The organism is Actinacidiphila sp. bgisy145 (assembly GCF_057708125.1).
Window position 1 is genome coordinate 1 of sequence record NZ_JBYIRL010000057.1, and the last position, 41740, is coordinate 41740.

Genomic DNA, 41740 nt, shown 5'->3' on the forward strand with positions numbered 1-41740 from the left:
CCACGTTTCGGCTGGTGAGCCGGTGCGGAGGATACGAGATTCGAACTCGTGAGGGGTTGCCCCCAACACGCTTTCCAACGGGTCGCGGCGCTGATCGCGGGTGGACAGGTCTGTGCTGACCTGCGATGGATGGCTCGACCGTCCATCGGTCGGACGGTCGGGAACACGGCTGAATGAGACCAGAACTGAGACCAACGGTCCTCTGCGCAGCACGCGCGGGGGCGGACCGTGCCCTGTGGTTCGCGCCAGCCTATTTCCCGGCGTTGGAGCCGTACCGGTGGACGGTGTGAGGGGGCAGTGCCACTGGTCGGTCCAGGCAGCGTTCGCCACCAACAGTGGTCAGCCATTGCCATGAAGTCTTCATTGCAGTTCTATGGAGGCATGCCATTGCCCGTTCGCGTGATAGCTCCCAGTCGCCTTGCGGCGCTGCGGGAGCGTGCGGGGCTGTCGAAGACTGAACTTGCCCGGCGAGTCGGGGTTTCGACGCGCATGGTGTTCTTCTACGAGACAGGGCGGCACACGCCAACACCGCAGCGACTGCGGAAGATGGCAGCGGCGCTTCACTGCGATGTGGAGGAGCTCACTGGGGTTCGCCGTGGGGAGGAGGGGCTCGTTGACCTGCGGTTTGCTGCCGGCCTGACCCTCGATCTGGCGGTGGAGCTGCTGCGCCGGACGCGTGTCGGGCGTGACCTGTGTCTGTCGGGCCCGAGGCTCTCCGCTTTGGAGCAGGGGCGTCCCGTACATGGCCGGAATTGGCGTGATCGCGACGTGGTGGGGCGTCTCCCTACTGCGCTGGCCAAGATCTATGGCGTGCCCGTGCGCATGGTTGTGGACGCTTGGATGCGTACCCGCCCTGATGAGTCGGCGCCGGTGCGCCCGAGGCGTCAGCCTCAGAGGGGTTCGAGCGACTCGGCCGAGGCTGCCTGGCGATCGTTGAACGAACGGCAGCAGGTCTACCTCGGTGAGATCCTTCGGGACGAGCGCATGACGGAGACGGAGATGTGGATGCGCCGGACGCATCAATTGCCCGTGCTTCGCCCTGCGGAGTGGCGCAAGCTCCCCCTTGCTCTCCGCGCACCAGCGGATGTCGTGGGCTACACGCGGCTACAGGAACGCTTGCGGCGCCATGGAGTGCACGATCCTGGAGCCGGCTCGACGGTGCACGCTTTGGCACGCCGAGGACTCCTGGTGACCAGCACTGATGTGGTGCATCACGCGGAAGCTGGTGAGGTGACCAGGATTCGGGTGGAGATGACGAGGCGGGGCAGAGCAGCCGCCCGCGCTGGACTGGGCGAGCGCGCGGAGCAGCGGCCGGACATGCCTCTGTTGTCCGAGTGGCTTTGGGGCGTCATGGTCCGGGTGGCCGAGGCAGGCCCGGACGGGCTGGAGCGGGACGCACTATCTGGCCGGGCCCCGTTCTACCTGGGTGTCGGCTACAAGAACCGGTCTGCAGGGCGGCCGAGCCGGGGATTCATCGATGAGGTGCCGGTACTAGCGGCCGATGGGAGTCACGTCGTCGGGTACCGATGGAGGCTGACCCCGGTCGGGCTGCGGCACGCAGTTGAGTACCTGGACGAGTACGGCCGTCGGTATCCGCAGGTGGATACCACGGGCGTCGCCACGCTCGCCGGCGAACACTCATAATCCATCTCTTCCGTACAAGGCCCGACGAATTGTCAGTGGCAGCTCTTACCCTCTGGGCTCATGAGGAACGCGACGCACAACGGCGTTCGGCCGACCGATGAGCTATGGGTGAAGTCTCTGGTGGCACGCTCGGTGTTACGTGCGGCCGACGCGATGACGGCCCCCGGCGTGAGCCCTTCCGCCCGCCTCAAGGTCTTGATGGAGTGCCACGGCGCGCTGCTGGCGGCGCGCGGACCGGCCAGTGAGCTGTCTTTTGCGGACTTCCGGCGCCAGGTTCGCGGTGATCCCTCCCAGCTCTTGCCTGAAGGTGTCCCTGGGTGGGACGTCGACGAACTTCGCGCGGTCGATGCCGACGGGCACGTAACGGAAGACGCCTTCGATATCGCCACGGAACAGCGCCTGGTGCTCCGCATCCTGCAGAAGGGTGGCCGAGATGCCGGCCTGCTCAGTGGCCAGGACCTGGACGACGAGGTTGCGCAGGAAACGGCCTTCGCCCAGTTGTGCAAGGCGGGCAACCAGAAGGTCTACGAGAGCGGACGTACCGATCTGATCCGCTACCCGGCGGGCCCGGTGAGCGAGCTGAGTGAACTGAGGCTGCCTCCGCTCGTCGCGGATCTGTACGAGGACATCCCCTATGCCTCGAGGTACCGGGACTGGTGGTTCGCGTGCCCCGTATGCCGGTGGCCGATGCGCGTCGCACTGCGTCGTGAGGCGGGGCAGCAGGTCGGGGTGGTCGCCTGCTGGCACACGCCGCACCAGGAAATGGGCGCCACGTATCGCTTCCGCCCGGTCGAGGGGATTGTTCCGCCTGAGCTGCTGCCGGAGCCGCCTCCGCCTCCCCCGGGTGAGCGGGAGGCAGTCCTCTGGCCCGACCTGGAATGCGTCCCAGAGGCGAAACCTGTGGAGGGGCATAAGGCTCTGGTACGGGGGGTGTGGCGGTACACCTGCGTTCCCGGGCTGGCGGAGCTGGCGCTGCGGGACCGGTTGGTCGAACGGGGCCTCAAGGTGGAGCTGTGGCCCGCCCTGGATGCCTACGACCTGTGTGTACACGTCGGGCGCAAGCGGGCACGGAAGAAGGAGCACTTTCGCGTGGACGTGAAGGACTACACCTCGGGCACCGCGCTCGCGCAACTGATCCACGCACAGGAAGGCGACAGCGGAGGAGCAGAGTGGCTGGTGGTTCCAGACCACCGCGCCAGCCAGGTGCACCTGCTGTCTGGAGTGGGGGCGAAGTACGGGCTGAAGGTAGCCACGGCGTCCGAGTTCGGCGAGATGGTCTGCGAGCGTTCGGGGGTGGCCTGGTCGTGAGCGAGCCATCCGTGGAACAGACAGCCCTGTGCGCCTCACTCGCGCTGGCTGCCTACTACTTCCCTGACACGGCTGTGGACAACGATGCGCCCGCAGCCCCCTTCCGGAAGGCGGCCTTCCTGCTGTCCGGCCAGTTCCGGGCCTGGGACCGGTGGCCGGAGCTGACGAGCGAAGAACGCCGACGCATCGTCGACGTGTACCGCACCGCTCCTGGCAAGTTCGGCGACGTACGGAACTTCACTCCCGCCGCCCGCGCACTGCTCACAGCCCTCGGTGACGGGGACCCTGGTGAGCCCCAGAAGCTGCTCACTTTCGAACCCGCAGGTGGAGATCCGTTCACTGCCGAGGCAGCCATCCCCCGGGTCGGCGGTGACCTGCTGGCCTACGTCGACCGGCAGATCGCCCGGTATCGGCGGCCCAGCGCGCGGCCGAAGCCCCCTGAGTTCGCCGGCTCCGGAGTCTGGAAGACGGGGGAGATCAGCGTGCAGGGCGTCGGCCAAGTACATGGCCAGCTGACGATCCCCACCTATCCCGGCTTCACCGAGGCGTTCGGCCACGACCGGCTGCCGCACATCGCCACCGCACCCCCGCTGGACAACCTCCGTATCCCCACGGAGGACCTGCTCGAACTGGCGGCGCAGATCGAGGGCGGTGAGCCGGAGGAGAAGCGGTACCTCCACGCGGTCCTGAAGGGCCTGTTCTCCGTCCTGCAGACGTCCGACTCCATCAGCCCACAGGAAGCGCTGCGGATGACGGCCGGCGGCCTGGAGATCTTCCACGCGCCGACCGGGACGGGCAAGAGCGTCTTGGTGCGCGTCCTGGCCGCATGGTTCGCCCAGCAGGGCCACCGGGTGGCCATCGTGCTGCCCGACATCAAGGCGTGCCTGGCCATCACCCGCAAGATCCGGTCCGACCTGCGCGTCCTGCAGGGCCTCGGCGTCATCAAGCACGAGACCGGCTGTGCGCACCTGATGTCCTCATCAGGCATGCACGAGCGCGCGCACAAGCTGGCCCGTCTCATCGATGAAGACCCGCAGGCACCGGGAGAGTGGGGAGAGAGCGGCGAACGGGACGTGGATCCGCTCTCCTACGGGTGCGCCCAGCGACCACTGCTGGAGTCCAACGCCGACTATCCGCCCGGCCGTGAGCCTTGCCTGTCCCTGTACCGGCAGAACTTGGGTGCGTCCGCCTGTCCCTGGATTCCCACCTGCGGCAAGTTTGCCCCCGTATACGAAGCCTGTTCGGCGCACGTGGTCGTGACGAATCACTTCGCCTTTCTCCAGGGCAACCTGCGCATCGGTGTGAACCTTGACGGGCGCCCCGTTCAGGGGGTGAGCGTTGCCGAATTCGCGTTGCGCACCTGCCACGCCGTCCTCGTCGACGAGGTCGACCAGTTCCAGTCGAGGGCGGTGGATCGATGCGCCGGCGAGGTCGTCCTGCACTCACGCAGGCACTGGACGGCAGCCCCGCAGGAGATGGACACGGACGCGAAGCGGCTGCCGATCTCGGCCGAGGCCGACCTGCTGCCATCGGTCGGCCAGGTACGTCTGATGGCGGAGTTCCTGCTGCTCGCCGTATGCAGCAATGCGCTGCGTCTGGATGTCAGGGAGGACGAGCGCGCGGAGAATCGGGTGCCGGACCGCACCGGGCTTCGCTGGCACCTGGCCCGTGGCCGTGACCGGCAGCTGATCCGTCTGCTCTGGCCGGACCTGGCCACCTCCGGGGAGACTGACCTTCCAGCCGACCTCGCTCGACGCCTCCAGGGCCTCACGCCCGCCCGCTACCTGCAGCCACGCGCCACGGAGAGCGATCCGACGGAGGTGGGGTGGGACGAGGTGCGCCGCGCTCTGGAGGCGCTGGTGGCCCCGCGTGGCCAACAACTGCTCGACGCTGTGAAGCTCGATCTGCACCGGCTGCTGGAGTCACGGGTGAAGGACCCGCACCAGCGTGCCCAGGCGGTCAACCTGCTCGTCACCCGGGCGACCCTGACCGAGCTGGACGAGGCGCTCTCCGAACTGCGCACCTGCGTGCAGCACTACCGCCCCTCCGGCCTTCGCTCCGCGCAGCGGATCGCCGAGACGCTCAGCCCGAGTGCCGTCTCGGCCGTCCTCCCGCTTGGCCTGTTGGGGCGCTCAATCACGGGATATCGCGTAACCGGCCTGGACAAGAGGGAGAGCGACGCCGAACTTGTCGCGCAGAGCATCGCGGGCGACCCGCACACCTTCACCGCAGAGCTGGGCGGCCTTGTCTCACTGTGCCTGGCTGGGGTCGAGCGTCCCGTCATGGGCCTGTCCGCCACGGCGTACTTTCCCCAGGCGGTACGCGAGCACGTCCACGCGCCCGTGCGCTGGTGGATGACCGATGCCCAGGCCCGTTCGATCCGCGCTCGACGCCACCGTATCGAGTACGGCGAGGGTCACCCCATGTACGGCGAGCCGATCAAGGTCTCGGGCCAGCACCCGAGCCGCAAGAAGGGCGCCTTGATCGAGCTTGGCACGGAGCTGTACGACCAGTACATCTACCGAGAGCTGGAGCGACAGCGTGCCAAGGACAAGGACCGCGCGCACGTCCTGGTCGTGGCCAACTCCTACCAGCAGTGTGCCTGGCTGGCCCGAGGCATCGCCCAGGCCGGCACCTACCGCGAAGGGCTTTGCGTGGCCGTGCGGGACGGCGACCGGCACAGCCCCGACCCCGACCTGCCTCGGGAGAACATCGCCACTCGCCTCACAGCCGAGCAGTTCGAGGACTTCCCGCAGTACGGCAACGTCCTGGTCGTCCCCCTGGCCCTGATCGCCCGCGGTCTGAACATCGTGGTCGGTATCCGTTCCGCCGTGCGCTCGGTCTACCTCTGCGTCCGACCCTTGGCGCTGTTCGCCGAACCCGCGGAGATGTACGCCAGTGTCAACGCCGCCGGGCTGCTCGCACTCCCAGAGGGCGGCACCGCCAACCCCGACGACGCGTTGGAGAAGGCACGCACCGCCGCATGGCAACGGCTCGAACTGATCCTGCGCGCGACACCCCAGTTCACCTCCATGCCCAAGTCGCTCCAGGAGGAGGTTGTCGCGGGTGTCGTCGTCGACCTGATCCAGCTGGCCGGACGGGCCCGTCGTGGTGGTACCGAGGCCGTCCTGCACCTGGTCGACTACGCCTTCCACGAGGACACCTGGAGCTCCGACCTGGAAACTGTCCTGCGTCGCATCCACGAGCAGTGGCCGCCGGCGGTGAAGCGCCAGATGAACGACCTGTACGGGGAAGCCCTCAACGCCTTCCTCTCCTACGCGGGCATCGACCCGACCCTCACCCACTGAAAAGAGAAGAGACGAGTGAACGACCAGAACCTCGAGCCGGGAAAGTACCTGCACACACTGGCTTACCGCTGCACTCCCGCTCTGGTGGGCGACGCGACGGTTCACGTGCGCCAGCTGGACACGGAGACGGCCAAGCTGTGGGCCACCTTCACCGCCCAGTGCAGGAAGCGCTTCGGCAAGGAGGAGGCCCAAGCTCCGTACACCATCGCCACGACCGTGCTCCAGGTGATCACTGGCGGGTATGTGTACTTCGAGCCCAAGGGCGCGGCGCCGTTCCTGGTATCCCGGCAGCCGATCGACAGCGATCTGCTGTGCAAAGCCTTCAGCCTGACGTACGGCCTCGCCCTCGGTGAACAGGTAGAGGTGATCGACCTGAGGCAGCCGCCCGATCTCGCGGTGCGCATCGCGAGGACTCCGGAGCAGGAATTCGCTCTGGAGGAGCACTTGGCGGGGGCCAAGGGAGCACAACCGGATGCACCTAACTGGCTCTACAAGAGCGTGGGGTGGGGGCTGGCAGAGCGTCTCGCAGCCGTTCCCTTCCAGCTCTCCAACGGCCGAGAGATCACACTGCGTCCCGATATCACCGGCGGCCTGGTGGCGTTGGACGATCCCTGGGAGAACGAGAGCGGCGGTCGCTACGCCGTGTGCCGAACGGCGGTGCGTCTTAAAACCCTGCCGAACGTGCAGCATCCCGTGCTGCTCTTGGACGCGCGCGTCTCCCGCATCTCGTCCTCGCTGATCTTCAGCTCCACGGCACTTGCCGTCCAGCCCGGGGAGGGCCGCCCGATCCTGGAGGTCAAGCTCAACGGGCGGGGCGGAACAAAGACGATCCCGCGGCAGACCCTGCAAGCGCTCGGCCGACTGGAGATGGACTACTCAATTCTGCAGTCCATTGCCAAGCGTTCCGAGCGCGAGCAGAAGCTTCGCGAGCGGGCCAGGGCTTTCAAAGAGAAGCTCCAGTTCCCTCGCGAGCACCCGGGCCAGATCTGGCCCATCCCCGCGAAGAACTACCAACACCCCATCGGAACGGGCGTGGGTATGCACCACCTGAGGCTCCTGCGGGCTCACGCAGACGCTGTCTTCGGCGATGATGCCCAATGCCTGTCCCTTCGCCAGTCCGCGATGACCCTGCCGCGACGTCCCACCGACCCTGAAAAGGTCTCGGCCCAGGAGTACAAGCGCCGCAAGGAGGAGCGCGAGCGGACCGGCAGCAAGGAGCCACTGCGCCCGCGGGGCAGCCTGTTCCCGTCAGCGGAGTCGCTCTGCGTCTCCGTCGCCGAGGCCGGCTTCAAGAAGCTCCGCATCGCTTGCCTGTGGTATCGGGACGAGACCCGGCAGCGCATGCTGCAGACGTTCTGCCACGCTTTCGGACTCAGCCCTGCCGGCCTTGACACCCAGGAGGGCGTCGAGCTCGACCTCTACCAGGGCCGCATCGCAGCCGTCTTCCACTATGTACCGGACTTTCTGCGGCCCGGTCGCGGGCGGGACCGGGCAGAAGCGCTGGGGGCTGTGAGCGCCTCGCTCAGGTCCCGTGACGGAGTCCTGGTCGGCGCATGGTGCGAGACCGAGTTGCCGCACGCCGATGACTTCCCTGGCATCGACGCTCGTGACCTGGACGACATGGATGCCAAGCCGCAGACGAAGGCGCTCCTGGCTCGCCTCGACGTTCCATCGCAGTATCTGAAGGGCCGCGGAAAGGAAGGTGTCATCGAGCCGGGCGGCGAAGACCACCCGGCGCAGATGGCTCTGCTCGACCTGTACCGCTCCCTCGGCGTCACTGACGAGCGGATTTCCAATGCTCTTCAGGGTACGAGCGAATTCCCGGTCGACCGGCTGGCCCATGTCGGCGTGCATGTGCGACAGCAGAACCGACGCTACGGCGAGAAGGGCGAACCCAAGCTCGTCATTACGGCCACCGCGCTGGTCCCGCCCCAGTCCCCACAAGGGGCATGGTCCCTGCTCGGCTGGAGTTCCACGGCCCCGGTATGGCGGCCGTACCGCTCGGCTCAGAACGCCTTCCACACCCACCCGTATCCCGAACCTTCCGCGGAGACCACGAGCTATCGGCAGAAGTGGGACGGTGCCGCCGATATGGTGGAGCGCGCCCTCGGCGACCTCGCCGACGAGCTGGACGGCGTGCCCTACACAGTCACCGTGGACGCGCAGTCCGCGCGACGCATGTGGGACGGCTTGCAGAACGTTCGCCTCGGCGAACATCTCGCGCAGGCAGGAGCTGACGGCAACCGCAGCCGATACCAGCTCCCCGGAGCACGCCTTGGCCAGGACGCCCCGCTGGCCGTCATCCGCCTCAACACGGACGACGAAGAAGTGCCACAGCCCGTCAGCGTCACCCACCTGGGCAAGAAGGACGGCGCCGAACCCGTTGAGAAGGACACCTCGACGCTGCTCTTCGAAGTCGACACGGACTTCGGAACGCCGATATGGCTGCTGTGCAATGTGCCTCGCGCCTTCGACGGCAGCGGCGCCGGTCGACTGGGCTCCAAGCGCACTCGATGGGAAGCGGAGAAATCCGTGCAGTCAGAGGACCGGTCGAAGCGCCGCAAGGGCGAGATGCCGCAGAACTTCTACGCCATGACCGCCACCGAGATCCTCCCCATCGGGGGACCGTCCGACGAGGCACGTGAGGCGCTGTCGGCTATGACCGCCCGTCTGTGCCACCAGACCCTCTTCTGGTCCGACCGCGCCCGCTACCCGGTGCCTCTGCATGCAGCTCGGCAAATGGACCTCGACCACCCGCAGTATCGGCGCGAGGTAGCCGATGCGGAACCAGGAAGCCGGGACGAAGGCGAAGGGGAAGAAACAACCGAGTAAAAGGGGGAACGTGGGCCGACGCGGGGACGGAGCGGTTCCCTCCATCCCCGCGTGGTCTCTCCGGACTGACCGGATCCGGTGTCGCAGTTGTCGTCCTACGCCCCGAACAGGGTGGGCCGCCACTCCAGGATGTTGCTGTCGAATGTGACGAGCGGTACGAGAGTCCCAATCGGATGCGCGCGGTCGGCGATCCGTCCCGTGAGTTCTGGGCGGGGTAGGAAAACGCCGAATACACCTACGGATCGACCGACGCTGACGGGGACTTCTACCTCGACTTCGCAGACCGTGAGTACGGCGCTTGTGGCGTGCGAACCGCTGCCCCCGTGAAGCGGATCAGGGCTGGCGTCGCAAGGACGCGATCAAGCTCAGCCGTCCTACTGGGGCCGTCGTGGACGGGATTCCCAGGGGATGGGTCCGAGAACGACATCGTGGCGCTGCGTCGTGGGACTTGCACGGCTATCGGACGGCCACGTTGGTAGCCCAGTGCAAGCATTACTCCACGAAGCGCAGGCTACGGTACGGGGGACGGGCTAGGAACTCAGATGCTCAGGGCTCGCCCTTGCCGACGCTTGTCGAAATTGACCTGGAGGACTTTGTGTACTGGGCTTGGTCCGTAGCCGAGAGCGAATTGGCGGGGGCGCTTCCGCGGCGCTGGGCGCACTCCCAAGGTGTTGCGGCGCGCGCCGAGGAGTTGGCGAAACTGCTTGGTGAGCAGGCGGCTCTTCTTCGCTCGGCGGCGGTGCTGCATGACGTCGGCTACGCGCCCCGCCTGGCGGTCACTGGGTTCCATCCGCTGGACGGCGCGCGATTCCTGCGGGACGAGCACACCGCTGATGACCAACTGACGAGGCTGGTGGCCAACCATTCGTTCGCGCTTCTTGAGGCCGAGGAGCGAGGGCTGAGGGAGGCGTTGGAGGACGAGTTCCCGCTCGTGGAGGACCAGCTGCTCGTGGACGCGCTGGTGTACTGCGACATGACGACGACGCCGGGCGGCAAGCAGACCACCGCGGGGGAGCGTGTCGCGGAGATCGTCGGCAGGTACGGGGCGGACAGCATCGTCGGCAGGTTCATCCGGCGGGCGGAGCCGAAGATCATCGCTGCTGTGGGACGTATCGAGAAGGGGCTGGCCGCGGTTCAGCCGAGGTAAGGGTAGGTGCCGGTGAGGTAGTCGCCTATCTGCTGGCGCATGCTGGGGTGGATGTCGTAGTGGTCGAGGTCGTCGGGTTGAACCCAAAGGACGCCGTCGGCCTCGTTGTTGATGGTGGGCTCGCCGCCGACCGGGCGGCCGATGTAGGTGTTCTCGTACTGCTGGCGGATCTCGCCGTCGGTGTAGGCGACGATGTGCTTCGGGTTGGTGTAGACGCCCAGGAAGCCGTTGATCTCCGCGATGATGCCGGTCTCTTCGAGGCACTCGCGGATCGCGCATTGGGCAGCGGTCTCACCGATGTCCTGGGCCCCGCCGGGCAGCGCCCACTGCCCGGTGTCGCGACGGCGTTGCAGGAGGATCGCGCCGGCCTCGTCCACGACCAGGAGGTTGCTGGCGGGGATGAGGGTGTTTGCCTTGGGGGCGTGGGGGTCGTTGTAGTACTCAGTCCTGCCCATGCGTGGCGGTTCCCTCGCTCTCGGGTGTCCAGGGGTGCGCGCTGGCCCAGACGTGGTCGAAGCTGTGAGCGTAGTCGTCGAACCAGCCTCCCGCCCCCGCCCATTTGAGGTGCAGGATCGGGTTCGCGCTCGCTGGCTGACCGAGGACGTGCGGATTCACCAGGAGCGTGTTGTCGTAGCGGAAGAGCGAGTTGTAGAGGGTCGTGTCGTGGAGACGGACCTCGCATCCGGCCACCGTCAACAGCGAGCGGTAGTAGAAGAGAGAAGCGCGGATCTTGGCGGCCAGCGTGTCGCCGATGCCCTCCTCACGACCGCGGTTGGCTACCGCCTGGCCGTCGGGTGCGCCGAAACAGAGCCGTACACGGACTCCGGCGGCCGCGCGGGTCGCGAGCATCCTGGCCACGTGCGGGTTGCTCTGGGCGAAGAACGTCCCGGAGAAGACGAGCACGTCGATCTGTTCCTGTGCTTGTTGGAGCAAGGCGAGCCACATCTCCCGTGGCACGCTGGCCCGGTTCTGGAAGGTGCCGATCAATTCGGTGCTGCGGGCACCCCCTGTCGGCCTGCTCGACGCTTGCTCGACGGGCCAGAGGAAGGACTCTTCCACGCGCAGGTGCTCAGCGACGCGGTAGCGGTGGCGCGGGTGCGGGATGCGTCCGCCGAGCCAGCGGCCGACGGTCTTCGGGTCGACCTCGCAGGCTGCGGCGAGCAACTCGGGCGTCACACCACGCTGGGCGAGTACAGAGTGGAGTCGCTCGTTCACAAAGGCCATACAAGCCGACGGTGTTGCGGGTGGGCAAGCCTCTTCCGCCGGCCCGGGAGCAGAATCGACGGTTCCCGTGTCACGAATACGCTGGACGTATGGCGCTCATCGTTCTGTGGGACATCGACCACACGCTCATCGACAACGCCGGCGTGAGCAAGGAGATCTACGCTGCCGCTTTCGAGACCGTGGCGGGCTGCCCCGCTGCGCGGCCGGCGGTCACCGAGGGACGTACGGACCGTCTGATCATGCGGGAGATGTTCCAGCGGAACGGCTTGCACGAACCCGCCTGGGCGGAGGTCGAAGCCGCACTCGCGCGGTCGGGCGAGGAACGGTCGGGCGAGCTTCGCAAGCGCGGATCGGCGCTCCTTGGAGCACGTGATGCGCTCAAGAGCGCCTCGGCGCAAGCGGGTTGGGTGTCATCCGTGCTGACCGGCAATGTCGCGGCCAACGCGCGTGTGAAGCTCTCGGCCTTCGATCTCGACTCCCTCGTCGATCTGTCGGTCGGCGCGTATGGTGCCGACGCCCTGGAGCGTCCACACCTTGTGGATGTCGCCCGTCGTCGCATTCAGCGGGACCGCGGCCTGGCCGAGGGGACGCCCACCGTGCTCGTGGGAGACACACCCCGGGACGTCGAAGCCGCCCGCGCCTCAAGCGCGCACATCATCGCCGTGGCCAGTGGTGTCGACAGCCCGTCCGCACTCGCAGCCGCCGGCGCGTCCGTCGTACTGCCGGACCTCTCGGACACCGACCGTGTCCTCGGTCTGCTGAAGGGCATCGAGCGGGGCTGAAAACGTCCCAGGACGTCCCCGGAGCGTCCCTTTACGCGGTGATGCGGTCCCGAACCGCCCGGCCACTATCAGAGCCTCAACCAGGCAACTCGCCAGTGAGGCCCACATGATCACGGAAGTCACCGGCATCCGGACGGTCCGGATGCTGTACCTGCAACTCCTCTACCGCTGCAACTTCGCCTGCCAGCACTGCTTCCACGGCGAGCGCCTCCAGCACCTGGACGCGTTCACCCTCGAAGAGGCGGTCACGCTGATGAGGCTGATGCACAAGGAGTACGGCACCGAGGCCGTCAACCTCCTCGGCGGCGAGCCCTTCCTCCACAAGGACCTGCCCGAGGTCGTCCGCTACGCCAAGCAGGAGCTGGACCTGCACGTCGAGATCTGCACCAACGGCTACCGCATCGAACGCCGTCTCACCGAGATCGCCCCGTACCTGGACCTGCTGCGGATCTCGTTGGAGGGCAACGGCGCCACCAACGACGCCATCCGTCGGTACGGCAGCTACCAGGGCGCCCTCAGCGCCCTGAACCACGCCCGCGACCTCGGCATCCCCACCGGCGCGACCATGACGGTCAACGCACGCAACATCGACGAGGTGCTGCCGTTGGCCCGCACCCTTCAGGACTACGGTGCCCGGCAGTTGAAGCTCCACCGCCTGCGGCCCGTCGGCAACGCCGCCCATCACCCCGAACTGCGCATCTCCGACACGACCGCGTACGCGCGGCTGCGCGAACAACTCCGGACCTCCCACCTCGCCATCGAGGTCATCGTGGACGAGGACCTGTCGGAGGAAGGAACGCCGGAAAGCCGCGGGCCGGCAGCGAGCACCGTCTCCATCCCCCGGATCGAGGCAGACCCGCGCGGCGGCCTGACGATGTCGTGTAAGGCGGTCGGGAAGGACGCCCACGCCTTCTGGTACGACAAGCAGGCCGGCCACATCGTCCACCGGCCCTCCGCCACCGACGAGATCGTCCTCGCGGTGCCCGGTGTGCTCTACGCCCGTGCCTGACCAGCCGCTCTTCGAGAGCCTCGAAGGATTGCGCGGCACCGGGAAGTCAACCGTCGCGCCACTGCTTGCGGCCGCCCGCGGAGCAGTAGTCGTCCCCACGGTCCCCACCGTCTACCAGCAGTTGCGGCCGGAGATCGACGCAGGAGAGAACGTAGAAGCCCGAATGGCCTTCTACCTCTCCGCGCTGTTCACCGCCGCGGACGCCATCCGACTGCACCTGTCGGCTGGAACCCCGGTCGTCGTGGACAGCTACTTCGCCCGGTGCCTGGCCAACCACCGCGCGTTCGGCGCTCGCCTGGGCATAGCCCTGCCGCCGGACCTGCCCCAGCCGGTCACGTACCACCTCGTTTGCGACGAGGACGAACGCCGACGCCGGCTCGCCACCCGCCACAAGCCCACCTCACGCTGGGACGGGCTCGCAGAGGAGGTGGCCGAGCAGATCACCGACGCTTACGCCCCCTTCCCGATGCGCTCGGTGGACACGACAGGCCGCACGCCGCAAGAGGTCGTCCGCGCCATCCTCTCCGTGCCGCCCGCACCTCCGATCCGTCCTACCCGCTGATCCGCGACACGGACGCACTTCGCGCCCTGCCGCCCTCAAGGACCCACGAAAGGCCATGAAACGATCATGAAGCACGAGTACGAGGCGAAGTTCCTCGCCGTCGACGTGGACGATCTCCAGACCAAGCTGGCGGAGCTGGGCGCGGCCCAGACGTTCCCCCGGACATTGCTCACCCGGAAGATCTTCGACAGCGACGCCCTCGACGGCTCGCAGTGGGTACGGCTCCGCACCGAGGGCATCCGCACCACGCTCACCCTCAAGCAGGTCACCGACGCCACCTCGATCCACGGGACGACCGAGATCGAGACCGAGGTCAGCGACCTGCAGGCGATGGCCGAGATCCTCCGCAACGTCGGTCTGCGCGAAGTGCGCTACCAGGAGAACTTCCGCGAGGAGTGGCAACTCGGCGACGTCACGTACGACTTCGACACCTGGCCCGACCTCCCCACCTTCCTGGAGATCGAAGGCCCCGACGAGGCATCGGTCCGCGAGGCGGCCGCATGCCTTGGGCTCGACTACCTGGACGCCCGCTTCGGCAGCGTCGACACCATCTACAAGAGCGAGGCCGGCCGCGACATCCTCGCCGAGCCCACCCTCTTGTTCTCCGACGTCCACAAGGGCGAACAGCCCGCGCCGCCCGCGCAGAGGCAGTGATCACCGGAGCGCAGCCGTGCCGACGGAGGTCTCCTTGCGGCACCGAGCGATACCCGTAATCGGCTGCGTTCGCTCCAGCTCCAGTGGCCCGCCCGCGCGTCACCCGACACTGCTGTGCACACTCCGGTCCCCGTGCGCGCGGCAGCGGGCACCTTCCGCCGCTGGAGCGGTCTTCCCCCGCTTCGGCTATGTCGAGTCGAGCAGGAATCCACGTCCCCAGCTCTCCGCGGGCGTGCCGGATCCACGGCATCTGCCCGCGACCGGAGCGGGCCCAACCCATCCCCACACGAAGCAATCGATGGAGTGCCCCCGATGTCCAAGTGCTGTCCGCGCGGCTTCGCTTGTGGTCGGCAGACCTTGGTGCCGTCCCGGCTCGTCGAGGTGGCTCTGGGCATGGCCAACGCCACTGCACCTGCGTGGGACGGGCTGGTGTATGTGGCGGAGGACGCGGTGGCGCGGTTGGTCTGCACGCTCCAGGCCCACCGCGGTCGGGTCCACCACGGGGTGGTGCTTAACCTGCGTGGTCCGGGCACCGGCACCGTCTGGGCCGCCTGGCGTGACGGCGTCGAGCCTTGCCTCGCCCTCCTGCTTCCCGACTGCCCTGTCGCCACCGCCGACGGTGGTGAGGCATGCAGCGAGTTCGCCGGGCACCCCGGCGGCCACAGCTGGGAGTTGGCCGACCCGGCCATGCCGCCCGCTCTCCTCGCGGCCTTCGGTCCGCTCCTCGCGCAGCAGGACCGGCCGCCCGACGGACGCGTGCTCGACGCCGCCACCCGTTTCCACCGCCCCACCACGAACAGGAACTCCGCACGATGAATCCCGCGGTCCCGTCGTCTTCCCCCTTACCCGCCACTGAGCCCGACGCGACGACCAGCTCGACGCGGCGGTGGGTGATCACCACGACCGCCGGCGAGCAGGTCTCCGGGTACCTGCCTCCTTGGGCCGCCGAGGATCCGAGCGAGGCGGACGTGCCGCCGGAGGAGTTGGCCGCGCGGCTGGCGGACGTCTGCCACTACCGGGAGTTCCCGGGGCAGGTCCTGCGGGCGTACTCGCCCGGCAACTCCAGCGTCGCCCCCGAGGAGCTGGAGGTCATGTCCTCCAGCATCACCTGCACGCCCTACGCCCCGGCTCCTGAACTGGCCCTCCCGGTTGTCACGGTGCGGGTCGCCGGCGAGTACTGGATGACCGACCTTGACCCGGCGGGGGTGGCGGATCTGGTCGCGGGCCTGCGCGCGGTGGCCGATCGGCTCGACGGTGTCGTCATCCCCCAGCTCAACGATATCCGCGCCGAATGGACCGCCCACCACACCTCCGGTACGGGGACCCGCCCGTGACAACCGACACCACGCCTGTCGTGGACCCCGTGACCACCAGCGCTGATCGGCTCGCTGCCTTCCGCGCAGCGATCGCCTCCGGCCAGGTGAGCGCCCGCGCCCTGTACGCCCACCATCTCGCGTTCCTGCGCGCGAAGGCCGGCCTCTCCTTGGTCGAGCTGGCCGACCGGTGCCACTACGAGCAGTCCTACCTCCACCGCCTGGAAACCGGCGGACGGCTCGGCAACATGCGCGTCGCCGAAACCCTGGACCGCTTCTACGACACCGGGGACCTGCTCGCCGGACTGTGGCTGCTGGCCAAACGCGAAGCCAAACGCGCAGCCGGCGGACTCACCGCCCTGGAAGCAGCCGCGACCAGCATCCGCGCATACGCCCTCACCACCATCCCCACCCTCCTCCAGACCCCCGCCTACGCCGAAGAACACCTCGCCACCACCCACCCACAGTCACCGGAAGTCCTTGCCGCGCAGATCAACGCACTCCGCGAACGCCAAGCCCGCCTCACCGACACCACACCCCACCCGGTCCGCTACCGCGCCGTCCTCAACGAACTCGTCCTCCACCGCCGCGCCCGCAACAAGGCCACCTGGGACGGCCAACTCGACCACCTCATCGCCACCGCCCACGAGCCCGCGATCACCCTCCAACTCCTCCCCCTCCACGCCGGCCCCCACGACCTGCACGGTCCCCTCCAACTGCTGTCCTTCCGCGTCGGCGCCACCCTCGCCTACACCCACGGCACCCTCACCGACCACCTCACCGACGACCCGGACGACGTCGAGGAACTGAGCCGCCTCTACGACGAACTGCGCGACCTCGCCCTCACCCCCGCGCAGACCATCGAACACCTCCACACCCTCCGCACCACCACCCGCTGACCCACCAACTCCCGCCACCCCAAGGAGCCATCGCCCATGACCCCTACCACCCTGCTCACCAAACCCACCACCCCGCCGCCACCACCGGAGCAGGCGCCGCGCACCTGGACGGTCACCACGGTGGAAGGCATCACCCTGACTGGTCAGCATCCCGACTGGTCCATGGACGACCCCAGTCAGACCGGCATGACGCTGGACCAGGCCGTGCACTACCTGCGCGGCTACGCCCACTACACGATGCTCCCCGTCGACCCCGTCCTCCCGCCCGCCACCCTCGACACCGACATCAACGGCACCCGCTACCGCGAGTCCACCAGCGTGATGTTCGCTGCCCAGATCGCCTGCCACCCCTACGCCCCGCAGCCACACGAACGAGTGCCCACCGCCTCGCTGACGGTCGTCGACGCGTGGGACTTCGAGGGCCTCACCCCCACCGACCTCGCCCGCTTCGCCACCCAGATCCGCACCCAGGCCGACTACTTCGAGAACACCGTCCTTCCCGGCCTGATCACCGCCCGCGAGGACTGGGCTGCCCATGGGTCGCGTATACGAGATCCGGACCACCCCGCGAGGCGTGCGGGTGACCAGATCGAGGACGGCCTCCCGTGATCCGCCAGTGGAAGATCGCCCTCATCGCCGGCTGGACCGGAATTCTCGTCCTGACGGTCCTCGCCCTGACGATCGGCCTCGTTCTCGGGCTTGCCCTCGCCAGCCAACCGGCCCCTTGAAAGCTTCCGCTCCGTCCGCCGGCAATGCGACCGACTGCCCCTCTCCCATAGGGGACGGTCGGAGGCGTCCGGAGCGGACGCCCACCCTGGCCGTTCAGGCGGGGTGGAGCGCACAAGTTCCCGTACGTGGCGTTGTTCGCGACGCGCGGGGATGGCCGGAACCGACTGCGGGTGCAGGGAGCCATAGACGCTCCCCCGCACGGGCTCGGCCGCGGGCACCACCGCAAAGAGCATTAACCCAACGAGCAGGAGGACTTGCTGTGGACATCGTCACGAGCACACCGCCGAAGGTCGTCGAGGGCGTGGACCTCGACTTGGACGTTCGGATCGTCACCGCCGGCCCCGTGGCGGCGGCGCTGCTGAGCAGCACCGACGACGGGTGCGACACCCAGAAGAACGGCGACTGCTGATCGGACCCCGGGTCGGTGGGTGCGGTGGGTGTCTTGCCCGCCGTACCCACCACCCGGTTTCACCTGGACGTTCGGCCCGACGGGAGGTACGAGAGTGAGAGCAGGAGAACGCATGCCGGTGTATGAACACGTCGACGCGGCGGTATTGCGAGCAACTGCTCACCCCCTTGAGGCAGGCACACGGTGGTCTTGGCCCGGTGCCAGCGGTGAGGCCGGGCTGGAGGAGTGGTGCACCTGGATCGCACAGGTGTGGGCGAGTGAGTCAGTGGCACGAGCGGTCGCGTTCGCCAGCCCTGCCCTGGCCGAACAGATCGAGTCGATGCCCGCTCGTCGGGAGCCGGATCTCCGGCAAGTTCGTCGAACGGCTCTGGCGTTGGCCCGCTACCTCGTGCGCGTACAAGGCCGGGCGACTCCGTTCGGTCTCTTCGCGGGCGTGAGCGCGGTGCGCTTCGGCCACGGTGCTTCCGTCCGCTGGAGTGGGCACGACCGCGTGCGGGCCCGGGCCGACGCGGTGTGGTTGGCCGACGTGATCGCGCGCTTCGAGTCCTGTCCTCAGTTACGGCTACGGCTGCCGGTCGTGGTGAACGACCTTGCAACGGTGCGCGGAGAGCGGCTGCTCGTGACCTGGCAGCCCCACACCGCCGCCCAGACTTCCGGCTCGCAGGAGGAAGTGTCTGTGCGGCTGGTACCCGTCGTGGAGACGATCCTCCGCTTCACTCGTACCCCCATCCGTGTCGGCGATCTGATCGGCAAGATCGCGGCCGAACATCCCGGCCCCGCCTCTGCTTCGCTTGAGGCGGTCGTGGGTGAACTCATGACGCGGGGTGTGCTGATCAGCGGCCTTCGTCCACCCGCGACCGAAGCCGATGCTCTGGCGCATCTTCTGGCCCGGCTGCGTGAGGTGGAGGCAGACCGCCTGTCCGAGGTCCGACACCTTGTCGGTGAACTCCATTTCATCCACCAGGCGTTGCAGCGTGCCGAATCCGCGAAACCGTATCGCCAGGGACACACGTTCGCACAACGGATGCGTCAGGTGTCGAGCGCCGCGGATCAGCCCTTGGCGGTCGATCTGCGGCTCGATTGCTCGGCGGTGCTTCCGGTGCAGGTGGCGCACGAGGCCGCGTCGGCAGCAGCCGCACTCGTTCGTCTTGCGCCGCAGACCCCGGCGGTCGCCGCGTGGAACGCGTACCGCGGAAGGTTCCTTGACCGGTACGGGCCCGGCGCGCTGGTGCCGGTGAAGGAACTCACCGACCCCCTGGTCGGACTCGGGTTCCCACAGCACTTCACCCAACCCGCGACTCCTGCCGGCGTGTTGTCGCGACGCGATGAACGCCTGCTCGTGCTTGCCCAGCAGGCCGCTCTCGACGGCGTGCAGGAGATCAGGCTCGACGATGCCGCCTTGGACGCGCTGACGGGCGTCGGGTCGGTCCTGCCAGGGCCAGCGGCGCACGGGGACGTGTGGGTGGACGTGCGTGCCTCTTCGACGCGGGCGCTCGCGGAGGGCTTCTTCACCTTGGGGGTGTCCGGGTTCGGCCGGACCGCGGCCAACGCCGGCCGGTTCCTCGACCTCTTCTCCGACGCGGATCGCCGACGGATGACCGAGGCGTATGGGCGGTTGCCGCCGGGCGTGCAGGACGGGCTCGTCGCTCAGTTGTCGTTCCCGCCGCGGACGGTGCGCTCGGAGAACGTGCTGCGCGTCCCGCCGGTGGTGTCGCACGTGATCTCGCTGGCCGAGCACCGCGACCCCGCACCAGGACAGATTCCGTTGCGGGACCTGGCGGTCACCGCCGACCGCGACCGGATGTACGTGGTGTCGCTGTCCCGTCGCCGCGTCGTGGAACCGATCCTGCCGCACGCGGGAGCGCGCCACACCATGCCGCATCTGGCCCGGCTGCTGTTCGAGATCCCGCGCTCCGCCCATGCGCCGGTTACGTCCTTCGACTGGGGTGCGGCTGCGGTTCTGCCGTTCCTCCCACGCGTGAGATACGGCCGCAGCATCCTCGCCCCCGCCCAATGGGATCTGAACCCCGCCGGCCTGCCCAGCTCGTCGTCGCCGATGAGCGCATGGACTGCCGCTCTCGACACCGCGCGCGAGCGACGGAACCTGCCCGCCAACATCTCGGTGGGAACGACCGACCGGCAGTTGCGTCTGGACCTGGACGACCCCGTGCACCTGGCGGTGCTGCGCGCCCACGTCGACAGTGCTGACGGCCCCGTTACCGTCCGCGAAGCACCGACCGTCGTCGACTACGGCTGGCTTCAGGGACGCGCCCACGAGATCGTCATCCCGCTGGCCGCCACCGCACCTCCCGCTCCGACACCGACCGTCCTCACCAGCGCCGCACCCCTGCCACTGACCCCACCGCAGCAGTGCGAGGACGTGGTGCTCGTGAAGGTGTACGGGCACCCGGAGGTGTTCGACGCGATCCTGCTCCGGCACGTGCCGGCGCTGTTGGAACGGTGGGACGTGCAGCCGCTGTGGTGGTTCACCCGATCCCGTCAGGGCTCACCGCACCTGCGGCTGCGCCTGCGTGACCCCGACCTCCAACGGGCCCACGGGTACGTAGGGGCTTGGGCCGCGCAGCTACGACGGCTCGGCCTCATCGGCGACCTGACGTTCAGCACCTACCACCCGGAGGTCGCACGGTACGGGCCCGGGGCGGCCATGCAGGCCGCACACGCGGTGTTCGCCGCCGACTCTCACGCGGTCCTGACGCAGCTCGCCGCCCTGACCGGCGCCCGGGACGTCCAGCCTTCGGCGCTGACCGCAGCGAGCCTGGTCGACCTCACCCACGCCATGACCGGCGGCACCCCTTCGGGTATGCGCTGGCTGATCGACCATCCGGAAATCGCCGATGGGGCAGCCGCGTTGGACCGTGAGGCGCGCCGCCAGACGCTTCTGCTGGCCAACGCCTGGACGTTGCTCACCCTGCCGGGCGGCCCGGAGATCGCCGCCGCCTGGCGGGCCAGGTCCGAGGCCGCAGCCCGCTACGCGTCGTGCCTCACCCCCGAGATCACCCGGGTCACCCCGGCCTCGGCGCTGACTTCACTACTGCACATGCACCACAACCGCGCCCGCGGGATCGATCCGGCGGGTGAAGCGGCATCGGGCAAACTGGCCCGCGCGGCCGCCCTCGCCCGGGCCGCCCGCCAGACCGGCACAGGCAGCGACCGGTGACCGCCGTGTTCGACAGGGCCATGCTCGAGGCAGCCGCCGCGATGTCCGACGAACTGGCTGCCGCCCTCGCCGTACCACCGTTGGTAGATCCGGCCGACGACTACAGCCCCACCAGCCCGCGCTGGCGCGATCAGTCGCTGTCCAAAGGCGCCGCTGGCGTCGCCGTCCTGCACGGACTACGCGCCCAACACGGCCTGAGCGGGCAAGAGTCCCTGCACGCATGGCTGACCCGCGCCACCCGCGACGACCTCTCCGCCGGCCCCGGGGCCGGCCTGTGGTTCGGCGCGCCCGCAATCGCTTTCGCTCTGGCCACTGCCGCACCCGGTGGCTACCTGGGCGCCATGTCCCGCCTCGACGCAGGCATCGCCCAACTCGTCCACACCCGACTGGACGCCGCCCATACCCGCATCGACCGCAGCCTGCGCCCGTCGCCCAACGAATTCGACCTGGTCCGGGGCCTCACCGGACTCGGCGCCTATCTGTTGACCCGCGACCCGGGCGGCGACCTCCTCCGACAGGTCCTGACCTACCTCGTGCGGCTGACCGAACCCGTGCCGGCCACCGACAAGGCAGGCCGCGGCGCCCCGGGTTGGTGGACCGCCGACATCCCCTCCGGGTCGTACGATCCCCGATTCGACGCCGGACACGCCAACCTCGGCATGGCCCACGGCATCGCCGGCCCCCTCGCGCTCTTGGCCCTCTCCGCCCGGCGCGGAGTCGAGGTTCCCGGCCACGCAGCCGCGATCCAGACCATCAGCCGATGGCTCGACACCTGGCAGCACACGGCTCCGGCCGGACCGTGGTGGCCCGAACGGATCACCCTCGACGAACTACGCACCGGACGATCATTCCAAGGCGGCCCGGCGCGGCCTTCCTGGTGCTACGGAACCCCGGGCCTGGCCCGCGCCCAGCAACTGGCCGCCCTCGCCGTCGGCGACCGTACACGCCAACAGGCCGCCGAAGACGCCCTCGCCCGATGCCTGGCCGACGAGAACCAACTCGCCAGCATCACCGACCCGGCCCTGTGCCACGGCTGGGCCGGCCTCGTCGCGACCGCGTGGCACGCCGCCAACGACGCAGCCACACCCACCCTCGCCACCCACCTCCCGTACCTGCTCGAACAGCTCCTCCGCCACGCCCGCGACCTACCACCAGCAGCTTTGCCCGGCCTGGTCGAAGGCAGCGCCGGTATCGCCCTGACCCTGCACACCGTGGCCGCTGCCGCCACTGGCGCACCCAGCGGCTGGACCACCTGTCTCCTTCTCAACTGACCACTGCATCAACGGAATGGGACCCACCATGTACGAGCTGGACGGCGGCAGCAGATGGCGTCAGGTCAACCTGCGGTGCCGCGACTGGGAGGCCGCCGAGCACATGGCCGTCACCCATCTCGGACCGTTCCTGACTGACGCCGAGACCACCGGAACTGTCTCCGGCTGGTGGTTGGTCCGCAAAGCGGAGACTTGGCGACTGCGCTTCCTCCCCAGGGGTGAGGACGACCAGGCAGCCGCCGCCTTCCTCGACCACCTGACCACCACCCTGATCGGTCGAGCCGCCATCCAGCGTGCCCATCAGGCCGTCTATGAGCCGGAGACGTACCGGTTCGGCGGACCCGAAGCGATGGCCATCGCGCACCGTCTCTTCCACGCCGACAGCCGCCAGATCCTTCAGTACCTCGCCCGTGTCGGTACGGGGGACGATCACCGCCGCGAGCTCGCAGTGCGTCTGGGCACGCGCATGATGACCGCGGCCGGGCAGGACTTCTACGAGCAGGGCGACATCTGGGCCCAGGTCGCCGAACACCGGACGGACGCCGGCGCCCCGCAGCCGGGGGCGCCGACCTTGACCGCGGTGCAGTTCCTCGTCACCGCCGCGAGCGACAGTCCCGGAAGCCCCCTGACGCTGGCGCCCGATTGGCCGACGGCCTTCGAGGACGCCGGACGGGCTCTCACCTGCCTCGCTCAACAAGGCGCTCTGACCCGGGGATTACGGGCCATCCTCACGGACCACCTGCTCTTTGCCTTCAACCGGCTCGGCATCCCCGCCCAGCACCAGTACCTGTTGGCCACTGCCGCCAGCAGAGTGATCTTCCACCGGCAACCGGCAGCCGACGACACTCCGTACGGCAGCCGGAACGACCACGCCCAGCCCCTTACTGTGAAGACGGTGACCACGGACATGACGGACCAGACGACCACAGAACCTCAGCGGCTGCGCGAAGCCCTCGTTGCTTTCATCGACCGCCTCGGCACGTTTCGCACCCCCGAGGTGAAGGCCGCCTTCCGCAGCGTGCCCCGCCACCTGTTCCTCCCCGGGGTGGACCTGGCCACGGCCTACGCCCGCAAGGCCGTCGTCACAAAGCGCGCTGCCGATGGCACGGCCGTCTCCTCCGCCTCCGGACCCAACATCGTGGCCACCATGCTCGAACAGCTCCAAGCCGCACCTGGCCACCGCGTCCTGGAGATCGGCGCGGCCACCGGCATCAACGCCGCCCTCCTGACCGAACTGGTCGGCCCCACCGGCCACGTCACCACCATCGAACTCGACGACGACCTCGCCGAAAGTGCCCGCACCAACCTGGCCGCCGCGGGATACGGCCAGGTCGAAGTCATCTGCGGCGACGGCGCCCTCGGCCACCCGGCCGGCGCCCCCTACGACAGGATCGAAGTCACCGCCGGAGCATGGGACATCTCCGCCGCCTGGTGGCAGCAACTCGCCCTCGGCGGACGCATCGTCGTACCCCTCCGCCTCCACGGCAGCGGCCTGACCCGCTCCCTCGCCTTCGACCGAACCGACGAGCACCGGATGCGCAGCACCAACGCCTCCGTCTGCGGCTTCGTACCCATGCGCGGCGCCTCCGAAATGGGCGAACGCCACGTCCGCCTCGCCGACGACGTCATCCTCAAACTCGACGCCGACGACCTCCCCGACGAGCCCGCCCTCGCCCAAGCCCTGACTCACCCCGCCCACCAGCACTGGACCGGCATCCACGTCCGCCACGACGAACCCGCCGCCCACCTCGACCTCTGGCTCGCCACGACCGACAGCGACCTCAGTTTCGGCCGCCTGTCCATCGGCCCCGCCGCCCACGTCCTAGGCCTGGCCACCCCCGCCATCCGCTGGGCCGGCGCCACCCTGTACGACGGCGCGACCATCTCCTACCTCACGACCCGACCCGTCGACGACGACACCGACGAACTGGGCCTCATCACCCACGGGCCGGACAGCAACAAACTCAACTCGCAGGTCCTTGACCTCCTGAGTCGCTGGAACGACGAGCGCCCCGCCCAACCGGTCATCACCGCGTACCCCGCCGCCACCCCCGACGGCCAGCTTGCCCCCGGCGCTCACGTCACCAGGCCCGACACCCGCCTGACCATCAGCTGGTAGGCGGGTGGGCACAGGTTGAACACCTGTGCCCACCCCGACACAGCTGGCTGACTGCTGTGAATGCCGGCTGTCCCGACGACCGCTGACTTCGGTCATGTCGCCGGGGCGGCGTCATGCTGCGGCGACCGAACACGTCTCGGCTCGTTGGGCCGACTACCAGCCCCCAACCTCAGCTGTGCAGTGGAGAGCCGGCGCAGCCACCTCCGCACGTTGATCTGACATTCAGCCTCGTGGGCATAGTGCCGGGTGGGACTGGCTGGTTCCCGACTGCGAAGCAGGTCTCACGGGCTCGTTCCGCCCGTCGGTGTCAGTGGTGACTGCTACACCGATTCCAGGAATGGCCGCATCGCAGGGTTCGGAGTGCCACTCGCGGTGCCGTGACATGGAGGGGACCCCGTGTTCGAGGAAGACGGCTCGCTCGACCCGATGCTGAAGTTCATCCTGGTGATGATCCTCGTCCTGACCGCTGCCAGGATGCTGTGGAAGTGGATCACCCAGGACGTACCTCACTGGTTAGGCCAGGACGTCGGTGGACCAATCGCCCATCACCCGTGGTGGACGGCGTTGATCGGCGTCGGAGCGCTGATCGTTGTGGGTCTCGTAGGGCGTTTCGGGGGCTGGCTGTTCATCGCCGACTTCGCCCTATACGAGGTGTCGGCGGCCTCGTGGCGAGAGGACCACGAACCGGCTGCGCTGACGTACCGGATGGCACAGTTTGAGGCCATGACCCCGACCGGCTTCGAGCAGGCGTGCGCTGATCTCCTGGCCCGCGACGGGTTCAGGCACACCCGCCGAGTCGGCGGTGCAGGAGACCTTGGCGCCGACGTGCTGGCCTGGGACGAAGAGAATCGCAAGCTCGTCGTGCAGTGCAAGAAGTACGCCAAGCCGGTCGGATCGCAGGACATGCAGAGGTTCAACGGAACGACCCGGCCGGAACACGGCGCGGATATAGCGATGATCATCGGCTTGAACGGGTTCAGCCAACCGGCCACCCAGTTCGCCAACCGTCATCGACTGACTCTCATCGGGCGCCAGGAGCTCAAGCGCTGGGCCCACGGTGAGCACATCTACTCCGTCCTCGCCGGGCACAGCCTCACGCCGTAGGCAGAAGCAGTGGCAGGCCGTTCGACGTGTGGAGAGGCGCCGCAGAGTTGCCTGGGGAGCGAGCTGGCCTCGCGTCGTGCCCACTGGCCTTCCCGGCGAGGGCCGTTAGCGTGGGGTGGGTGAGGACGGGGAATACGGGCACAATGTTGGTCGTGGTGCGGGGCAACAGCGTGTCGGGGAAGTCGTTGGTTGAGGCGGGGTTGCGGGCCGGGGAGTACCGCGCGGCCGACCTGCTGCCCTGTGGCGGTGAGACGGTCATCGGTGCGGACGGCGCTCTGACGGAGAGCGTCGCGCAGATCCTTGGAGACGCGGGCTTGTTGGGCCTGCCTGCCTGCGAGCGATGAGCCGGGGGCGCGTATGGCGTTGCCGGCGATGGAGAAGTCGGGCTCGTCCGGAGTCGTTCGCGCATGGCTTGGTCAACATCCGCGCTGGGGCGATGATGTGGGGATGACTGCAACCGGTCCGTCGGGGCAACCACATCGTCCGGACTCGGAGTTGTATCCGGAGGTAGCTGCCGCGGGCAGCCTCGCAGCCGCGCTCTCCCAGTGCGCTGCCGAGCACGCTCTCGACCTCGGTGATGTCCGGTCTGCGAGCGACGGTCCGTCGCTCGCCTTCGCGTGGGTCGCGAGCCGTAGTCCGCAGTTGGGCGGCTTCAGCGTGAACCTCGGTTCCGTCGAACGGGTATTCATCGTTTCTGCGGGAGGACGGGGGGTGACGCTGACGCACGGTTCCACTGACGACCTCGAACAAGTCGCGGCAGCGGCCGCGGCTTGGCATGACGGCGTCGGGCTGGTCGAGTTGCAGGCTACGACGCCGTTTCTTGAGGTCAGTGCTCTGGCTCTGGCCCATGAGCGTGGACCCGAGTATGCGGTGGCGGAGAAGTGGCGCGTCTATCTGGAAGAAGATCCGTACGTGGACCTGGAGATGATGCGGGCCGCGTACGCCGAGCCAAGGCTGAGGGCCCTCTTCCCTTACACGAGCCACCGCGCGCTCGGATTCAGCAGGTGCACGGGGTGGCCGTTCTCCCGCGACATGGCGGCGATCGAGCCCCTTGGCGACGGCAGGTACGCGCTGCGGCACCACGGTGAGGAGTTCCGCGCGGCGCCCATCTACACGGCACAGGAAGCCGCAGCGCTTGTCGTCTCACGCATGGCGAAGACCTGGGGGCCAGCTGTAGCCGGCACTGAGCATGATCTGGGCGAGGGCGATTGAACGTGCCGTTCCCCGACCGTTTCGGACGCGGCGCGGAGGATTCGCTCGTCGCACCCCCGGACGGTGCGATCTCGCTCGGGCTGCTCTATGACGTCCCCTACCGCCGTGGGCGGGCGCGGTTCGCCTCCGTTGCCGGGGCCGGGGGCGGCGTCTCCGCTGCTGGCTGAGGCCGTGTGGTGAGTCCCTGCGACCGGAGGCGAGCGGCTTCGGAGCGCCGGTTCGGGGCGGGGTTGCGGGCGGTGTGTTGGATGCGGGTGATCAGAACGCGGGCAGGCTGGCGGGCGGTGGTGAGTTCGCGTTGGGCGGCGGCTTCGGCGAGGAGCCGGCCGGGTTGGTGTCCCTTGGCTTCGGCGTCGGTGAGGACGGTGGCGAGGGCGGGCCAGGCGGGATCGGCGAGGATGCGGTCGGCGTGGTCGGGGAGGGAGACGCGTACGTCGGTGGCGAGGGTGCGTTGGTGATGCGGGGCGGGCTGGCGGGTGGTGAGGTGGGTGAGGGTCGGGTTGAGGGCGGTGTCGGCTGCGGCTTGGAGGTGCTGGACGGTCTGGCGGGCTGCGGCGGCTTGTTGGGCGTGGCAGTTGGCGTCGTGCCAGCGGGCGGCGAGGATGACGGCCCATACGAGGGTGGCGGTCAGGGCGGCGAGGGCGCTGCTGTTCGGGCCGGTGGCGGTGTGGACGATGTCGCGGGCGGCCGTGCGCAGGGTGTGGGCGGCGGCTTGTTCGGCGCGGACCTGGGAGCGTTGGGCGCGGGCGAAGGTACGGCTTGCTGCTCGTAGATCCGAGCTCAGGTCGGCGGGGGCCATCTGCGCGGTGGCTTCGATGAGTTCGCCGAGAGCGCTGATCTGTGCCTGGACCTGTGGATTGTGTTCGTCGCTGCTCGTGGCTGCCGGGCGGAGGGTATCGAGGGCGTCGATGGCCTGCTCCCAGGGTGTGCCGGGCTGGTTGCGTCGTGCGGTGGGGTGTTCTTCGGGGGTGCTGCTTTCCAGGCGGGCGCGGAGTTTGGGGAGGGTGAGGTCGGGGGCGATCTTCCCGCCGGGGTGGTAGATCTGCTGGCCGTTCTTGTCGAGGTCGCCGGGTCGGCCGGCGGAGTAGCCGATCAGGTCGCCGGACGGACCGCGGCGCGGTGTGACCATGACGTCGTCGGCTTCGAGGTAGGCGAGGAGTTCCTCGATGCTGGCGGCGTGGGGGATGGCGGCGCGGATGCGGTCCTGGAGCCAGGCGCGGCTGGTCTGTTCCCAGCCGAGGCGTTCGGCCTTGTGCATCTCGGCCTGGCTGGGGCCGCGGGTGGCGGTGCGGTCGCCCTTGTTGAGCCGGCGCAGGCCGTAGTCGTGCTCGATCTGGCGGCAGGCGTCGCCGATGCGGCGGCCGCTGCCGTGGAGTTTGGGGCGGCGGCCGTCTTCTCGGACGGTGGTGGCGAGGATGTGGATGTGGTCGTCGGCGTGGCGTACGGCGATCCAGCGGCAGGCGAGGTCGTCGCCTTCGGGGGCGATGCCGGCGGCGGTGACGATGCGGTGGGCGATGTCGGCCCATTCGGTGTCGGACAGGTGGCGGTCTTCGGGGGCGGCGCGGACGGGGCAGTGCCAGACGTGGTCGGCGACGGGCTTGCCGAACTCGCTGTTGCGCAGGGCGACGGGTGCGTCGAGGTGGCGGGCGAGTTCGGTGAGGGTGGCGTTCTCGTCGCGGCCGGGGTCGGGCAGGCCGAGGGTGGCGAAGGCGGCGACGATGTGCGGGTCGAGGTGTTCGTCGTGGCGGCCGGGTCCGTAGAGGTAGGCGAGCAGGCCGCGGGTGCGGGAGCCGGAGGGTTTGATGGCGGCGATCACGGGCGTCCCACCTCCGTGTCGTCGTCGGTGGGTTGGCGCAGGGCTTCGGCGATCGTGGTCAGGAGGCGGTGCAGTTCGTCGAGGCGTTCGCGGATGTCGGGTGGGGTGGAGGCGCTGTTGAGGGCGCGGGCGATCTGGTTGACGTTGTTCCCGATGCGGCTGAGCGCGCGCAGGACCTGGGCGCGGAACGTGTGGGTGCGGCGCCGGTCCTCGGACAGCGGCAGGTTCGCGGTAAACCTGCCGGTGAGGAAGGCGAGGACGATGTCGGCGGCGAACCCGGACTCGCCCTTGTAGCCGTGCTCGACGGCGGTTTCGCGGAGGAGGGCGTGCTCGTCGGGAGTGAAGCGCAGGGGGCCGACGCGTACGGTGCGCTTGTCGCCGGTGAAGCGGCGGATCATGGGCTGCACGCTCTGCGTGCACGGGGCAGAAGGTTCGGTGGACGCGCGGTCGAGGACTGCGGTCTGCGCGGTGCGGAGCATGTCCTGTCCGGGGCCGGTGGCTCCGACGTCCTGGCTCGGTGCGCCCTCGCGCCGGGCCTGCTCCGCCACCCCTGGGGCGGAGATCCCCCCGATCCGGCCGTGAGTCGGACTCGGGGTACTACTGGCTCCGCCAGGGGCCGTCTTTCCGAACGCCCGCCGCCAGCGGTCCTTCACCTTACGGGACGTCGTGTGCTGTCCGGGCGCGTCGAGGCCGGTCTCTGCGGGCTGAGGGATGTGCGGCACGGCTGGTGCTCCGGAAGGTGAGGGCGGGTGGTCGCATCACCTGGCTGCGGGTGTGCGGGCGAGTGAGGTCGCGCGGCTTGGCGGCTGGTTCGGGTCGATGCCGCGCGGGGTGAGAGCAGTGGGCGGGCGGGGCGGTCGGAACCGTTCCGACCACCCCGGCTCTGTTCCGGTCACCCGGGCGTTCGGTCATCGCCCTGGTCCGTGTCGAGTTCCGCCCGCAGGACGCCCATGGCTTGGGTCAGTCGCTGGCCGCCGACCTTGAGGCCCTTGTCACGTATGGCTTGTTGGACGACCGCGCGGGTGGCGTGTCCGTGCTCGGCGACGGCTACACGGCCGATCTCGACGAGCTGGTCGAGCGTGGCGTCTGCTGGGCGGCCTCCGCGTGGGAGGGGCTGTGGATCTACGGGGGGAGGCGCTGTGCGCGGCGATTCCGCCGGCTGTGCGGAAGTCGGCGCTTCGGCACCGAGGGGTTCGGTCACGAGGTGGTGGATCTGGCGCATCAGCACGCCGAAGGCCAGGAGCGCGGCGGCCGGTGGGACCGCGGCGATGACGTAGTCGAGGAGAGGTACTGAACTGCCGTGCCTGGTTCCGCTGACCCCGGCCACGTTGAGCGCGATCGATCCGACCGACCCGGTCGCGGTCAGGGCGATGGCCCACCAGTCGGGGACCTTGCGCAGGCCGGCGCGGAGCATCAGCAGCTCGCCCGCGACGATGAACGCGTCCAGGGTCGCGGGCCAGGCCCACTGGCGGGCCGGGGAGTTGTGCAGGCCGTGCTGACCGGCGACCTGGGCGAGGTGGGCGTACGAGAGCCAGAATCCGCCGGCGGTGAGGGCGACGATGACGATCCCGGCGGCGATGAGCGCGTACCGCTCGGCGGTGTGCTTGGTCATGCGGGGTTCTCCATGGTGGTGACGTGGGGGGCGATCACAGGGCTCCGTCGAGGGGGCGTACACGCGAACCCCCTTCTAAAGGGGGGGGCCGCGCGTGTACGCCTGGCTGCGTGTGCGCCGTGTACGGTCGCGTGATCGTCTGACCAGGGGCTTTGTGGCCGCCGTGGACGGTCGGGAGCGCTCCGTGCGGCATGGCCCGGCAGGGGCCGCGTGTACGCCCCCGTGTACGGTCCGGGCGTCGCGGCGGAGGCGCGGTCAGCCGACGGCGATGTGCAGGTTGGAGACGCCGTAGCGGGCCTGCTGGCCGCCTCCGGTGCCGCCTGCCGCGCCCTCGGTCTTCCTGGCGTGGCCGCTCTTGACGAGGCGTTCCAGGTGCCGCCTGGCCTTCTCCACCGCTGACCGGTCCGGGTTGGCCTGGCCGCTGAGGACAGCGGCGAGGTCGCGGGTGGTGAGCCCGTCTGGATGGGCGCGGAGGATGGCGACCGGGTCGAAGGTGGGCTCGATCGTGGTGGTGCCGCGCTCGTGGTCGTGGATGACCTGGAGGGGGCCGATCTCGCCGGTCGGGGTCTTGAGGTGGTGGAGGGTGACGGCGGGGTCGCCCGCTTCTCCGGCGATGAACAGGACGCTGCCCGCTCCGGAGGTGATCCACGTCGAGCCGTAGACCCGGTCGAGGGTGGGGCGTTGGCCGCGCGGGGCGTCGGCGGTGGCCTTGCGCTGGTGGTGGAGTTCCATGACCTCGACGCCGTTGCGCAGGGCGCGCATGCGGGCGTTGTGGAACGCGACGGCGAGCGCGTCGTCGACGAGGGTGCTGACCGCGTCCTTGAGGCTGTCGATCACGATGGTGTCGGCCTGGTGGGCAGCGGCCAGGTCGGCGAGGAGGTCGGGCTCCTTGTCGAGGGTGGCGGGTAGCGGTCCCTGCCAGACGGCGAGTCGGTCGCGCAAGACGGACTCGTGATCGGGGGAGATGCGGCGGGCCATGGCGTGGGCGATCTGCTTGGGGCGGTCCATGGCCAGGTACAGCACCCGCTTGCTGGGGGAGACCGGCATGTTCAGGACGGTGTCCTGGAGGCCGAGGCGGGCGAGGATCACCTGGTGGGCCAGCGTCGTCTTGCCGACGCCGGGCGGTCCGACGATCATCAGGCTCTCGCCGGACGACCAAGCGGTCTGCTCGCGGGTGCCCCACAGCGGGTCGGTGTCCGCTCCGGTCTCGGTGACGAAGCGCCAGCCGTCCACCAGGTAGCGGGAAAGCCGGCCGTTGCCGGAGGCGAGGGAGCGGTCGCGCTCCGCGCGCAGCTCGGCCTCGGCGGCGCTGCGTATCGCATCGGGGTCGGCGCCGGGCTCGACGGCGAGCTGGACGGTGCGGATGCCGTTCTCGCGCAGGCGGCGCAGGTTGGCCTTGCGGCGAACGATCTCCGCGTAGTGCGCGGCGTTGGCGACCGTCGGCGGGGCGTCGGCCAGGACGTGGAGATAGGGCGTGCCACCGATACGGCTCAGGTCGCCCCTGCCGAGGAGGTAGTCGCCGAGCACGATCGGGTCGGTGGGTGCGTCCTCGGCGCGCAGGGCGAGAATGGCCCGCCAGATCGTCTCGTGCGCGGGCCGGTAGAAGTCCTCCGGTACCAGCTGCGCGCGCACCTCGTCCACGGCCTGGTGCCGGAACATGCACGCGCCGAGAACGGCCTGCTCAGCGGCCAGGTCGTTGGGCGGCTCATCAACGAGCGACGTCGCCGTCGATGGACGCGATGGCGTATCCGGCCCCGAGGCCGTACGCTGGTTCACGGAAACTCCTCACCTGGCAGGCAGCGGGACGGCAATCCCAGCCAGCCGGTCTTGATCGTTCGTGGGTACGGGCGGTTGTTGAGGTTTCTGCTTCAGCCCCCGGCGTTCGTAGCGCCGGGGGCTTCTTCGTTCTCTCCTTCGCGTTCGGCCCCGTTCGGGGGTTCCATGAGGGTACCAGACGCATTGCCGAATGACTAGCTTGCATTTCGCTCCCGAATGAGCTTTACTACTTGAGCCCCGCCCGTGCCGTCGCCCGACAGCCCGAACCGAAGGAGGAGGAAGCGATGTCCGAGGAAGGAGCAACTCGCGCCGCAGGACCCGAACGCCCTCTGCCGGAGGACCACGTCGCGCAGCGGGTGAAGATGGAGCGCGAGGTCCGGGGATGGAGCACCGTCACCCTGGCCGAGCGCATGACCGAGGCCGGCCACCCGATCAACCAGTCGGCGATCTGGCGCATCGAGAGCGGCAAGCCCCGCCGCCGGGTCAACCTCGACGAGGCGCTCGGCTTCTGCAAGGTCTTCGACATCTCCCTCGACGACCTCACCGCCGCCCCGGGCCACATCGCCAATCCCCAGGTCCGCAGACTCGTCGGCGAGTACGTCGAGCAGTGGAAGCAGTGGCGCGCCCTGGGCAAGGCCATGGACGCCGTCCAGGCCGAACTCCGCGCCTACACCGAGGCACACCCTGACCAGGACGACATGGTCAAGGCCCTGCTCACCCACGAGATGACCGTCGCCTCCAACGGCGAGTTCCACCACCACCGAGGCGCTCCCCCCAAACTGCAGAGCTGGCTCCGCACCCCCGACCAGGGCGCCGACTCGTAGCCCAAGGGTCCTGCTTCCGCCGGTGCTACGAACACCGGCGGAACAGCCATGCCCTGCAGCGCAGTACACACAACCGCCCGTACCCACGAACGATCACGACCGGCGAGGCCGGGGTTGCCGCCCCGACGCCTCGCCAAGAGAGGTTTCCGCCTTGCACTCCAACGACCTTCCGGTCGCCCAGATCGCCCACCTCCTCGGCGTCCCCGAGGGGGATCTGCGCACCCTCATCGCCGCCCGCAACGGCTCCCACGGCGACCCCACCCTCGTCGCCCTCACCGTCGCCGAAGCCGCCCGCCGCATCGGCATCAGCCGCACCAAGTTGTACGAGTACGTCTCCTCCGGCCAGATCCCCTCCGTGAAGATCGGCAGTCTCCGCCGCATACCCGCCGAGGCGCTGGGGCAGTTCATCGCCCGCCGCAGCGGCGACACCTCCGACTTCACCACCGCGGCCTGAGGGAGGCGGACATGGCCAAGACCCGCCAGCCCAACGGCGCCTCGTCCATCTACCTCGGCAACGACGGCCGCTGGCACGGCCGCGTCACCGTCGGGGTCAAGGACAACGGCACACCCGACCGCCGCCACGTATCCCGCAAGTCCCGAGCCGATGTCACCAAGCTCGTCCGCGAGCTGGAGAAGCAGCGCGACGCCGGCACCGTCCGCAAACCCGGCCAGGCGTGGACGGTCAAGACCTGGCTCACCCACTGGATCGAGAACATCGCCCCGATCGGCGTCTCCGAGAACACCATCACCGGCTACGAGGTCGCCGTCCGCGTACACCTCATACCCGGCCTGGGCGCCCACCGCCTCATCAGGCTGGAGCCGGAACACCTGGAGCGCTTCTACAAGAAGATGCAAGCCAGCGGCAGCAAGCCCGCCACCGCCCACCAGGCCCACCGCACCCTCCGGGTCGCGCTGGGCGAAGCCGTCCGTCGAGGCCACCTCACGGTGAACGTGGCGAAGATTGCAAAGGCGCCGCGCCTGGAAGAGGAGGAGATCGAGCCGTACTCGGTCGAGGAGGTCCAGCGCATCCTGCTGGCGGCTGGGAAGCGGAGGAACGCCGCGCGCTGGGTCATCGCCCTGGCCCTCGGCCTCCGGCAGGGGGAGGTGCTCGGCCTCCAGTGGTCGGATGTCGACCTGGACGCGGGCGTGATCCGCGTCCGCCGGGGCCGTCTGCGGCCGAAGTACGCCCACGGCTGCGGAGGGGAGTGCGGCCGGAAGCCCGGTTACTGCCTCGAGCGCGTCCAAGTGCGGCGCGAGACCAAGGACACCAAGTCCCGCGCGGGCAAGCGCACGATCGGCCTCCCGGACGAGCTGACCAAGCTGCTGCGCCAGCACCGCGAAGTCCAGGCAAGGGAGCGCGCCGCCGCCCGCCAGCTCTGGACGGAGAAGGGCTACGTCTTCACCTCACCGACCGGCGAGCCCCTCAACCCCAACACCGACTACCACCGATGGAAGGAGCTCCTCCAAGAAGCCGGGGTCCGCGACGCCCGCCTCCACGACGCCCGCCACACCGCCTCCACGGTCCTCCTGCTCCTCGGCGTCCCCGAGCGGATCGTCATGTCGATCATGGGCTGGTCCTCGGCGTCGATGGCGAAGCGGTACCAGCACGTGACAGATCCGATGCTGGGCGACGTCAGCAAGCGGATAGACCGTCTGTTCTGGGGTGGGGAGAGTCCCTCGGAAGCGGAGACTGCCCGCTGAAGGCGGAGGTGAGCTCGTCTAGGTTTCTCGTTGCCAGGACAAGCTCGCCTCCCCCGCAGGTTAGTGGGTCCAGAATTCGCGCATCCTCAGGCTGCGACGCCAGTGAGCTTCTTCAGTGTCAGTTCTCTGCATTGTGCTGCTCCGTGCCGAGAACCCGGACGTGGCGCCATACATGTGCATAGCTTTGGTATATGGCACGCATCCAGGAGGGAACCGAACGCCAATCGGAAGCCACTCCCCGCTCGCCCCAGGCCACCTGCATGATGCGGCGATCACCGGCGAAGCTCTCGACGAGATCGCGGCGAAGGAAAAGCAGATGGCCGCGCCACGGCCTGTCCGCGCGAAACACTGCCGACGCGCGCCGACCGTCCATTCCTACGAGGTCCAACGTGCCGGGCAGTTGTCGCAAGCCGAATCTGGCAGCGAAGTCAAATGACGGGACGTCATAGTTCCCGCCAAGCCCTGTATCCGAAGTGCTATCAGAAGAGAATTCAACAGCGACTTGGTCATATACGATCCCATCGGCCTGCCCCTCTATGTATAGTTCGCGACGTGAGTAGGCGCCTGGAACGTCATCGTCGAGGGTGAGCTTGAACCGAGGGCTCCACGGCATTTCCGCGGCTAGCAGGTCGCTGACCGTCGGTAGTGGAGCGAAGAAGTGGTTTCCCGGATACTGACGGTCCCTGGCGAGTTGGCAGGCGGTTTCTACGTTTTCCTGCTCGAGTAGGAGGGTCCGGAAGAAGCCGAACACCGTCCGTCCGCCATAACTGTGGTCCAGATATCCCTCTACCAGAAGCCAGCCGCCTTTCACTCCGTGGATCTCCTCTGGTGACCACAAATGGTCCGGAACGGTCACCGCCCCCGAAGCGAGCCAACTCCGGTCTTCGGTCAGTTCCTCAGGTGCCCACAGCGGAAGAGGCAGGGGCGTCACAGGTGGAGGGTCCGGGAAGGTTGGGTCGACGTCGGGCATCAAGCGTTCTGGTCCACCAAAAAGGGAGGGAGCACGATCTGCATCCACGAGGCGGCCGACCATTTCATGATAAGCGATCCAGCCGTACTTCTTGCCGTATCGCTCTACCCTCCTCTTGGCGCCGTAGGGCCGCTCGGAGTCCGCAACAATGGACTGATCCACACCGCCGAAAGATTCCTCCCGCCAGCCCAGTTCCCAGACACGAGCCAGAATCTCGGCGCGTGCCCTGCGATATTCGGGATGGTCGAAGTCATAATTACTCCTGCCGTTGATTGCCCTCCCGATGATGTAGTTCTCGAAGTCCATGCCGAAGATGCGGCCGCATTCCTCAGCGTTGGGGTCATCATCCTCCATCACCGTGGCTGGCGTCACGGTCGGGAATCTGGGACCAAAGGGATCGATTCCGTCTGGGACTGCGGCAGGGTGCAGGACGCCTGCAAACTCATAGGTAGCTCGTACATGGCCACGTAGTTGCTCATGCGAGGTAGGCGTGCTCCCGCCGTCGAGGAAACGGTCGCGCAACCGCGCGAGCCAATCCCCCAAGGCATGTTCGAGCGGTCCGCCAGGGTCGGGCATCTGGTGGGCGGTAACGGCCCCGAACGCGGCGGCTATGAGACGTTCGGTCACGTAGAGATCGTCGACATCGATCATCCGAGCGGCGAGTTCGAAAAGTCGCCCGGGGGCCGGCCGGCCAAAACGTTGGAGGGCCTTCGTCGCCAAGTCCCGTAGCCCGGTATCCGTTGAGGTCAGCAACCAGGCGATGGCCAACGCATTCAGCTCGTCGCTTTCGGAACGGCTATCGCTACCGCTCCACCTCTCAATCACCCGTTCCAGGTCCGCCGTAAGGCGTCCGGCAGCCCGGCCCCGAGCCCATTCACTCCAGCGGATGTCACGTTGAGGAAGGGGAAGCTGGCGCAGCACACGATCCAGGAAAGTAGCGTTCAGGCGGTGCGGGGCGGACCTGCGGATCTCCCACAAACGATCGAACGCAGGCCGCCCCCTTCTCTTGCTGGGATGTCCGGCCACAAGCGCGGCCGCGAGGGCGTCCACAGTATCGTCGTCGAGGAAACCCGACTCGGTGGTGAGTTCTTGGGCGAGCACGAACGAACGATGATCGTCAGGGGCGACGCGCCACAGGTGGTGCCTGGTGAATCGGCGTGGCACCAGCGCGATGAGGCCGATGAGGATGTCCTCCCCAAGGGGGTGCGCGTGGTCACCCAGAAGGGATTCCCAGAGTGCTGCCTCCGCGAGTTGCTCGTTGACCTCCGCATAGGGCATGCGAACCAGAATTGCGTCGGCTATCAGGTATCCGGCGAGGCGGTCAAATACGAAGCCGCACTCGGTTTCGTCGGAACCCCTGATTTCCTCGCGGAAGATAACTCCCTCGTCTACAAGGCGACGGAACAAGCTTTCGTCCCAGTTCAGCTGGCCGGCGTCGAGGATGTTTCGCGCATCATCGAAAGGAACCCGGCGGACGTTGAGCGCCCACATGCGTCTTGCCAGATCGGTGAGGCGGCGCTGGATTTGGTCCGCTGGCACTGAGATTCGCGCTGGATCCCGCGCCAACCGCTCGACCACACCTTCGCGATACAGCTCGAAGACGCCGATGAGGGACTGAGGCAGCGCCTCTACGCCTACTGGCACTCGACAATCGTGGTTGCCGGCCTCACAGTACATGCGGACGAACAGCGGGTTGTGGAACTCCTCGATCGGCAGCCAAGCGCCGGCGGGGTTGATGAGGTAGTGGCGGAAGTAAACACGAAGGATATCGTCGACTTCCGTGCGTCGCCACTCCAGTTCTAGCCTTACCGTTTCGCTCGGCAGTGCAGCATCGGCGAGCGCTTCGCGGAGGGTGACGATCACTGCCACGTGTGGATATTTACGCAGAGCCGGAGCCAATCCGGCAAGCAGCGTCCTCCATTCAGAGGGCCGCTCGGCCTCGTTCAGGCCGTCGATGACCAATGGGATCCTGCAGCCGCCCCGGTTTCCAGCTGAGTTGAGGGCTTCCAGCAGGTCCTCGAAGTGGTCGACCTTCAGCCCAGGGATCCGTCGAGTGAGGTCGTCGAGGGTTTGGCCCGCACGTAGGTTTCCGCCCTGGATGAAGACCCCTGCCGTGGGCTGGTCATTCGACGAGGTCATCTGCGCGGCGAGGTGCGTCTTACCCTGTCCTGCGGCGCCGACAACGGCGAGAAGGTGTGCGTCGGTGTCCGCCCGAGTGGCACTCAGCCACTGAACGATGTCGCGGATCTCCGCGCCGAGGCCAGTGACCAACAGCGCCTCGGGCAATTGCTGCTGTCTCAATCTGAGCACCAAACGCCGCAAGGCGCGGGGAGAGGTTGCTGGCAGCCGCGGCTCAGCGAGGCGCTCGCGGACCTCCCAAGGTCGGCTATTTTCCCCGGCGTCAAGGACCTCTCCCAGGTCGTTGACGAACCGGTCTAGGTCGTCTGCGACCTCAACGGCGTCTTGGCGGAAGGCAGTGTCGAGGCGGTCGAGAGATGCGCGTAGTGCCTGGATCCGGGATGTGATCTCGTCGGTGCGCTGCTGCAACCACTCGAAGGACTTGGGACGCAACAAAGCCCGGTCGATCCGGTGCTCCACGTGGGTGGAGGTATGAAGCTGCGGTACCCACCGGGCTTCGACAGGCGCAACAGATCGCTTGTGGGTTTGAGCCAATGCGTCTGGGGTGAGGGCGAGTTCGCCGAAGAAGGTTGAGCGGAGCTCATCGTGTCCGGCGAGTTCAGCGTCATAGTTCTCGGTAGACCAAAGTTTGACCCTGACGCCCTGCCGACCGAGTCCGTCGATCCACTCCTCGTCCCCCTTGGCCGGCCGCTCTGGAAGGCAAAGCACGAAGTCGGTCAGTCCGGCGACATGTTTGATCGCCTTGGACAGGGAATCCTCGATCTGACTGCGCTGTCCCACGGTGAGCTCATTCTTGCTATTGAGGATGAGCCATTTGCAGGACCACCCCCAGACCCGGCCCGGGTTGCCCAGAGCGCCGGCATGGTCAACGCGTAGGTAGAACTCGACGCCGGGCTGATTGCGGCGCTCCCGCATTGTGCCCAGCGCGCCGTATCGGCGGGACACGATGGATCGCGTCAGGGCTTCAAAGTTCTTGTCGGCGGCGCCGGGCAGGCGTTCCAGATCAGTCAGATCCATTGTCGCTCCGGTTGCTCGTCTCCGACTCTGTGGTCGCGGCCTCGTCCCATTCGTGACGGGAGAATACCTCGACCTTCGCGCCGTGGTGGAGAAGGACCTTCAGGAAACCCTGAATCTCGGACTCATCGGTCCAAATCCGCACCGTCTCTGTGGTGCGGGTGACACTGTGATCGAGCCCGAAGACGTCGACGTCGGCCCGGCCCATGTCATAGAGCTTCATCTTGATGAGTGCATCACTGAGGTCACGAGGCATGCGCTCTTCTGGGCTTCGCCAGTCGTCGTCGGACCACACGGCCTCGGCTAGAGCTTGCAGAGCCTCCATGCACTCCTCGGCTGCCTTCGCACCGGTGACCGTCTGAAATCGGCCGATCAGGACCAGGTTCATCGAGTGCTCTGAGCCGTAGCCGTTCCAGATCCTCATGCTGTCTCCCTCAGCGTCTTTACCGCATCCATGATGGAACCCCCAACCGGTACTCCCGTAGATGCGTAGGCGTGGGGACGCAATACGCCCGCAGCGTCGAGGTGCATGTGTGCATCAAGGGGGAGTTCGCCGGGAATGACCTCTGCGATGGGCAACGCAGCTTCGAGGCCGGTACGGGAGATCGTGAGTCGGATACTGGTTCGTGCGGTCGCGGCCCATTCGACGAGGCGCTGCGCATCGGCATCGCTGATACCAGGGGTCACCGAGGTCGGTTGCTCTGGCAAGAGCAACAGTTCGGCTGCGCCGACATCGCCGGCGAATTTGGCGAGATCGTCCAGTTCGCCGACCGTATCGGCGTTGACGACCGCGTTGATGCCGAACGGGGCCAGAGAGTTGAGCAATCCGGCCGCGCGGGCCACCGCCGCGAACCGCCGGCCGCGGAGCCTTTCGTAGGTGGCCCCGACGCCGTCGACGGACAGGCGGACGAAGTGCACGGCTCCACGCAGAGAATCGACGAGTTCGGGTGACAGGCGGTGCCCATGCGTCGTAAAGGTCACCGCCATTGAGGTGGATTGAGCGATATCAGCACACAGTTGGGCAAACCGCCTGTACGCGGTCGGCTCTCCGCCTCCGAAGCCGACCCCGAGGCACCCGGAAGCGTCGAGTTCCACCGCCCACGCCTGCAAACGCTCTCTGTCAAGTGCAGCGGCATGCTTGGGCGCGTAGCAGTAGGCGCAGTGGAGCTCGCACGCGTTGGTCAGGGCTACTGACAAGTACCGCGGGCCACGGGAAAATCGCTCAGTGGGAACGCGCACCTCGTCGAGCAGCACGTTCATCCCGGAGACGCGGTCGAACAGGTGAACGCCAGATGCGGACATGCGAACCTTGCACCTCATCGACAGCATGATGCCACCACTGTCGGTGACGTTGGGGGGAGACCGGGCAATGTCATCGAAGTCGTGCCCCCGATGGGGAGTCCGGTGCGTTGCGGTCGGGACAGCGCAGTACGACTACGACCAGAGGAGCCGCCGAAGGTGGGTTCCGGGGCAGAGACATGAGTTGTCGGAGTCAGTCGCTACCTTGGGGAGATGGTCGAAGTCCCATGGGGGGAGCTGGCGTCGAAGCCGAAGGCTTCCGAGTCACTGATCGGCATGCTGGTTCTCCGCCTGCGTCCGCAGGCGTTTCCGGTTGACGGATCCGGTGGTGACGGTGGACGAGATCTCTTCGAGTACACCGAGCGCCGCGAGCTCATTAACTACGAGGCAAAATCTTTCACCGGTCGCATGACCAGAGGTCGGCGCAACCAGGTGCGTGATTCCTTGCTCTCCACGGCACGGCATCAGCCCGATTACTGGGACCTCTTGGTGCCCATCGATGCGAACCCCGCCGAGCTAAAATGGTTCGATGGCCTCCGCGAGGAGTTCCCCTTTGTGCGGAACTGGCGCGGCCTTACCTGGTTGAATAGTCACTTCGCGGCCCACCAGGATCTGGTTCGGTACAGCTGGCACAGCAGCACCGAGATTCTCAAGCAGATCGGCGAGGCGCGAGCCGAACGAGACATGCTTCTGCGTGGAGTACCGGACTTCGCCGAGCGTCATGCGATGCTCGTCCGCCGCGCACAGGAGGTGTCTCCATTTTACAGCCTGCGCGCTACTACGGATCCCGACGGAGAGTCCATTGTAGAAATCGTTCCCAAGTGCCTTTACATTCCGGAAGAAGAGCTTGTCACGCTCACTGGCCACGTCGCCTTTCGGAAGGACGATCCAGAGCATGTAAGCCTCCAACTCAAGTTCGAACGCGTTATCCGTTTCGGCGGCGATGAAATCCAGTTGGCAGAAGAGCACCTGCGAGAGTTCATCGTGACCGCGCCGGCTGGGCTTGGCATCAGTGGCACGGCTCTCCCGTCCATGCTGCGCATCTCCGCGAAGCGGGAGCCCGTTGACCCGCCGGTCAAGGCCACCATTGCGGTGAGGTCGGAGAACGGACGTACCAATGCGTTGCTGCAGGCGATCTTCACTCAGCGCTCCGCGGGTGCCGGTGGAGGTTGCCTTTACGGAGCGGACCTCGCTGATTCGTTCAAGATCCGATACAGGGCGGATACGCTCACGGGGCAAGCACAGTTCAAAATGACGTTTTTGCCGCCCGAGCAGGCCATGCCGTCAGCGTACGTGCCGGCGTTGCGTTTGATGTCCCAGATGCTGCCAGGCCGCTTTCTTGAGCTGATCTTGCCTGACTATGGGGGGACGCAATTAAGTGAGCCTGTCCAGGAAGAGCGGTGGCCCTTGCCACCAGATGAAGCTCGCCGATGGGCCGACGCGTTCGACGACCTAGCACGCCTGCAGAGCCTTACCGGACACTTCTTTCCGGTTCCTGACGGCTTCACTCTTAGGGACACTCGAGACGTTAGAGAAGCGCTCGCTCTGCTTGAAGGAGAAAAGATTCAAGTACAGGGCGGTACTGTCTCAGTGCAGGTGGTCGGGCGGGCAGCTTTGGACCATTTCTCTGGTACTGGCCAGTCGCGCCTCGCAGCTATCCATCAAGGTGTGGCCTACGAGTTCGGTGACAACCGGATTGACCTCGGACCGATGGTTCAAGTGGTCGTCATCGACCTCGCTGATGACTTGGAGGAGGAGCGTCGGCGATTCGATGAGGAAGGAAGGGTCACCGTACGACTGAAGATCGCTGAGGGCGCCTCTCTGGTCCGCTATCTGGGAAGCGAGCTTCCCGCCTGACAGTTGCCTTTTGCCCTGTAGTCCCTAC

The 41740-nt window shown here is 67.8% G+C and carries 34 protein-coding genes; 25 read left to right on the top strand and 9 right to left on the bottom strand.

The features are described 5' to 3' along the window. Positions 1-381: 381 nt before the first annotated feature. From AC3ERT_RS33530 to AC3ERT_RS33550, 5 genes are all read left to right on the top strand, one after another. Positions 382-1644, top strand: a complete 1263-nt coding sequence (locus AC3ERT_RS33530) for a helix-turn-helix domain-containing protein (protein WP_435178761.1) — start codon at positions 382-384, stop codon at positions 1642-1644. A 60-nt stretch (positions 1645-1704) separates the two neighbouring features. Further along, the gene (locus AC3ERT_RS33535) at positions 1705-2952 is read left to right on the top strand and encodes a restriction endonuclease-related protein (RefSeq protein WP_435178700.1); all 1248 of its coding nucleotides are present in this window, start codon (positions 1705-1707) and stop codon (positions 2950-2952) included. Further along, positions 2949-6260, top strand: coding sequence for a hypothetical protein (locus AC3ERT_RS33540; RefSeq protein ID WP_435178702.1), 3312 nt, complete (start codon positions 2949-2951; stop codon positions 6258-6260). Before AC3ERT_RS33535 ends, AC3ERT_RS33540 begins: the two co-directional genes overlap by 4 nt. Positions 6261-6275: 15 nt before the next feature. Next, on the top strand, positions 6276-9092 hold the full coding sequence (locus AC3ERT_RS33545) for an RNaseH domain-containing protein (protein WP_435178704.1): 2817 nt from the start codon (positions 6276-6278) through the stop codon (positions 9090-9092). 559 nt (positions 9093-9651) lie between these two features. Next, positions 9652-10239: an HD domain-containing protein gene (locus tag AC3ERT_RS33550; protein WP_435178707.1), complete on the top strand. Its 588-nt coding sequence runs from the start codon at positions 9652-9654 to the stop codon at positions 10237-10239. Here the strand turns inward: AC3ERT_RS33550 and AC3ERT_RS33555 are convergent. Together AC3ERT_RS33555 and AC3ERT_RS33560 are read right to left on the bottom strand one after the other, a co-directional pair. After that, the gene (locus AC3ERT_RS33555; RefSeq protein WP_435178709.1) at positions 10227-10694 is read right to left on the bottom strand and encodes an NUDIX hydrolase; all 468 of its coding nucleotides are present in this window, start codon (positions 10692-10694) and stop codon (positions 10227-10229) included. The two genes, AC3ERT_RS33550 and AC3ERT_RS33555, sit on opposite strands and share 13 nt — an antisense overlap. After that, positions 10681-11454: a DUF5919 domain-containing protein gene (locus AC3ERT_RS33560; RefSeq protein ID WP_435178763.1), complete on the bottom strand. Its 774-nt coding sequence runs from the start codon at positions 11452-11454 to the stop codon at positions 10681-10683. The genes AC3ERT_RS33555 and AC3ERT_RS33560 overlap by 14 nt, the downstream gene beginning before the upstream one ends. 98 nt (positions 11455-11552) lie before the next feature. On the opposite strand from AC3ERT_RS33560, the gene AC3ERT_RS33565 reads away from it, so the two are divergent. The 16 genes from AC3ERT_RS33565 to AC3ERT_RS33640 all read left to right on the top strand — a co-directional run bounded on the left by AC3ERT_RS33565 (position 11553) and on the right by AC3ERT_RS33640 (position 26704). After that, positions 11553-12245, top strand: coding sequence for an HAD family hydrolase (locus AC3ERT_RS33565; RefSeq protein WP_435178711.1), 693 nt, complete (start codon positions 11553-11555; stop codon positions 12243-12245). A 106-nt stretch (positions 12246-12351) separates the two neighbouring features. Further along, a complete protein-coding gene (locus AC3ERT_RS33570) occupies positions 12352-13254 on the top strand; it encodes a radical SAM protein (protein ID WP_435178713.1) in 903 nt (300 codons plus the stop codon). Continuing rightward, complete coding sequence (locus AC3ERT_RS33575) at positions 13247-13816, top strand: P-loop nucleotide/nucleoside kinase family protein (RefSeq protein WP_435178715.1); 570 nt, start codon at positions 13247-13249, stop codon at positions 13814-13816. The genes AC3ERT_RS33570 and AC3ERT_RS33575 overlap by 8 nt, the downstream gene beginning before the upstream one ends. A gap of 66 nt (positions 13817-13882) precedes the next feature. After that, a complete protein-coding gene (locus AC3ERT_RS33580) occupies positions 13883-14470 on the top strand; it encodes a class IV adenylate cyclase (RefSeq protein WP_435178717.1) in 588 nt (195 codons plus the stop codon). A gap of 393 nt (positions 14471-14863) precedes the next feature. Then, on the top strand, positions 14864-15286 hold the full coding sequence (locus AC3ERT_RS33585) for a hypothetical protein (RefSeq protein WP_435178719.1): 423 nt from the start codon (positions 14864-14866) through the stop codon (positions 15284-15286). A 74-nt stretch (positions 15287-15360) separates the two neighbouring features. Next, positions 15361-15804: a DUF6907 domain-containing protein gene (locus AC3ERT_RS33590; RefSeq protein ID WP_435178721.1), complete on the top strand. Its 444-nt coding sequence runs from the start codon at positions 15361-15363 to the stop codon at positions 15802-15804. Then, positions 15801-16682, top strand: a complete 882-nt coding sequence (locus AC3ERT_RS33595) for a helix-turn-helix domain-containing protein (RefSeq protein ID WP_435178723.1) — start codon at positions 15801-15803, stop codon at positions 16680-16682. The genes AC3ERT_RS33590 and AC3ERT_RS33595 overlap by 4 nt, the downstream gene beginning before the upstream one ends. 36 nt (positions 16683-16718) lie before the next feature. After that, positions 16719-17291: a DUF6907 domain-containing protein gene (locus tag AC3ERT_RS33600; RefSeq protein WP_435178725.1), complete on the top strand. Its 573-nt coding sequence runs from the start codon at positions 16719-16721 to the stop codon at positions 17289-17291. Further along, positions 17288-17410: a hypothetical protein gene (locus AC3ERT_RS33605; protein ID WP_435131437.1), complete on the top strand. Its 123-nt coding sequence runs from the start codon at positions 17288-17290 to the stop codon at positions 17408-17410. The genes AC3ERT_RS33600 and AC3ERT_RS33605 overlap by 4 nt, the downstream gene beginning before the upstream one ends. A gap of 260 nt (positions 17411-17670) precedes the next feature. Beyond that, a complete protein-coding gene (locus tag AC3ERT_RS33610; RefSeq protein WP_402445225.1) occupies positions 17671-17820 on the top strand; it encodes an FxLD family lanthipeptide in 150 nt (49 codons plus the stop codon). 112 nt (positions 17821-17932) lie between these two features. Then, positions 17933-20998 carry a lantibiotic dehydratase gene (locus AC3ERT_RS33615; RefSeq protein WP_435178727.1) on the top strand — a complete coding sequence of 1022 codons (3066 nt, stop codon included), beginning with the start codon at positions 17933-17935 and terminating at the stop codon, positions 20996-20998. Next, positions 20995-22269, top strand: a complete 1275-nt coding sequence (locus AC3ERT_RS33620) for a lanthionine synthetase C family protein (protein WP_488180752.1) — start codon at positions 20995-20997, stop codon at positions 22267-22269. Before AC3ERT_RS33615 ends, AC3ERT_RS33620 begins: the two co-directional genes overlap by 4 nt. A 16-nt stretch (positions 22270-22285) precedes the next feature. Further along, positions 22286-24388, top strand: a complete 2103-nt coding sequence (gene fxlM, locus AC3ERT_RS33625) for a methyltransferase, FxLD system (protein WP_435178731.1) — start codon at positions 22286-22288, stop codon at positions 24386-24388. A 396-nt stretch (positions 24389-24784) separates the two neighbouring features. Next, the gene (locus AC3ERT_RS33630) at positions 24785-25492 is read left to right on the top strand and encodes a restriction endonuclease (protein WP_435178733.1); all 708 of its coding nucleotides are present in this window, start codon (positions 24785-24787) and stop codon (positions 25490-25492) included. Between the two features lie 152 nt (positions 25493-25644). Then, positions 25645-25836: a hypothetical protein gene (locus AC3ERT_RS33635; RefSeq protein WP_435178735.1), complete on the top strand. Its 192-nt coding sequence runs from the start codon at positions 25645-25647 to the stop codon at positions 25834-25836. 103 nt (positions 25837-25939) lie between these two features. After that, positions 25940-26704, top strand: a complete 765-nt coding sequence (locus tag AC3ERT_RS33640) for a DUF6193 family natural product biosynthesis protein (RefSeq protein WP_435178737.1) — start codon at positions 25940-25942, stop codon at positions 26702-26704. A gap of 97 nt (positions 26705-26801) precedes the next feature. Here the strand turns inward: AC3ERT_RS33640 and AC3ERT_RS33645 are convergent, their stop codons facing one another. The 4 genes from AC3ERT_RS33645 to AC3ERT_RS33660 all read right to left on the bottom strand — a co-directional run bounded on the left by AC3ERT_RS33645 (position 26802) and on the right by AC3ERT_RS33660 (position 31908). Further along, the gene (locus AC3ERT_RS33645; RefSeq protein ID WP_435178739.1) at positions 26802-28520 is read right to left on the bottom strand and encodes a relaxase/mobilization nuclease domain-containing protein; all 1719 of its coding nucleotides are present in this window, start codon (positions 28518-28520) and stop codon (positions 26802-26804) included. Then, complete coding sequence (locus tag AC3ERT_RS33650) at positions 28517-29068, bottom strand: MobC family plasmid mobilization relaxosome protein (RefSeq protein WP_435178741.1); 552 nt, start codon at positions 29066-29068, stop codon at positions 28517-28519. The genes AC3ERT_RS33645 and AC3ERT_RS33650 overlap by 4 nt, the downstream gene beginning before the upstream one ends. A gap of 344 nt (positions 29069-29412) precedes the next feature. Continuing rightward, entirely contained in the window at positions 29413-30132 is a 720-nt protein-coding gene (locus AC3ERT_RS33655; RefSeq protein WP_435178743.1) for a DUF2637 domain-containing protein, read from the bottom strand. A gap of 255 nt (positions 30133-30387) precedes the next feature. Next, the gene (locus AC3ERT_RS33660; RefSeq protein WP_435178745.1) at positions 30388-31908 is read right to left on the bottom strand and encodes a DnaB-like helicase N-terminal domain-containing protein; all 1521 of its coding nucleotides are present in this window, start codon (positions 31906-31908) and stop codon (positions 30388-30390) included. 284 nt (positions 31909-32192) lie between these two features. Here AC3ERT_RS33660 and AC3ERT_RS33665 point away from each other — a divergent pair, with 284 nt between their 5' ends. The 3 genes from AC3ERT_RS33665 to AC3ERT_RS33675 all read left to right on the top strand — a co-directional run bounded on the left by AC3ERT_RS33665 (position 32193) and on the right by AC3ERT_RS33675 (position 34433). After that, entirely contained in the window at positions 32193-32732 is a 540-nt protein-coding gene (locus AC3ERT_RS33665; RefSeq protein WP_435178747.1) for a helix-turn-helix transcriptional regulator, read from the top strand. Between the two features lie 151 nt (positions 32733-32883). Then, positions 32884-33186, top strand: a complete 303-nt coding sequence (locus AC3ERT_RS33670) for a helix-turn-helix domain-containing protein (RefSeq protein ID WP_435178749.1) — start codon at positions 32884-32886, stop codon at positions 33184-33186. Between the two features lie 11 nt (positions 33187-33197). Further along, positions 33198-34433 carry a tyrosine-type recombinase/integrase gene (locus AC3ERT_RS33675; RefSeq protein ID WP_435178751.1) on the top strand — a complete coding sequence of 412 codons (1236 nt, stop codon included), beginning with the start codon at positions 33198-33200 and terminating at the stop codon, positions 34431-34433. Between the two features lie 118 nt (positions 34434-34551). Here the strand turns inward: AC3ERT_RS33675 and AC3ERT_RS33680 are convergent, their stop codons facing one another. The 3 genes from AC3ERT_RS33680 to AC3ERT_RS33690 are packed head-to-tail and all read right to left on the bottom strand — an operon-like array spanning position 34552 to position 39885. Next, on the bottom strand, positions 34552-38559 hold the full coding sequence (locus AC3ERT_RS33680) for an NACHT domain-containing protein (RefSeq protein WP_435178753.1): 4008 nt from the start codon (positions 38557-38559) through the stop codon (positions 34552-34554). Then, positions 38546-38980: a DUF6375 family protein gene (locus AC3ERT_RS33685; protein ID WP_435178755.1), complete on the bottom strand. Its 435-nt coding sequence runs from the start codon at positions 38978-38980 to the stop codon at positions 38546-38548. The genes AC3ERT_RS33680 and AC3ERT_RS33685 overlap by 14 nt, the downstream gene beginning before the upstream one ends. Continuing rightward, entirely contained in the window at positions 38977-39885 is a 909-nt protein-coding gene (locus AC3ERT_RS33690) for a radical SAM protein (RefSeq protein ID WP_435178757.1), read from the bottom strand. Before AC3ERT_RS33690 ends, AC3ERT_RS33685 begins: the two co-directional genes overlap by 4 nt. A gap of 183 nt (positions 39886-40068) precedes the next feature. On the opposite strand from AC3ERT_RS33690, the gene AC3ERT_RS33695 reads away from it, so the two are divergent. Beyond that, entirely contained in the window at positions 40069-41712 is a 1644-nt protein-coding gene (locus tag AC3ERT_RS33695; protein ID WP_435178759.1) for a hypothetical protein, read from the top strand. Positions 41713-41740 lie beyond the last annotated feature (28 nt).

What these genes read in the sequence shown, in the direction of transcription:
- AC3ERT_RS33530 (WP_435178761.1), top strand. Translation starts at nt 382, where the DNA reads ATGCCATTGCCCGTTCGCGTGATAGCTCCCAGTCGCCTTGCGGCGCTG.
- AC3ERT_RS33535 (WP_435178700.1), top strand. Translation starts at nt 1,705, where the DNA reads ATGAGGAACGCGACGCACAACGGCGTTCGGCCGACCGATGAGCTATGG.
- AC3ERT_RS33555 (WP_435178709.1), bottom strand. Translation starts at nt 10,694, where the DNA reads ATGGGCAGGACTGAGTACTACAACGACCCCCACGCCCCCAAGGCAAAC.
- AC3ERT_RS33565 (WP_435178711.1), top strand. Translation starts at nt 11,553, where the DNA reads ATGGCGCTCATCGTTCTGTGGGACATCGACCACACGCTCATCGACAAC.
- AC3ERT_RS33570 (WP_435178713.1), top strand. Translation starts at nt 12,352, where the DNA reads ATGATCACGGAAGTCACCGGCATCCGGACGGTCCGGATGCTGTACCTG.
- AC3ERT_RS33580 (WP_435178717.1), top strand. Translation starts at nt 13,883, where the DNA reads ATGAAGCACGAGTACGAGGCGAAGTTCCTCGCCGTCGACGTGGACGAT.
- AC3ERT_RS33585 (WP_435178719.1), top strand. Translation starts at nt 14,864, where the DNA reads ATGGCCAACGCCACTGCACCTGCGTGGGACGGGCTGGTGTATGTGGCG.
- AC3ERT_RS33600 (WP_435178725.1), top strand. Translation starts at nt 16,719, where the DNA reads ATGACCCCTACCACCCTGCTCACCAAACCCACCACCCCGCCGCCACCA.
- AC3ERT_RS33615 (WP_435178727.1), top strand. Translation starts at nt 17,933, where the DNA reads ATGCCGGTGTATGAACACGTCGACGCGGCGGTATTGCGAGCAACTGCT.
- fxlM (WP_435178731.1), top strand. Translation starts at nt 22,286, where the DNA reads ATGGGACCCACCATGTACGAGCTGGACGGCGGCAGCAGATGGCGTCAG.
- AC3ERT_RS33640 (WP_435178737.1), top strand. Translation starts at nt 25,940, where the DNA reads ATGACTGCAACCGGTCCGTCGGGGCAACCACATCGTCCGGACTCGGAG.
- AC3ERT_RS33655 (WP_435178743.1), bottom strand. Translation starts at nt 30,132, where the DNA reads ATGACCAAGCACACCGCCGAGCGGTACGCGCTCATCGCCGCCGGGATC.
- AC3ERT_RS33665 (WP_435178747.1), top strand. Translation starts at nt 32,193, where the DNA reads ATGTCCGAGGAAGGAGCAACTCGCGCCGCAGGACCCGAACGCCCTCTG.
- AC3ERT_RS33675 (WP_435178751.1), top strand. Translation starts at nt 33,198, where the DNA reads ATGGCCAAGACCCGCCAGCCCAACGGCGCCTCGTCCATCTACCTCGGC.
- AC3ERT_RS33680 (WP_435178753.1), bottom strand. Translation starts at nt 38,559, where the DNA reads ATGGATCTGACTGATCTGGAACGCCTGCCCGGCGCCGCCGACAAGAAC.
- AC3ERT_RS33685 (WP_435178755.1), bottom strand. Translation starts at nt 38,980, where the DNA reads ATGAGGATCTGGAACGGCTACGGCTCAGAGCACTCGATGAACCTGGTC.
- AC3ERT_RS33690 (WP_435178757.1), bottom strand. Translation starts at nt 39,885, where the DNA reads ATGCTGTCGATGAGGTGCAAGGTTCGCATGTCCGCATCTGGCGTTCAC.
- AC3ERT_RS33695 (WP_435178759.1), top strand. Translation starts at nt 40,069, where the DNA reads ATGGTCGAAGTCCCATGGGGGGAGCTGGCGTCGAAGCCGAAGGCTTCC.